Consider the following 57,671-nt stretch of genomic DNA (forward strand, 5'->3'; position numbering starts at 1 on the left):
TCAACCAGGCTTTGACGCCATGCTGCAAACTTTTGCTGAAGAGCTTTTTGCATCTCCTGGAAATTCCATGGATCGAGGTGAACAGTGGTCACAATTCGAGTCCACTCCCGGTCACCCATGAAGATTGCATTCTTAATGCAGCTGCTATCCACGTAATCGCAATACTTTGGATAATTGTCTTGCAGGAGATAGAGAGTTTTATCTTCGGTTATTTGACAATCTTTGAGAAGTACGGAATGCAGGGAGCCCTCAATAAGATAATCTTTGCCAAAGATCCAGTGCGGCAAATAATCAAGATTGGCCCAAATATACACAAATTGATTCTCTCCTAGCCTCTCTTGCAGCAAGAGATCTAATTCTTCTTTGGTCTCTATGTAATGCTCCTCCATATGAATATTCAAAAGCATGATGTCCTCACGAGTGATGGAGTAGCCATCATACGCCCAGCGATCTTTGTTTTGCACAAACAAATGATCATAGAACAATTGCGTACTCTCATATGAATTATAGAACAGCAGTTCAACGGGGATATTTTGTTCATGAAAGAGAAGAATGAGCTGGGTTTTGCGACATTCGTAAAAATATTGGACATAGGTCATGAGTTCGGACACATATACACCCCTTTTAAACCAAAATTGGAAATAAAATATACTATTACTATAATCCCATAGACCGAACTCATCAAGGCTCTTGTGTGTAAAAAAAGGATAGAGTATTCAGAAAATATCTGATACTCTATCCATTCTTTTTTTGTGTTCTTCTCAAAGTAACTTAATTAAATCTTGTGGTTTTTCAAACTTATATCTAGTCTGTATATGTTCATGATTCTTACATCCCCATAGAGCTAAACCGAAATCTACTCCAGCATCTCTTGCACATTCATAATCGTAAATGGTATCTCCAATATAAATAGATGTCGCAGGATCAGCACCAGAGATCTCCAAAAATTTTAGTATGGGTTCAGGGTTGGGTTTGTGTTTCTCCGTGTCATTTGCACAGACCGTATGTGTTAAATACCTCATCAGACCAAATGGAACAAAATCACTGATTAATTCTTCGGTTGTCTTCGAAGTGACTATACCTTGGACGATATTCCTACGCTTAAGAGTATCCAATACATCGGAAATTCCATTGAATACCTCAATTGAACTAAAGAAGTCTTTCATGAAGTAATTCCAACGCTCATTACCTTTATGGATGTCTTTGATTCCTAGCTGTGGTAATGCTGTAGATCCTGGGATTCCAAGTACAAAAGTAAGGTCTTGTATTTCAGTAACTCTGCCATAATCTGTTTTTAGCATTTTTTGTAGGGAACCTAAAACGGCTCTCTCTGTATCTATTAACGTGCCATCAACATCAAAAATAACGGTATTATACATAAAAATTCATCCTCCTATAGTGTTAATCTGTTTAGATTATGATAGATGTTGAAATGCATTTCAGGTCAACACTTAAATTGATAAACGATGACTGATGTGATAGGAGTTTTATTTTCTGTCTTGATTTATTTACTTCATCCCCATTCACATATACTGCGAATGGTCCGTATACTCGCAAGAAACTAAGGATCGGTAATTAGTAAAAGGTATGATAGACTCCCAACTATTTGATCTAGAAGTTATGATGATGCCATCAAGCAATTTATTCTTTAGCATGGAGAGATATTCTAGCTCGCCTTCTCCCCAAATCAAATCTATCGGTTCGTCTATTTATAACTTATTATAGCTCATTACTCAATTCCTTATAAAATTCTACGGTTTATTGTCAGTCTCATTCTGATAGCCTACGAAATTTATTTCCAAAAGTTGCTAGATTGCAACTATAAGACTATAGACCAATTTACAACATTTAATTAAAATAACTATAAGTTCCATCCCATATGTGACAGTTTATTGAACTATTTACAAGAAGAGAGGTGACTCGAGCGCGTATCCTACCATGATGTCAGATGAAGGAAAGATAAATCCATCCCCTCCTCGATTTATGTAAGCGTGATCAACTAACTCCCCGCTTTGTTAGGTTGCTTCTAAATCCACGCAGTTTCCTTAACCAACACGAATATACCGCTCTGATCTCCGTTTGAACAACCTCATTATTTCTGTCGACTTGCTTCGAGATACTTCTTTGCATGCTGCATATTCAATATACGCCTCTACGAGACTGTCTGTAATCTACCTCTTTTTGTATTCTGGGATGATATCTATTTCTATTGAATGGAAGGTGCACTTGGTAGGATTAAGAAACGGTAAGAAAAAATTGTAGGAGGCGATGATATGAGGAAAGATTTATTTGGAAGAGTAAAAGGATTCAGGAGGACGCTTTCGCTAGTAATTATGATAGCTGTATTTGTTGGATTATTGCCATCCATGGCTTCTGCTGCTGATCGGGGTGCGTGGGCGCCTAATGTATCTTATGCATTAAATGATACAGTGACGTATGGTGGAAACACGTATAAGGATATTCAGCCCCACACGTCTTTGACAGGCTGGGAGCCACCTAATGCGCCTGCTCTTTGGCAACAAATTCAGGGGGGAGGAGATACTCAAGCACCTTCCGCTCCTTCTAATCTACAAGCAACGGGCACTACAACATCCAGTATAACATTGGATTGGAATGCTTCGACGGATAATGTTGGAGTAACTGGTTACAATGTCTATCGAGGTTCCACGTTGGTGGGTGGCGTCTCGGGAAGTGCTCTCTCCTATATGGATACAGGACTTAGTGCTAACACGACCTATACGTATAAAGTGAATGCTAAGGATGCAGCAGGAAACGTATCTGCTTACAGCAATCAAATTAGTGCGATCACTAATGCTGCTACTGGTGGAGATACCCAAGCACCGACGGTTCCAACGAATGTTACTGTAAGCGCAACCACTTCATCCAGTGTTTCATTGTCTTGGAATGCATCCTCGGATAATGTAGGAGTTACAGGGTATAACGTATACCAAGGCACGACGTTAGCGTCCACAGTAACGGGTACAACGGCTACGGTATCAGGTCTCGCAGCTAGCACGGCGTATTCCTTTACAGTTGTAGCTAAAGATGCCGCAGGTAATGTCTCCGCTGGAAGTGCAGCGGTAAGTGCAACAACTGGTACAGGTGGAGACGGTGGTCAATTACCGAAACACATGCTGACAGGATATTGGCATAACTTTGTTAATGGTTCTTCCAATATTAAGTTAAGCGATGTATCAAGCCAATACGATATTATTGTTCTATCTTTTGCCGATATGGACCCAACGAAACCTGGTGGAGTCACCTTCAATGTTGATTCTTCATTATCCACTGCCCTTGGCGGGTATACCAATGCTAATCTGATTAGCGATATCCAGGCTAAGCGTGCACAAGGTAAGAAAGTTATTATATCTATTGGAGGAGAGCACGGCAATATTAATCTGGGTAGTGCATCACCGAATGTATCCAATTTCGTGACCAGCATGTCTGGTCTGATTACTCAGTATGGACTAGATGGTATGGACATCGACCTAGAGAACGGCATGAACGTAGCAAACTTGACGACAGCAGTTCGTCAGATACAGCAACAGGTGGGCTCCGGCTTCATCCTGACTATGGCTCCGCAAACGATCGATATGCAGAATCAAAATACATCCTATATGCAGCTCTACAATAACTTGAAGGACATCACAACCGTTATGAATGTTCAGTATTACAATTCAGGTTGTATGTTGGGCCGTGATGGACAGTGTTATACCCAAGGCACAATTAATTTCCTGACAGCTCTTTCCGATTTGACACTACAGTGGGTTACGCCTTCGCAATTAGGAATTGGTGTTCCAGCCGTACCTTCAGCAGCTGGAGGAGGTTATGTTGCTCCTAGTGTTGTTAACAATGCATTGAACTGCTTGGCGACTGGCAATGGTTGTGGAAGTTATAAACCTGTAGCTAAATACCCGGATATCCGTGGTGCGATGACGTGGTCCATTAACTGGGATAAAACCACCAATTTTAATTTTGCTAATACGGTTAAACCTTTCTTAGTGACTTTGCCTTAGAATAGCTGAGCAGAACCCCCGACCACTCAGGTTGGGGGTTTTTGTGAAGTATTAGAACATATCCATTCAAATGATGGACTGGTGTAATCAGGAATAGCTCTTTTGACAATGATAATTAATATCATCTAAAATAGAAATGAGATGATCTATACCTGTCAGATCCCATTCTTTACCATTTAAGCTAAATTGTATAGGAGGCGTTAACTTTGTTTATACAGAATAGAACGATGTTAGTGGAAAAAGGTAATAGTGATAAGGTGATTGCACGTTTTAGCCAGGAAAGCCCGATTGATAGCATGGAAGGATTAATTGATATTAGCGTTATGGTCAATAACAAGAGTAAAGAAAATGAAGAGGTTATTGTGGTAGTCCGCTGGGAGTCGCGTGAGGATTGGAAAAACTGGGAGAAAAGTGATGCGCATCTGCAGGGGCACCGTGACAGTAGAGGCCAGGGGTCACCTTCATTTATCCTCAGCACTTCAGTACATATGTACGACTCACAGATCGTCAAGCGTGGCAAAGCTTTCGCTAATCGGTAGCGCTAATGGATTTTGTGGATTAGATGAAATAATTGCTCACCTACGGAGGGACAAGAGATGAACAATCAGAACAACATAGAAGATAGCACCGGATCACTGTCTTTTTCGCAGAAGGGCGTTCAAACCGCAACATTCGGTATGGGTTGTTTCTGGAGTCCTGAGTCCTTATTCGGTCATTTGCGAGGCGTTGTTAGAACACGTGTGGGATATGCCGGGGGGACCTCTTTAAATCCTACTTATCATCAGATAGGCGACCATACCGAAACGATTGAAATTGATTTTGATCCGGAAATAATTACTTTAGAGGAAATTTTAGACGTATTCTGGAGCAACCACAATCCGATAAATATCAATGATTATAAAGGACGGCAATATAGGTCTCTGCTGCTATATCATGATGACTTTCAACAAGAAATAATACATCATGTCATAAAGAAAAGACAGGAGCAGAAAAAGGGAGCGCCTGCAACCGAGATTGCTCCTTATTCTGTATTTACTGTTGCCGAAGATAGGCACCAAAAATATTATCTGAAAAGATATCCGAACGCGATTGAGAAGCTAACAATTCTTTACCCTTCTCAAGAGGATTTGGTAAGCTCGACCCTAGCCGCCCGCTTGAACGGATTGGCAAAAGGATATATCAACTTGGAGCATATTACGAATGAAATGGGTGAATGGACGATAAGCTCAAGTCATCGAGAAATGATGATTGACCTTATAAAACAAATTCGGTGGTAAGGTTCTATTATCTTTTGTATTTCTACCTGCCCTTTACGTTTTCCTTCCTATATATAATAGGTGAGATGAAACTCCCAAAGTGGAAGGTTCCTTAGCTGTTTTAATGAGTAAATCAATAAACTTCGTGTACTCTTCTTCATCCTGTTCTGCCCAATACTGCTGTTGCTCATGGGTTAATAGTGCACCAATATGGGTAGAACCAATCAAATCCATAGTTTCAAATCCGTTACTCTCCATAAAAGGTTGTATTTCTCCAACATCAAAGTAGTAAGCTCCCGTGAATCTTCCTTTATCACTATGATTGAAAATCCCATCATCATAAAATTGGTTTATTGATTCCATGGTGTCATTAGGTTTCCACAATTGTGGATTCTGCAAAGACGTAAGTAACATTCTAATACGTGTTTGAAAAGCAACAAAAACAATCCCATTCTTTTTGGTTACACGGTAGAGTTCCTTTACGGCCTTCATCCGTTCGTCTTCTTGTTGTAAATGATATAAGGGACCTAACATCAATGAAGCATCGAATGTTTCGTCTTGTATACCCTTTAAGTTCATAGCATCTAAAACATGAAATCCATTAAAATTATCCATCAAATCTAAATGAGATGCTTTTTCCCTAGCAATTTCAACTAATTTTGGGGTAATGTCGGAAAGGGTTACATGATATCCGAGTTTGGCTAACTCCACTGAATATTTCCCGGGTCCAGCGCCATTGTCAAGAACGGAACCCGAAGGAGGCAAATGCTGTTTCATGAAGTGCCAATTAATAGTGAATTCTAATGGTTCTCTATCTAACCGTCCCCACTCATCAAAACTGGAATAATAATGAATGATTTCATCTTTCATTTCAGAACACCTTCCTCATTGAATTTTGTAACGTGGCATGCTTGGGTAACGCAAAAAACCTATCGCCTACAAAGAGGCGATAGGTTTGACCTTCGCGGTACCACTCTTCTTGATTCGTTAGTTCAGTAAAGGAATAACGAACACTTTAAGAACCCAATGACGTGGGTTAACCGTTAAGACCTAATCGTTTCAGTCTTACCGCTCATGGGTGAGTTGGGGAAATTATTGACTGTCTTGCACCAAATGACAGCTCTCTGCACAATAATGATTCCTTATTACTCCCAATCATTGCGTTTATTATGATGAAATTGGAATTATTGCCCAGTATATAATTTCCGTGTCATTCTGTCAATTATTTTTAGGTACCCCTCGCCTCCAAATGAATGATGCAGATTTGTTACACTCATCATCCAAACCCTAACTCATCTGAAAAAATCATTGATCGCGCTCAGATTAAATCCTGCTTGTGTTCTGATTCTCTGTACACGGTTATGAGTAGAGTTGCTGGTTCTTCCCCTATATTTTTCACCAGATGGGGTGTACAAGCATTCCAACTAAATGAATCGCCCTCTTCGAATTCAGCAGCATCTTCTCCCTGCTCGGCGTATATTTTCCCTTTGATGACAACATGTACTTCTTCTCCTTCATGAGCATGCGGAACCTCACCTGTGGAGGCTCCAGGGGGGATCTCCACTAGCATCATCCTTACATTTTTGGTTGAACTCAAGTGCTCCACCTTTAAATGCTCAGTGCCGCTTCTTGTGATCATGCGTTCTTCTTTTCGCACGATATTCATGCGATCCTCTTTTTGTAGCAGTAAATAAGCTAAGGGTACTTTCAACGTATTTGCAATACTCTCCAGCGTCGCTATAGAAGGTGATGTTTTATTGGTTTCAACTTGGCTCATAAATCCTTGGGATAATCCTGTTGCATCGCATATTTGGGCGATGGTCATACGTTTTCGTTTCCTTATTGCTCGTATCGTGGAGCCAATGTCCATTCGTTTTCACCCCTAAAAATATTAGTAATATAAAGTATAGTTTTATATTAACAATTATTTTGTTGACATACCAGTGCAATCTACGTAAAATTACGTATACAAACTTTATATTATTATTACTAATATATTGCTGGCGGATATATTATTAACGAATAGGGGGACATAATAGAATTATTAGCTTTCTAAGCAGAGTAAATACAATTCATGAATAAGGTGGAGGAATAAATAATGACAAGAATAAATGTGGTATCAACGATTATGCGTGTCGTAATCGGAATATTATTTCTAGCTCACGGCATTAGCAAATTGCAAATGGGTTTAGGAAATGTAGCGGCTTGGTTTGGTTCTATGGGCATCCCTGAATTTGTGGCCTATATGGTGGCATCGCTCGAACTGGTTGGAGGGATCTTGCTTATTATCGGTCTCTTTACTCGGTACGTATCGGCTATTTTTACGGTCATGCTCATCGGAGCGATTGTTACAACGAAACTTTCTCTAGGGCTGCTTGGAAACGGGCAAATGGCAGGATACGAATTGGATTTGGTTTTCATGTTGGTGACAATTTACTTGACTGTTGCGGGTCCTACACCTTTGTCTATGGATCAAGCGTTCCTTAGAAAACGTAGCGCATAATATACAGACGGAGGAGACTTTCAATGAAGACGTCTTACCCATATGACATTCATCTGCCATCGAATCTCGATCCGGACATGAAATATCCGACAATCTTCACACTTCACGGAAAAGGGTCCAATGAGAAGGATATGTTTGGTTTGGTGGAGTCATTGATGGACCATTGTATTATTGTAAGCATTAGAGGCAATCTTACAGTAGGTGAGGGATACCAATACTACGAATTGAAAAGCTTGGGAAATCCTATTCGGGAAATGTTTGATCAAGCCATTCGTGAGTTGGAAGCATTCATTCTTTATGTATCAGAGAAGTATCCGATTGACTCAACTAAACGTTACTTGCTTGGCTTCAGTCAAGGTGCGATTTTGTCGATGTCACTGGCGCTTACGATGGGGAATCAAATGAAGGGAATCATGGCGTTGAACGGGTATGTCCCGGAATTCGTGAAGACGGAGTATCCCTTGCAAAGCGTGCAGGAAGTATCTTTGTTTATCTCGCATGGGGAATTCGATTCGGTATTCCCTATTCGTATTGGACATGAAACAGCAGCCTATTTTCGAAGCTTAACGCCACACATGACTTTCAAAACATACCCGATCGATCATGGTGTATCTGTGGAGAATCAACGGGATCTTTTAGAGTGGATTAAACTGGATAGTGGGATAGTGTGAGAATACCTACTCTGTAATATTAAAGAGAGAAGAAGTCCATTATGACCAATAATAATAAATATCTGGATATAATGTTAAATATTTTATGAATTGATGAGCAACGCAAAGTGGTAACTACGCTTTGTATTACTCATCTTTTTTATGTTTAACATTGTGTCATAAACGAGTATGCGACAAATAAATCATAGTGAGTATAGTTTTGCATTTGGTAATATACTTCCATAAACGCTGATGTGTTGGGGCGAGAACGTAGATTTCCAAAGGATTGTAATTTACATAAAATTTCAGGTTGCTTAAATATGCCTATAACCGGATTTGTGACCGTAAAGCATTTGAGCACGAACACAGTCTATTGGTATATCCACAGGTATCTCTAGGAAATATTCAATCTGCCATATCTGAGTTTTTTGAGCCTGACGGCTCGTTGGCTTGTCCCAAGGTGGGTAAACGCGTATTGCTCGTTTACCCCCTTTACCTTTATTGGATACTATATCCTGATCACACAGAACAGATTTTGGAAATATAAACTGACCAAAGTTATTACCTTTGCGTGTGCTAATAACGAAGAAATCGACTGGATCTGATACGTCATATGGTTGGATCGGTCCATCCCCAATTCTCTCCCATAAAGTCACAAATTGCCCGACTTTTGTAGGTGTGATTTTTGCGACACGAAATCTAATGGAGAGAGCATTCAAGTTAAAAACATACGAACCATATTCAGCGTTTTGTGGTTCTAAAAGTGGTCGAGAGTAATCAAACCTGCACGGGTTATAAACAAGATCCTTCGTGGCAAGTAGGTCACTATGAATGGTGTCAGAGGAAGTCCAACAATTTTGATCGCTAGGACATACTTCTGAAAAGTCTCGATTTTTTTCATCCATCTATTCAAATCCTCCATGTGAGTCCATGTTAGTGATTCTTTTCTTGAAGAACCTAATACGGGTATCATTTCTTTCACTTCTACCAATAAGGTATCCCTTGCTGGTGTCAGAATTATCGTTTGTATAACGATCATCTAAATCCAATTTAATATTCCCATTACGATAACCCATAAAAAATTGAAATGCAAAAAAGAAAATGATCGGAATAATACAATTGCTTCCATGAAGATTCCCCTCTAATTATAATGAATTTCCAAAGAAGATAGGATTACCTCTAATTGCTTTTATTACTTTCGTTATCATTTCTTATTAAGGACAGGAAAGCCAATTCTTCTTGATGATCTATACCGCAATTAGATGAATATTCGTCATTCATATGCCAAACAAACATTATAACGTTATATTTACTATGTTAATTTTTCGTGTTATATTATCTCTATCGAATCATAAACATTATAATGATATAACTACTGAATATTTGATTGTAGATGGTGTTTTAAATACAGTATGAAAAAAGGTGAATTAGCATGAAGGATCGATTTGTATTACGTAATGTAAAGCACGTAAATGAAGAGACAATCGATATCGTAATAGAAAACGGCACAATCGTAGAGATAGTCAAGGCTGGAATGGGTCAAGGAGATCATATATTAGATCATTCCGGTGTGTACGTATCTAGTGGATGGATTGATTTACATGTTCATGCGTTTCCGGGTTTTGATCCTTATGGTGATGAAATTGACGAAATTGGCATCAAACTTGGGGTAACCACTATCGTTGATGCTGGAAGTTGTGGTGCAGATCGGTTTGGGGAGTTAGTTGCAAGTAGAGATCATGCCAAAACGAATGTTTTTGCATTTTTGAACATTTCACGTATTGGATTACAACGAACGGATGAATTATCCAATATGGAGTGGATTGATCATGAGCAGGTAGTAGAGACTTGTAACTGTTATCCAGATGTGATTGTAGGATTAAAGGTACGTATTAGTAAAAGTGTCGTTGGCGATCAAGGTATCGAACCTTTACGTGCTGCACGAACACTGTCACAACTAACATCGTTACCCATCATGGTACACATCGGCTCTGGACCTCCGAGTATTGAAGAAGTTATTCCTCTCTTGGAACACAAAGATATCATTACACATTACCTCAATGGGAAAGAGAATAATCTCTTTGATGATGAAGGTAAACCGCTTCAAGTGCTTATGGATGCCATTGAACGCGGGGTTCATCTTGATGTGGGTCATGGTACGGCAAGTTTTTCTTTTAAGGCTGCTGAAGCTGCCAAACGAAATCGTATTAATCTAGATACCATTAGTACAGACATCTACCGCGGAAATCGATTGAATGGTCCTGTATATAGTATGGCTAATGTGCTTTCGAAATTTCTGTATTTGGGATACTCGCTGGATGAGGTGATTTCAGCGGTCACGAGCCATGCTGCACAATGGCTAAGTAAGCCCGAGCTTGGTCGAATACAGGTTGGAGATATTGCGAACTTAACCTTATTTAGAGTTGAAGATGAGCCTATTACACTCATAGATTCCGAAGGAGAGAAGCGTGTAGCTTCAAGTAGTATTAAGACGAAAGGAGTGGTTGTAAATGGCGAATTCATTGAATGTTAAATATGGACTTAAACGCGTGATTAATGCAAGTGGAAGAATGAGTATTCTGGGAGTATCCGCTCCGACAGATACCGTAATGGAAGCCATGAAACAAGGTGGACAACAATACGTAGAGATTGCAGATTTAGTTGATAAGGCCGGTGATTACGTAGCACGTATCCTCGGCTCAGAGGCGGCTGTTATTGTTAATTCGGCATCTAGTGGTATTGCGCTTTCTGTTGCTGCAATAGTCACGCAAGGGAATCGTCGAAAAAGTGAACGTCTGCATCAAGAAGTCATTCCAAAGAATGAGGTGATTATGCTTAAAGGCCACAATGTACAATATGGCGCTCCCGTTGAAACGATGATTTACTTAGGTGGCGGAAAGCTTGTTGAAGTCGGCTATGCCAATGAAGGGAAAGCAGAACACATCGAAGATGCTATTTCAGACCATACGGCAGCGATCCTATACGTTAAATCGCATCACTGTGTTCAAAAAAACATGATTTCCGTAGAAGAAGCGTGGGAAATAGCACAGCGTAATGGCGTACCGCTCATCGTTGATGCTGCTGCAGAAGAGGATATTCAGAAGTACGTGAAATACTCAGACCTTGCCATTTACAGTGGTTCTAAAGCCATTGAAGGTCCTACTTCTGGCATCGTGGGAGGGAAGCTTAAATATATTGAATGGGTAAAAGTACAATTACATTGTATTGGTCGTAGTATGAAGGTTGGCAAGGAAACCTCCTTTGGGTTACTGCAAGCACTTGACGAATATGGCGTCAAAGAAGATACAAGTGAACAAGAAAAAGAATCGTTACAGGTGTTGATGTCTTTGAATGAAATTGAAGGTGTTCGTGTGACCATCGTACAAGATGAAGCAGGTCGAGCGATATACCGTGCACGAATCCAAATTGATTCAGAGCACACAAATACAACAGCCAAAGATGTCGTGGCTCAACTACAAGATGGTGAAATCGCCATCTATACACGCGATTATGGCGTGAAACAAGGGTATTTCGATATCGATCCACGTCCACTTTTAAATGATGATATCCAAGTCATTCAATCTACAATACGTATATTAATAGGGGGAAAATAAGATGTCCAACATGACAAAAAGATTATATAAAGGCCGCGCAGCATTAAACGTACTAGCCAATAGTGTAGAGAATGCCAAAGAGATATTTGATGCAGCAGAAGGATACGTTCTCGCTGGCGTACTTTCCAAAGACTATCCAACGGTAGAAGCAGCCGTTACTGCAATGAAGGAATACGGCAAAGAAATTGATGACGCTGTATCCATCGGCCTAGGTGCCGGCGACAATCGTCAAGCCTCTGTAGTAGCAGAGATAGTGAGACATTATCCAGGGACTCATATTAATCAGGTATTTCCTGCCGTCGGAGCTACACGTGCAAATCTGGGTAGTAAAGATAGCTGGATTAACAGCTTAGTATCTCCAACGGGACAAGTCGGATATGTGAATATTTCAACAGGTCCTATCAGCGCTGCACAAGATGAACTTGCTATCGTACCTATTAAATCAGCGATCGCACTTGTACGAGACATGGGGGGAAATGCATTGAAATTCTTCTCTATGAATGGATTAGCTTGTGAAGATGAATTACGTGCAGTTGCACAAGCCTGTGGTGAAGAAGGGTTTGCATTAGAACCAACGGGTGGAATTGATAAAGAGAATTTCGAGCCGATTTTACGTATTGCTCTAGAAGCCAAAGTGCCTCAAGTAATCCCTCATCTGTATTCTTCTATTATTGACAGTGAAACAGGAGACACAATTATCGCTGATGTACGTGAACTGTTAGAAACGATGAAGAGATTGGTGAAACAATATGGCTAAACATATAGCAGCATTTGGAGAAGTGATGATGCGCTTGCAAGTTCCAGGATATGAACTATTATCCCAAGCAAGTACATTAAACTATTCCTTCTCAGGTACGGGAGTGAATGTAGCTGCGGCTCTTAGTCATTTCGGGCATACAGGATACCTCGTGTCTACATTACCGGCTAACCCGGTAGGTGATGCTGCCATATCGTATCTTCAAAAGCTTGGTATTACAGCTAACTATATTAGTCGAGGTGGAAAGTATGTTGGAATGTACTTTCTAGAAAATGGATTTGGGGCAAGGGCTAGCCGCGTTACCTATTCCAATCGATTAGAAAGTAGTTTTAACACGGCAGTTGAAGAAACGTATGATTTTGAACAAATTGCAAAGAACATAGATGTTGTACACTTTTGTGGAATTACTCTTGCGATGAATGATGCTGTTCGTCATCAAATGAAATCTTTTGCAAAAGCAGTCAAAAATAATGGAGGTACCGTTGTCTTCGATTGCAACTACCGTCCATCGCATTGGGGTGACCAGGGATATGCGATGGCGAAACCACATTACGAAGACATGCTGCATCTAGCAGATATCGTCATGATGAACGAAAAAGATGCCTTGTTGACCCTTGGTATGACAACCGAGAAGGAACAACCTGAGGATCAGTTAATGGATCTTATGGAGAAAGTTGCTAAGCAATACCATATCTCAGTATTAGCGGGTACGCATCGTTCCATCCATAATGATAATACCCATTCATTGCGTGGTTATATGTATAAGAACGACACCTTTACCTTCTCACAAACACTCACGTTTTCTGTCTATGATAGAATAGGTGCAGGCGATGCCTATACGAGTGGTATCGTACATGGTGTTCTGCAAGGATTCTCAGCAGAACAGACAGTCTCGTTTGCCACAACTGCAGGCATGCTTGCGCATACGATTGTTGGAGATACCCCAATGTCAACAGAGAATGATGTTCTCCGAGCGATGACGGCCTCATTGGGTGATGTAGAAAGGTAGTGATTGTGACCATGAGTGTATCTGGGAAAAATGGACCGTTATATTTACAAATAAAGAAGATTTTAAAAGACCGAATTCTACATGGTGTATATCCCATTGAGACCAATATACCTTCAGAAACACTTTTGGAAAGTGAATTTCAAGTTAGTAAAATTACAGTCCGCAATGCCATTAAAGAACTGGTTCAAGAAGGATATCTTGAGAAGAAGAGCGGCAAAGGGACCAAAGTGATTCGGAATACTTCGTTCTCCAAGCTTTCTAAGGGGAAGCGATTTACAGAGGTTTTAGTAGAAGAGAAGCACAAAATACTTAAACAATTATTACAAACAGAAATTGTGACTAATCAAGAGGGGACAGAACCGTATCGATGGTTTGGAGAGCATTGTCTTCGGATCGAACGTCTTTACTATCTTGATGATGTGCCATACATCCATTACACGCATTATTTATCAGAGGGTATGAAGGCTACGAATACATCCGATTTGAGCTTACAATCACTTTATGAATGGATTGGAGAACAAGGGATTAACTTAGGGAAATTTCGAGATGAATTTGCTGTAGGTATTGCCCCTTCGCATGTAGAAGACATTCTAAGTATCAATAAAGGTACACCTTTATTAAAGAGATTACGTTATTCCTACGATGATACAGGTAATCTGATTGAATACAGTGAAGGGTACTATAACACGGAAATGCAGCATTATATTGTGAATTATGATGTATAAATACCTCAGGAGGACTTAAAGTCCACTGGATACAATAATAAGACTAAGGCGTGAAAGACGCACTTAGTCTTATTTTGTTTGTATCGTATTCGTTAGACTTGAATAATGATGGGGAGAATGATGGGTCTTCTTTTAGTAAGACTATATAAGTAATTCCCAACCGATTCTTTGATGGTTTGTTTATACATGCCCCATTGGATTATATTGTCTTCTTGTAATTGATTGATGGTTTTCACTGTAATTCGACTTACTTCATCTATTAACGCCTCTGATTCACGGACGTACACGAACCCACGAGAAATAACATCAGGTTCAGATAAAATCTTACCCTCCATTTTACTCAGTGTGATCACTATGATAAGAATACCATCTTCAGATAAAAGCTTACGATCACGTAGGACGATCGTACCTACATCCCCGATTCCTAGCCCGTCAACAAGAGTATTCCCATTCGTTATTTTTCGAGTCTGACGCGCTTGTTGGTCTTTAATATCGACTACATCGCCATTGTTTACAATGAAGATGTTATCCTTCGCTACGCCCATAGCCTCAGCTAACAACCGATGCTGATGAAGCATTCGAAATTCACCATGTATCGGAATAAAGTATTGTGGCTTCATAAATGCGAGCATTAATTTCATCTCTTCTTGACTAGCATGACCGGATACATGCATGCCCGTTACCGATCCTGATCCATAAATAACGTTGGCTTTTAGTTGAAACAGATTATCTACGATGCGGGATACATTTCGTTCATTACCAGGGATAGATGTAGCTGCTAGAATCACCGTATCACCAGCCAGAATTTCTACTTGTCTGTGATTGGAACTGGCTAAACGAGATAAGGCCGCCATCGGCTCTCCCTGACTCCCAGTACAAAGTATAACCACCTCGTGGGGAGCAAAATTGTTGACTTCGCTTACCTCAATTAACATGGATTCAGGAATGTTCAAATAACCTAGGTCATGAGCAATGCCGACCACATTAACCATACTTCTCCCTAATAAGGCGACCTTCCGATTGGTTTTTTCGGCAGCATCGATGACCTGCTGTAGACGGTGGACATTGGAAGCGAAGGTAGAAATGAAAATTTTCTGCTGAGCTTTGATAAACGCATCTTCAATGTGTGCACCTACGAGACGTTCAGAGGGGGTAAAACCGGGACGTTCTGCATTGGTGCTCTCGGACAAAAGAGCCAAGACTCCCTTCTTACCGATGTCAGCCATTCTAAATAGATCCGGATGTTGTTCATTCACAGGTGTTAAATCGAATTTGAAGTCTCCTGTATGTACAATAGTACCTTCTGGGGTATCAAAAACGATACCTACACAATCAGGGATACTATGGTTAGTTCGGAAGAAACTTAAGCGTATTGCGCCTAACGTGACATTAGATTCAGCATCGATTGTAATCATATCTGTACTACCTAGAAGACCATGTTCTTTGAGTTTGATTTCAATTAAACCCAACGTTAATCGTGTACCATAGATAGGTATATTCAATTGTTTCAGAATATAAGGAATTCCCCCAATGTGATCTTCATGTCCATGAGTAACAATTAAGGCTCTGACTTTGTCCTGATTCTCCAGTAAATAAGAAATATCAGGGATAATTAAATCAATTCCTAGCATGCTTTCGTCGGGAAATTTGGAGCCACAGTCAATGACAATGATATCATCACCGTATTGAAGCACATACATGTTTTTACCAATTTCATTCACGCCACCTAAGGCGACAATCGATAGCGTATTTCCTTTTGTAATCAAGCTGGACACCTCCATTTGAAAATATGGAAGTAGTATCCCCTGATTAAGTATCTTTATGAGAAACATACACATCGGTAAAATTATACCCCTTAACTAAGAGCAGATGCCCTCAAAGGTGTTATGTATAAAGGACCTTCAGGTAAACCTGACGGTCCTTCTCTATTTTTTACATGGGAATCCTAAGATTCTTTTTGTTTTTTGTCTTTACTGCCTATGTTTATGCCGAGTTGGCCATCATGATTGCCAATATTTCCTCCGACTTTAAAGCTTATTGCATGACTGCCACCGAACTGAGCCTTGGCATGCGCACCAAGACCATGGTCCCCACCGATTTGAGCTCCAGTAGTAACCGCCGTACCCTGGCCGCCACCCATTTGGGCTTTTGCATGAACGCCAAGGCCGTGATCTCCGCCGATCTGAGCTTTGGTCTTTAAGGCTGCTCCTTGATCGCCGCCCAAGTGAGCAGTGGCATGAACGCCAAGTCCATGGTCTCCACCCAGGTTAGCTCCTGTACTCAATTCTGCACCCTGGCCGCCAACCTGGCCATTTATATGAGCCCCAATGCCGTGATTCCCTCCGAGTTGGGCTTCCGTGTTAAGCGCAATTCCTTGGCTGAGACTCAGGTGGCCGTTGGCGTGAGCATCGATACCGTACTTACCCCCAAGCTGACCACCGGTGTCAAAGTTTAAACCCTTACTAGCATTTAGTCCTGCCTTTCCGTGAACGCCAAGGCCATATTTTTCTTCACCAAGGTGGCTACTGGCTTGGGTGTTTACACCATGTCCGTCGATGTGTCCATCTGCGTGAAAACCTACACCATGCTTACCCCCGATTTCCCCTCCCGTATTGATGTGGAAACCCTGTGCATTTTCAGATTGTCCGTTCTCCTGTTGAGTAACAACCTCTTCATCTTCCTGTGGATTATTGAGCTTTATGCTGAATCCTTGAGGGGTGGATTCAAGATCTTTGGCTTCGGTCTGTTGATGCTGTGCAACGATTTCCTGTCTAGGGTACATAGTTGGTGGGTAAGCTGAATACCCCTCTCCATACGGATATTCAGCTCGATAGGGTGATGAGTAAAAATAGAAACAGTAGGGATAAGGGTAGTGAGCCGTATATGGATGAGATGTGCGCTGGTCATAGGCAAAGTGGTATGGATGAATATGTTGAAATTGGGGACCATACGGGTATTCATTCATTGTCATGCAGGGAACCTCCAGAATTAATTTGATGATATAGCCTATTCACCTAAGCCATGAAATGGAACTTGTATGGATTTCAATTATTCTGACCCTGTCATATATGAGGGTCAGAGTGACTATAAGTAAATGGAGCTAAATTAAAGAAGTAAAAATGACTTTGAAAAAAACTATTGATAATGTTAAATCAATATGATAACATCCAATTGAAAACGTTACCGATAAGGATACCGATAAGGTTACCGAAAAAGAAACTGTCCTAATGGCGTTAATGTAAGCGGTAACAGATTTTTTATGGGAAGTCAGATCGTCAATAAGAAATAAAGAAGAACTAAGATCAAGGGGGAATAATGATGAATAACATTAAGAAGGTTTTAGGACTCATGTTAGTAGTATCTATGGTTTTGGTATCAGCGGCATGTGGTAACAAAATAGAAGATGGTAAAGAAATTTACTTCTTGAACTTCAAACCTGAAATTGCAGCAGTTTATGAAAAGATTGCTAAAGATTATGAAGCAGAAACAGGCGTTAAGGTCAAAATTGTAACTGCCGCTTCGGGTACGTATGAGACCACTTTGAAATCAGAAATTTCAAAATCAGATGCTCCAACTATTTTTCAAATTAATGGACCTGTTGGTTATGAATCTTGGAAAGATTATATTTTGGATCTAAAAGATACTAAACTTAACAGTTACTTGACTGATAAAGATTTAGCAGTAACTAGTGGAGATGGCGTTTATGGTATCCCTTACGTTGTAGAGGGTTATGGCATCATCTACAATGACGCTATTATGAAGAAGTATTTTGCTTTAGCAGATAAAGCCGTTTCCATTTCTTCAACAGCAGAAATTAATAACTTTGCTACATTAAAAGCAGTAACTGAAGATATGACTGCTAAGAAAGATCAACTGGGCATTAAAGGTGTATTTGCTTCTACTTCTTTAGGTGCTGGTGAGCAATGGAGATGGCAGACTCACTTAGCAAACATTCCCTTATACTATGAATTCAAAGATAATACTGCATTCAATAACACGATTCTAGCTGGATTAGCAGCTGATGAAATATCATTCAAATACGGAGATAAATACAAGAATATCTTTGATCTATACATCAACAATTCAGTTACAAAAGGATCGCTATTAGGTAGTAAAACGGTAACAGATTCTATGGCTGAATTTGCACTTGGTCAAGCGGCTATGGTTCAAAATGGTAACTGGGCATGGTCACAAATTAATGAAGTAGATGGAAACGTAGTAAAAGCGGAAGATATTAAGTTCATGCCAATCTATACAGGGATGGCTAATGAAGAAAAACAAGGCTTAGCAATTGGAATAGAAAATTATTTCTCAATTAATAGCAAAGTGTCTGCTAAGAAGCAAGAAGCATCTATTGCTTTCTTGGAGTGGTTATTCTCTAGTGACAAAGGTAAGAGTTATGTAACGAAAGATTTAGGTTTTATCGCACCGTTCAATACATTTAAAGATGACGAGAAACCAGCTGATCCATTAGCTAAAGAAGTATTAGCTTGGATGTCCAAAGATGTTTCTTCCGTAGTTTGGACATTTGCAGCATTCCCAAGTGAAGAATTCAAAAATTATTTTGGGGATGCATTGTTGGAATATGCTCAAGGCAAAAAAACTTGGGATGAAGTTTCCACGATCGTTAAAGATTCTTGGAAGTCTGAAAGAGCTAAATAATGGTTCGCTATGAACCACGAATGAAAGATGCGTTCTGCAACCCTTCATTGTTCATGAGTTAATATTATGCCACTGCGCATCGTTAGGGTGCACAGTGGCATAAATAACTTGGTGAGCTTTGAGGTGTCTGACTCACATTGTTTCAAAGATAGGAGAAAACTAAATGCAAAAATCGATGAAAAAATATTTTGCTCTTTTTGCATTGCCGACTATATTAGCCTTTGCGGTAATGTTTCTAATACCATTTATTCTAGGTGTATATTTGTCATTCACAGAGTTTACTACAGTAACAGATGCAAAATGGGTAGGTCTTAGTAATTATATCAAGGCATTTTCTAATCAAGAATATATAAATGCACTTTGGTTTACAGTTAAGTTCACATTGATTTCCGTTACCACCATTAATTTATTTGCTTTCATATTTGCACTATTGTTAACCAGAAGAAAAAAAGGTACTAATGTTTTTAGAACTATATTTTTCATGCCTAACCTAATAGGCGGTATCGTGTTAGGCTATATTTGGCAATTGATTATTAACGGTATTTTGTTGAAATTCGGAGTTACATTGACTTCCAGTGCTACCTATGGTTTTTGGGGATTAGTAGTACTTATGAATTGGCAATTAATAGGGTATATGATGATTATCTACATTGCAGGTATTCAAAATGTTCCTAAAGATATAGTTGAAGCAGCCAAAATAGATGGAGCTACCCGGTTTGGAATATTGCGTAATGTTACCTTACCCTTAGTGATGCCATCAATCACCATATGTTTATTCTTGACACTATCGAATTCATTTAAATTGTTTGACCAGAATTTAGCTTTAACAGCAGGTGCTCCGTCTAAGGAGACTTCGATGTTAGCACTAGATATTTACAACACTTTCTATAGTAAAACAGGTTGGGAAGGTGTCGGTCAGGCAAAGGGAGTCGTGTTCTTTGTGTTAGTGGCTGTCATCGCATTAATTCAACTTGTCATTACTAGAAGAAAGGAGGTTGAGAACTAATGCAAAAGACAAAGACAAAAGTAAAAGATTATATGATATTCATCATTTTGTTGGTCTTAGCGATCTTGTTCTTATCTCCTATATTTATCGTTCTTATGAACTCTTTTAAAGGTAAATTCTACATTAGTGATATGCCATTCTTGTTTCCGGATAGTACTACATTTGCCGGATTCAAAAACTATACCAGCGGTATGGAGAAAATAGGATTCATGAGTGCGTTCGGCATGTCATTGTTTATCACGGTATGTTCTGTTGCTGTTATTATTTTGTTTACTTCTATGACAGCATGGTATATCACAAGAGTTAAGTCTAAGTTTACAAGTATCATGTTTTACGTATTTGTATCTTCCATGATCGTACCCTTCCAAATGGTTATGTTCACGATGACTAAGGTAGCAAACATCATACATTTAGATAATCCGGTCGGGATCATCTTGATATATCTAGGATTTGGATCAGGACTATCTGTATTCTTGTTTAGTGGATTTGTTAAATCAATACCGATTGAGATCGAAGAGGCTGTCATGATTGATGGATGTAATCCAGTGCAGTCATTCTTTAAAGTAGTATTTCCAATTCTTAAGCCAACAGCTATAACCGTAGCCATTCTAAATGTGATGTGGATATGGAATGACTACTTGTTACCTTACTTAGTTATTGGTACAGAATACAAAACCATTCCTATTGCTATACAGTATCTGAAGGGTGGATACGGATCTATAGATATGGGTGCCATGATGGCCATGCTAGTATTAGCCATCGTACCTATTGTAATATTCTACTTGGCTTGTCAAAAGTATATTATTGAAGGTGTGGTTGCAGGAGCTGTAAAAGGTTAAAGTTAAATTAAATCTTTGAGTAGTGAGTAGGGTTCCTTTCTTGGTGACTTTGACGTTTCAAGAACAACCCTACTTTTTTGTGCATATGAAGTGAATTGATCTTATTGCCTAGTATGACTTTAATTGCTATATTGAGGGTAATAAGAATCAGGGTTTCAAATGGATAAAACTACTGTAAAGGGAAGAACTAAGGTGGATAATATTACAATTATAGATATTGCAAAAATGTGTGGAGTTGGCGTGACAACGGTATCTCGTGCTATAAATAATCATCCAGACATCAATGAAGAGACAAAGGCAATGATTATGCGAGTAATTAAAGAAAATCATTATGTTCCAAACAACAGTGCAAGAAATTTGAAACGTTCTGCTTCAAAAACGATAGCGGTATTGATTAAAGGGATTACAAACCAATTTTTCAATCCTATGATAAAGGTATTTGAGCAAGAAATTCAAAGAAAAAAATATTCTTTTATTCTACAACGTGTTGATGAAAATCAGGATGAAGTCGAAGTTGCTATTGAGCTGGAGAAAGAAAAGCGGTTAAAAGGAATTGTGTTTCTAGGAGGATTATTCTCACACTCTAAAGAAAAACTAGATCAATTAACCGTACCCTTCGTTCTCAGCACCATAGGGATGACAGACGAGTTCGATCTAAGTGATTATTCTTCAGTGTCTGTGGATGACTTTAAAGAAAGTTATAAAATAGTAGATTATTTATGTAATCAGGGACATAAGAAAATTGCAGTCATTACGGCGCCTATGGAAGATGTGAGCATTGGTAAATTAAGATATGAAGGGTACAAACAAGCTTTGGCAGACCATGGATTAGTCTGTCATGATCAATTGGTTCGATGTATGAAAGAAGATATAGATAGTTATAGCATGGAGAATGGATATGCGGTAACCAAAGAATTGTTAGAGTTAAACGAAGAGTTTACAGCTATCTATGCTCTTTCGGATAGCATGGCAATTGGTGCATGTAAAGCCATATTTGAAGCTGGAAAAAGAATTCCAGAAGATTATTCCGTAGCTGGTTTTGATGGATTGGACATCTCATTTTATTACAACCCTTCGATTACTACCATTAGACAGCCAGTGGAAGAAATTGCAGAAGAGACAATAAAAATTCTTTTTGACTTGATTAATAAGAAAATAAATCATGTGCATAAAATTTACCCGGCTGAGTTAATCGTTAGGGAATCTACAAAGTCGTTATTGTAATGGCTAATACAATCGACCAAGCCTGACAATTACATGCTGTTTCTCCTATAAAGAAAAAGAAGCTATTTCGCAGTGATTTGATTCCACTGCAGATAGCTTCTTTTTTCTACGTATATCCTCTGCTCAAAAATGAGTAGGCTTAGCATTGTGCTAATATGTGAATTTATTAATTAACGCTTGTAATTCTTCGGACAACGAGGACAAGGATTGTGCTGATGCTGATATCTCTTCCATGGAAGCTAACTGTTCTTCAGCAGAAGCGGCAACTTCCTCAGAGGTTGCTGCATTGCCTTTCGCAATCATAGCAAGCTCGTTAGTGATTGCAGTGACCTCTTGAACGCCCGCCGATATTTGTTCCGCGATAGCGGAAACTTCATCAATGTGAGGCGTTGTCTTGTTCATACTGATCAGGATTTGCTCGAACTTCTGAATGGCCTCATTCGATACCTTAAGTCCGCCTGCAACATCCTGCGTGACTTTCTCCGTTGTATCAACCGTATCCTTCGTCAAGCGTTGAATTTCAATGATTAACTCGGATATTTGTTGTGCCGATTCTTGAGATAGCTCTGCGAGTTTACGAACTTCATCTGCCACAACGGCAAAGCCTTTTCCATGTTCTCCAGCTCGTGCTGCTTCGATAGCCGCATTCAAGGCAAGAAGATTGGTCTGCTTAGCGATTCCGCTTATGACTACAGAGATAGAATTAATTTCCTTAGAGCGGTCATACAGCGATCTGACCATATGATCTGATTTCTCAACCGATTCATGTATGGAACTCATTTGTTCCTTCACCTGAAGGACAGATTCCCCGCCTTCTTCAGCTTGAAGGGTCGTGTGATTCGAGAGACCCGATAGGTCTGTCACGCTGTTCACAATCCGTGCAACACCAAGTGAAATTTCCTGCAAGGCATGTACATTATGATCAACAGATACCGTCTGTTTCTCAGCACTACCAGCCACATCTTGAACTGCCATTACGACTTGTTCGGTTGCCAGGCTTGTCTGTTCGGCGCTTGCCGTCAACTGCTGAGAGGAGGCTGCAACTTGCTCGGATCTGTCTTCAACGTCCATGATCAAAGATCGAAGATTCTTTCTCATCTCATCGAAGGCTTGCCCCAGCTCACCGATCTCATCCAGCGTATTAATCTGTATCGACTCGGTGAGCACCCCTTCACTAACTCGGACCGCATGCTCCTTTAATTTCACAATCGGTCGTATGATCGATTTGAGAATGAAGTAGATGCTGATTCCGCCGATGATCAAACAAATAATAATGGACAATAAAGTATAAATAAAGATTGGCTGCGCAGACTCTTTTACTTCCGACGAGTTCATCAGTCCAACGACTTTCCAGCCGACGGTTTTGTTTGTCACATATAACATTTTTTTATTTTGCCCACCGAGGCCAAATTCAATTTGATTGGAATCTTCCTCATAGAGGCGATCGTAAACAGGGTTCTCCGCCGGTTCCCCTGATTTAATGGTGGGATGGACGATATAATTTTTGTTTTTATCGAAAATCATAACATAGCCAGCCTTGCCAATCTGGACTTCTTTAGTCAATTTGTCGATTTGATCGATGCTTAACGTTATGCCTACAACCCCGGAACCGTCTGATGTTGCTTGCGACACCGTTATAATGTTCTCTCCAGTTACAGCTGATTTGTAGGGCTCTGAAACAATGGTTTTCCCTTTGTTAGCTATCGCATCTTTGTACCAACCCCGAGTTCGTGGATCGTAGTCAGCCTTCACATCCTGCGGCGGCGATATCACGTACAGCCCCGTATCCGTGCCAAGGCTCATGCTGTTTACCTCAGGGTGCATGGCTAGATATGTATTGAAATTTTGTCTAACCATAGGACTATCTATCCCTTGATACATGCTGGCATTGGTATTCTGGGCAAAATAATCCGTGTCTAACTTCTTCGGTGTAATGGTGGTGCTGATGAAGGAATCAAGCAAATTGATATTCTCTTTGGCGCTGCTCAGAATCTGCTGCTCGATTTCCTTCTTAGACCGACTGTAGGATAGTGTCCCGACTATCATAGACGGTATGACTAGGATTAGTACAAAGGCCGTTATGAGTTTAATCTTAAAATTACCGCTCATTATTTTTGCAAATATTGCTTTCATAATTTATGTGCCTCCTTCTCCGATGTAATTAGGTTCAAACCCTATTATCGGTAAAAGAAGCACAGAAATTTAGATGAAAATTTTCATGAACACGTATGAAAGTTTCAAATTGCGTTAACCGATCATATCTCGGCGTAGTGTAAAGAGGTCTTTAAGTGCATCTGTCGATAGCTCAGTAATCCAGCCTTCGGAACTAGAGATCACATTGTCGCTAAGCTGCTGCTTGCTCTCTAACATCTCATCAATACGTTCCTCTAATGTGCCGAGCGAGATGAACTTGTGTACCTGTACGTCTTTGGTCTGACCCATGCGATAAGCACGGTCTGTCGCTTGATTCTCCACCGCTGGATTCCACCAACGATCGAAGTGAAAGACATGGTTAGCTGCTGTGAGATTAAGGCCGACGCCCCCTGCTTTGATCGAAAGAATAAATACGGAGGGTTGTTCAGTATGTGATAATGTCTGAGATTGGAATTGATCAATCATAACATCGCGTGCGGATTTAGACGTGCTTCCATTCAGGTAGAGCACAGGTTCTTGAAGTTCTTGTTGAAGCACCTGCTGAAGTATCTGTCCCATACCAATATACTGTGTAAAGATCAGACAACGCTCACCTTCCTCCCGCAATTCTTTCACCATCGCGAGAAGTCGTTCCAACTTCGCTGAACGGCTGATCAACGTTTCGATATCTACTAAGTTATCCTTCCCCTTGGAAGGTTCCTGATAAGCTTCCTTCGTTAAAAGTACGGGATGGTCACAGAGCTGTTTGAGATGAGTGAGCGTCGAAAGAATAGCTCCTTTTCGCTCGATACCTTCTAACTTCTGCATGCGTTCTAAAAGATGATTGACGGTGTGATCATAGAGCGCACCTTGCTCAGCTGTGAGATGGATATAAGTCTTCATCTCATTCTTATCGGGTAAATCCAGCTGGATGGCCGGATCTTTCTTCTTACGTCGAAGCATGAACGGCTTAACCAGTCTCTGCAAATCAATCGTTTTCTGTTCATTATGTTCTTTCTCGATGGCATTAATAAATCGATTGTTAAAGGCGCGTGAGCTGCCCAGATAACCTGGATTGATGAAGTCGTAGAGAGACCATAGCTCTGAAAGTCTATTCTCGATAGGTGTTCCAGTAAGTGCAATTCGATGTTTGGCAGGGAAACTTCGAACGGCAATGGATTGCTTGGTTTGGGCATTTTTAATATTCTGAGCTTCGTCTAAGCAAAGGGAAGCCCATGTGAATCCTTGTAGTAACTCCTGATCCAATGTTGCTGTGGCATATGAAGTTAGTATAATGTCTGCCTGTGTAGCCTGCGAATGAAAGTCTTCCCCGCTGGAGCGTCTGCTTCCGTAATGGAGCATGATCCTCAAGGACGGGGCAAAGCGGCTTAATTCCTTTTGCCAATTGCCCAGCACTGAAGTGGGGCAGATCAGCAGAGAAGGGAATTGGGTATCTACATCCTTAGAGTTCTCCTTAATATGCAATAAATAAGTAATGAACTGAACGGTTTTACCTAGTCCCATGTCATCTGCTAGGCAGGCACCTAGACCGAAACGCCGTAAAAAGGCAAGCCAGGCATATCCATCTCGCTGATAACCCCGCAGTTCTGCTTGTAGTTCATCCGGCACCGAAAGTGTCGGCCATTCTGTCTGTGATTTAAGTTGACTCATGATCTTCAGCAGATGTTCATTAAGCTCAACCTCCAGTTGAATACGCTCTGAAGCTTCCTGCAGTTGCTCTGATGAATCGTTCTCAAGCTCATCATTGTTTCCAAGTAGATGAAGTTGGAGTATATCCTGAAAGGATAGTCCTTGTGTATTGTCTATTCCCGCCATCGCTTGGCGAATTTGTGCTAGCAATGCTGGATCAAGTGAGATCCATTGTCCGCGGAAGCGGACTAGCCGTTCATTGCGAGCGACTAGCTCGGCGAACTCCGTTTCGCTAAGCTGGGTCTCGCCAATAGCAATACGCCAATCGAAGTTAACAATGGAGTCTAGACCGAATAGAGAACCTCCCGTACTGCCTTCATTGGAGCGGACCTTGGCACGAAGTTTGGCTTTCTTTTTGCTAGCGCCTTCCCACCAAGCTGGAAGAAGTACTTGCCATCCCGCTTCGAGTAGCCGGTGGCTGTCTGCCGTCAAGAACTGCCAAGCGGCTTCGTCAGTCAGGGATCTACCGAGTACATCTTCATGGTTAGCGGACAAGCGTTCCTTAGGTAGACTTGCACGCAAATGCTCCAGCCAACCCGTCGATCTCTCATGTATATGGTTAGTCCATATTTCAGGCCATAAGCCTAACAATTGACCCGCTTCGGTTAGATGAACAGGTACGAGTACTGCCGGATCTGACTTATCTTGCAGAACAAGCTGAAGACGCCAAGAGGGCTCATCATCATCCGGTTCCAGTAATTGCAGAAGGGGGCGGAATGGAGCTGTATCTGCTTTCCAGCCAATCGCAATAAGCCATGCTTGCGCATCCAAACCTAGTGTAGCTGAGCCATCTTTGGCAAATAGCGCAGGATATTCCCTTTGTAAATCAGAAGCAGTCATTTCAGTTCCGTAGTATTGGTAGAATACCGTAGCTGAGAAAGCCGCACATAATCCATCGATGATATGGGTGTCTGTGCCAAGCTGCTCTAGTAACGCTTGATCTTGTAGATCCAACGTTGATGAATCCCAGACCCACTGTAGCTTGCCTGACTGAAAGGCTGAGAAGCCTGGGATATATCTTCTTTCTTCTATACATGCTGACAATATAGGAGCAAGCTTGATCCATGGTGTTGCATCTTCGCTCCACGCCCATTCGATATGGTTCAGAAGTTTGCGTTCTGCAAAGAAGGGGATAACGTACTCAGAGGGGAGGACGACAAGTTCCACATCTTGAATCGTTTGAATCTCTAGGTCTGTTCCATAGAAAGAGGCGTCATGCCATGCGAACAAACGCTGTTTCATATATTGACCCGATACGTAACTATGCGTGTTAATAGATCCATAAATAAGGGCGTCTCCATATGCGGTTAAAGTGACATGGACAGTGATAGTTTCTGTATATTGACTCATGAGATTAGTTTTCCTTTCCGAAGTTCCTCTTGCAGTGCGCGTAGTCGGCTATGGCGGCCGGCGAACGTGGTTATGAACTCTTCCCAGCGTGCTTCTTGCTTCATTTTTTTGTACAGCTTGGATAGCCGTTTCAACAGTTTTACTGCTGCTTTATAGCTATCTCTATTTTTGTGAAGAATATATCGTTCAACAGCCTGATGATAAAACGGTAGCAACAACTCGGGAGCATGCTTCTCGATAGGTTGTAATACAGCGACACGAAAATCCAAAGGCTCTTTTCCCGTACTTAGCTGATAATCCATCCACTGCTGCCATTTGTTATATGTCAGCAATTTTTCTTGATAGATAGGACTGGAATAAGGCAACATGCCGACAAGTGTACCCCACATGTGTGGTTCGGCTTCAGGTTGATGTTGAATAAGTGCTTCCCAATAGACCAAATAATGACTTAGGTTAACCTTTCGATGGCTGCTCAGCAATGGGCCGGTTTGGATTAGCCATTCTGTCATTCTTGACCATACTTCAGCCTTATATAGCACATTCAAGAAATGCAGTACATGATCAGGTGGGATGGTGAAGGTTTTGTTTGCCATTTGTAGTAGTGCCCAAGCTTGCTGATCTTGACCTAGATAGAAGTGCATCCAGCTCTGAGCTAACATCCATGGAAGTCGGGAAAGAGCGGTGCCAAGTTCATCTTTGGCTAAGTCTAAATGCTGTAATTCTTCCAAGTATATGGTCGTGTCTACTGGATTGGGATAAACCCAGTGTAACCAGAACTGATGATAGGTATCTGTATAGTATTGGAGGTTCTGAGTTTCGGTCAACATGTGACTGCGTAAGTAAGTTAACGTCTCCGTAACACGATCCCACTGCTCAGGCTCAACGGGTTGTGTCAGTTTATGTGCAAAATTGTGCTGAATCTCTTCCTGAATATCATCCGCTGCAACCTGAGTATGATATCCCATATACAAGTTGGAGTTATGTCCTTGATATTTAGACGGTGTCACCAGTTTGTTAAGTATAAATAGGTGAGCATGAAGACTAAACAGTTGTTCCATCGTAGGTGAAAGTGGAGGTTTTATTGTGTATATGGATGCCAACGCATCCTTCGTGTAATGATTATTCTGAATATTCAGTCCTAATGGGATGATACATTGCTCAAAAAGGTTATGCCACTCTGAGATAGGCAAAGTGGGTATAAGATTTGCTTGTTCTTTCAATTTGGCGTACTCTTCTGATTTTCGCTCTGCTCTCTGAATCGCTGTGCGATTGGATACAGCAGTGGGAGAAGATTTCACGGTTTGCTTAAACGTGGCTGTTGAATGGGCATTAATGAGCGCGTGAAGTGGGCGTTCTTGCAAATTTGCATATTTAAGCAGAACGGCGATCATATGCTTACAGTTCCTATGAACGGGACATGTGCATTGATTTGCAGAAAGGGACTCCAAATGGATGTCGACCTGGTAGTTCTCTGTCCCTTCGACGACAGCTTCAATGTGGTCGGCACCCGCCATCATGAACTGATGGACACGTCCTTGTTTGAAATATTGAAATCCGCGTTTTATGGTTAGATCATTATAATATTGTGCGACATTGTGGATGAGCGTTTGCCACTGAATATCATCCATGGTATGGGTTAGTTTCATGATTGATGAGTCTCCTAAGAGAATATAGATTATATAGAATCAACTAAAGATGAGGCGTAAACTTTAGTTCAATCGATATTAGGTTTGGATCTAATCTATCATATCACTTTTGGATGCAAAGTTAAGTTTTTAGCCATAATCAAAAAAATAGGCATTCACCTAATGTAGCCTAACTGAGTAGCTTATTGCTGATGAGACCTTTATGAATCGGAGGAATCAGGATGGGATATTATGTTAGAGTTGTGGCTCTGAGAAACACTAGTTTAACGAGCTAGATATCAGGTAGATTACCGAGTTGTAAAAGACGCGAAAATTGGACAAAGGTTCAGCGTGCCCAGCAGAAGCTCAGCTTCGGGGGCATGACGCTGCCGTATCAGCTGATGCTGACCGAGCAGGTGTATCGGGCGGTGAAGATTAATCGGGGGGAACCGTATCATAAGTAGGGCGAAATTTTATGTGTTAATTGTTTACATGTATTAGATCTAGCCCAAGGTGGTAGCAGTTCTGATCACCCTGGACTAGATCATCACTAGAGCGGCATTGTTATGCTTACTAGTTGAGAAAGTGGATAAGGGAGTCCCTAATCCGGTAGAGTGTTGAAAATTCAAGCATTGTCATGAAAGTTAAGTGAAAAAATGAATATATAGGAAATTAATTGCAAATTATCTGTTTACTTCTTTCTTCAGAGGATTATTAGAGGTAATAAGTGTTTGTTAGGATATATGTATTAATCATTTTTTAGTGTAATTTCACAATGTATTTGATGGGTTTTCTAGACAATATATGGTATAATATTCCTAATGACTTGGGTGATAATGATCATAAAAATCGTTATTTTTAGTAACTTAGTACTTAGAAAATCATAATGTAATGCTGTTCTTGAACTTTTGTTTTGAGAAACGGTGTTTTTGGGTTGATGACTAAATATATTTTTCATCATAGAATAAAAAGAGAGATGTATGCAGTGAAGATTATATGTGTACTTGTATGAGTTAGCCTTATCCATCCCACACTATGTAATGGATACAATGAAGGGATGTGCAGATAATGGCAAGAGCAGATTTACTAATAAGCCTTGTTACTGCTGGCTCTAGCGGTAATACTAAGTTATTTCACAGAACCGTCGAAGCATTAATTGCCGAGGAACGCAGTAAGCAACACAATGTACTTGTAGAAAGGCTGGAAGAGAGCCCTAAATCAAAATCAGTAGTGAAAGAGACAACAAGCTTTATTAACGATGGAATTAGGGATTTGTTGTATGAGGGCCGGAAGAAAGATATATTCTATGGTTCTTCCTTTGTCGATCTGTTCCTTTATATATAGCAACAAAATGATCTCGCTTTCCGAGAAGATGTAATGACCCAGTCGGTTCTTCGGAAAAAAGGCGGGGAATTGAGAGGTACATCATTTGATGGTCGTTTGGCTGACGCTCAGAACCTCGGAGGCTTCCTTAGTTTTTTACGGTTTTCGCGTTCAAGGCAATCACCCTACTAATTCGAGCTCGTCAAACCGCCCCCTGCGCCGCAGACAAAGGAAGTGCCGATTCGTCAAAAAAAGTGTTATTACGAGCGTTTCCGCATTTTCCGTCCCACAAATAATAAAACCGCTACATCCCAATTCTAGGGACAAGAAACAATGGGGTATAATATAGTTAAACACATTTATAAAGGGGTCTCATTTCTATGACAACCGATCAAATTTCTCAATTCGAAAAGAAAATTATCATCCGCAACATTGAACGCGAAGATTTCGATAATATTATCGCGCTGCAAAATATTTGTTTTCCGAATATGGGTCCCTGGAAGCTGGATCAACTGGAAAGTCACGTCCGTACGTTTCCCGATGGTCAAATGTGCGTCGAGCTCGACGGTGATATTATCGGCTCCTGTTCTAGCCTGATCGTGAACTTTGACGATTATTTGGAGCAGCATACGTATTCCGAAATCACGGACAAGGGTTATATTCGCAACCATAACCCCCGGGGCGGGAACCTCTATGGAATGGAAGTCATGGTGCATCCAGATTTCCGTCGCATGAAGATCGGCAGAAGGTTATACGAGGCAAGGAAACGGCTGGCGGAGCAGCGTAACCTCAAGAGTATTATCGTAGGGGGACGCATCCCGGGGTATCACAACTATTCCGATAAGCTGTCGCCAAGAGCTTACGCGGAAGAAGTGTTGCAGCAGAATATCTACGATCCGGTGCTGACTTTTCAGATGATGAACGGATTTACGCTGAAGAGGATCATTACCAATTATTTGTCCGATGACGCCGATTCCGAGAATTTCGCGGCCCTGTTAGAATGGAATAATATCGAATACAAGCCGAGCATCAACAAGACGCTTTATAAAATGTCTTTCCCCGTCCGCATTTGCGTGGTCCAGTATATGATGAAGAAGATCGATTCTTTCGAGGAATTCGCCAACCAGTGCGAGCATTACGTGGACGTGGCATCGGATTACAAGTCCGATTTCGCCGTTTTCCCGGAGAACTTCACCATGCAGCTGCTTTCCTTCTTGGATGAACGGTCTCCGAGCTTGGCCGTCCGGAAGCTTACGACTTATACGACCAACTATGTGGAGTTATTTTCCGAACTCGCGGTCAAATACAACGTAAATATCGTAGGCGGCTCCCACTTCGTTGAGAACAATAACCGGATTTACAACGTCGCTCACTTGTTCCGCCGGGACGGCTCAATTGAGCAGCAATACAAGCTACATATTTCTCCGAACGAGCGGAAGTGGTGGGGCATCAACGGGGGTAGCTCACTCGGGGTGTTCGACACGGATTGCGGTAAAATATCGATTCAACTCAGCAGTGACATCGAGTATCCGGAGTTGTCCCGTATCGTTGCGGAGGAGGGAGCGCAGATTATATTCGTTCCTTTCTGCGCGGAAGATCGGCAGACGTTCCTGAGGGTGAAGTACTGCGCACAGGCCAGAGCGATTGAGAACCAAGTGTTCATTGTGACCGCGGGAACGGTAGGAAATCTAACCCATGTGGACAACATAGACGTTCAGTACGCCCAGTCTGGTATCTATACGCCGGCTGATTTCTCCTTCTCTCGCGACGGCATCGCGGGGGAGTGCAGCGAGAATACGGAGACAGTCATCATGGCTGAGGTAGACATGGAAACGCTCGAAAGGTACCGTAAGTCCAATGATGCATTGTCGTTCAAGGATCGCCGGACGGACATCTATTCCTTACAAATTCGTACTTAAAACATACTAGAGGTGAATATGAAAAAGTTAACGATAGCAACCACGCAATACGGTCTCACCGATATCCGTACCGCAAAAGAGTTCTGGACGGGAATCGAAATGAAGGTTCGGGAGGCTGCCGAGCAGGGCGCCTCCATGATCGTGTTCCCGGAGTACATGACGGCTCACTTGCTAAGCTTAGAGCCATCGATGATGCACGATGAAGCGTGTTATTTTCTGGACGGGCTGACGGATAAATATATCGAGTTCTTCGGAGAGTTAAGCCGAGAATGCGATATTGCCATACTAGCAGGGACGCATATTTGCTTAGAGGAAGAGAGCAAGTACTCGAACAAGGCATTCCTCTTCTTTTCAGACGGACGGGTGGAGACGCAGAGCAAGGTGCATCTTACGCCGGAGGAGCAGATTCGCTGGCCACTGGTCGCGGGTGACGAGCTTAACGTATTCGACACGGAGTGGGGCAAGATGGCGATCTTGACCTGTTACGACATCGAGTTTCCGGAGCTTGCGAGGGCAGCCGCGCTTCGTGGCGCGGAACTGCTTCTATGCCCTTCCTATACCGATAATTCCTTCGGGTACCATCGCGTGCGGCATTGCGCCCAAGCGAGGGCGATCGAGAATCAGCTGTTCGTCGTATTGAGCGGCCTCGTCGGATCCTTGTCCGAGGATCGTCCGCAGGTGGACATGGGGTTTTGCCAAGCGGGCATATTCACCCCATGCGATCTACCGTTCGCCGCGGATGGCATCTTGCAGGTCGGAGAAACGAACGAAAACAGGACGGTGCTGGCCGAACTTGACTTCCACACGCTCCGAGAGAATCGTGAACGCGGAGCGGTAGCACCCTTCTACGACCGCCGCCCCGATCTATACGAACACCAGAAGACGCTATTGTAAACCGAAAAGCCGTTGAGCCCCTTGCGAAGGAGGGGGATGAATTCTTTGGATCACAGCCTGCTGAGGGTGGAAATATGTTGCGGTTACATGGAAATAAGTATGATTCGGATATAAGAGCAACAAGGCATGTACTTCATCCTGCCCCAACTCAAGCCTAGCTTGAGATCAAGTCAATTATGGCTCTGCGAAAGTTGAGTTTAAAAGATTAATTTTATTTCTCAAGTTTTTTAGAAATGAGTGGAGAGTTAGGCTGTTATGCTTAATTCCCCGCTCTTTATTTATTTATACTAGAATCGTTTTCATAATTCTAAAGCTTTACTGCACTTGAGTTTTTAGAGCATGAAAAAAGGAGTACCTCCCCAAATCTCGAAGTGTTAAGTACCACTACCAAACACCGAAAGAGAGAAAGGAAGAACTCCAGATGTATAATATTCGACAAGAAAGTCTGTTTTCCTTGGAGAATTTATTAGAAATGTCCCCCAAGGATACGTATGGTTATCTTTTTGAAACGTTAGATATTAATCCGTTCGTACGCGTTGTTTCTAAGAAGGCATTTCTGGGGGCACCAACACAGCTCAACTATGCAACTATGTTACACTCGCTTTTCATTCGAATCGTGGAACGTATCCCAACGATTAAGGATCTACGGAAACGTTTGAAGAGAAGCATAGAATTCAGCACAGACTGCGGCTTTACGGGTTCCGAGCGCATTCCAAGTGAAGCTTCGTATACACAACTCATTCAAAGGCTTCAAAAATCCCGGGTTTTTCAGCAATCACAAGAAGAATTGGTTCAAGAAGACTTTCAGGAGGGCTTTATCGATGCATAAGTGATTGCTATGGATGCCACTCATGTTGAAGCTAGGGATCGCCAGCCAGAAAAGAAGAAAGACGACGATCCTGATCAACCAGCAACTGAACTTCCAAAGAAGAAACGTGGTCGTAAATTTAAGGGTGAGCGAAAGCGATGGTTAAAGGAACAACTAGAAATTGAAGAAAGTTCCCCCCTGTTCGAAAAGAAGGTAGAAGCACAATTGACTTACTCGTATGATGAGTTGGTAAAGGAAATACCCATGACCCCGGCCTGGGCCTGGGGTGTCAAGAAGAATTCCGAAGGCAAAAACGTATTTTGGTATGGCTTCAAAGTACATCTCCTGGTCGACTGCCAAAGTCAATATATCCTTACAGTATTGCTCTCTTCTGGTAACATCAATGATGGAAAGATAGATATCCTCTTGCTTAAGGGACTTGCCGAAAGGCATCCTAATTTGCCCGTTTCTCATGTACTTGCAGATGCGGGTTATGATTTAGTTCTGATTTACAAGCAAGCCGAAATGTTGGGGTGCAGTTCAACTATGAGGTGGTTTATTTATGAGGATAAAGTAACATATGAGGCTACAAGACATTTAGAAGATTCAATTTACAAAATACACCAAGTAGTCTGATAATACGTTTACTGCGGTCTTGCCTTGGAGTTCAAAAGCTCTTTTAGCTTTGATAATAATATTATTTTTTTCTCACGTAGTGTTTCAAAAACTATTGTAAATTCGGCTAAGTTGTAAACGATCATAAATCTGTCCGATGTTTGGGAACATCAATTCTCTCAGAGGGTTGACAAAATAGCCGGGCTTCAAGAGGATTTTTATATGCTTATGGATCTTTTTAATTGTTTTACCATTTACAGCAGTATTGTCTTTGGGGTTGAATTTATCCTCAAGTTCTTTGCTATGAAGGTATTTCAGAGCGCTTTCAATATGTAGTTCGAGTGATTCGTGGAGGAAATATGGAAGAATGGCACGCATGATCAACTTAACGAGTTTTTGGGCGAATCAGCGGGAACACTGCTCTATGGTTATCTTATGACTTTGATGATGGAACAAAACGTTATTTGATGGGTTAAGAGTATGAGCTGCCGGAAGGGAACAAAGTTCCAGCAGGTCTCACCACTCTAAATATTCCACCTCAAACCTACGCTGTAGTCGAGGGTCCGTGTATTGAAAAGTATTATTGGGTAAACGACCAGCAAATCGAGTCAGTACACGAAGTATGGATTCCTGTTAAGCGAAAGGCTTAATTGCATGTTACTCAGACACTAGAGTCCGGCTGATCTGGTGTCTTTTTTAGTTGGCGTTTCAGACAACGTGGGAACCTTATCATACACCAAGCTATTAATCGTTGACGTGTTTAAGACACGAAAGGGTATCTCTAAGTTCGCTCTATAGATGATACGCCGAACCGTATCACAAATAGGGCGAAATTGTCGCATTAAGTTGCTATTTAGGAAGGAATCACCACTGCTGGTTGGATGTGCTGTATCTTGCCCGTTTGGATGAGGGCCTGTTGATATCAGCAAACAAAGATATAACAGGTTGCCGTGATTAGAGCCAGGCATCGCGGATCGATCTTCGGGCATATTGGTCTGTGCGAACAATCAGAAGTCCTTCGAGGTGCTGCTCGTTGAACAGGCGCTCAAGCTGCAGCATTCTTATGTCCTTATGGAGGGCGAGAGCAAACGCGTCGGCAAAGCCGTCCTGTCTGACCGTGTCGTGCATACGAAAGAATCCGGCACTCAGCGCTTCATCAAGCTGCCGCTAGAGGAACGGTAGCCATATTCTCGAAGATTATCAGCCGATCGCGAAGGAAATTGAAGCGAATCTCTTGATCGGACAATTCGAAAGCGCCGTGAAGCTGCTGCTGGAGCATTATTATGATCCAAGATATGCTCATGCGATGAGCCAATACGAGAGGGAATGCTTTGTCATTGAGGTGCAAACGATTGAAGAAGCCATGTAGGCGGTGAAGGCACATCTTCCTGCGAAGGCTAGATGATAGACCTGCCAAAAGATAGCCTGTAGGGCTATCTTTTTTGCTATAAAGGGAATAGTTTACAAATGTCGAATGTAGCCACTATGACAATTCGAGGAGTGAACCCATTTTGCGTAAACCGATCAAACTTCAACTAATCACTGTACTTGCTTTCTTGCTAAGCTTCGTTTCTATGTACGGCTTATTCTCTTATGGATATTGATGATAACTAACTTGTTAAATTTTCAAATAACGCAAATGAGTGACAAATTTCACTAAGGGCGATCGAAGCGAGCTTATCTTGACCCTTGAATCTAATCCAGCCCCAAATCCTTTCATATGATGGTCTTGGCAACGACCGCTTGTTTCTGGCGAGGACGGGGTTTGGGGCAGCACCCTGATTCTTTAGTTTTGCTTTATGATCGTTCACGAAAAAGAGCCTCACGTTGTGGAGGCTCTGAAAAGGCTCAATTTTCACTCATTAAGATAATAAATGCTGTAATCATACAGTGAAGATATGTGTGCCACTCCTTTGACAGAAAAGGCTTGTTGGGCACTTTTTATCATGTCTTTCTTTTTCATACGATTTGTTTCTCGACTGCTGTAATTTATGGTTATCTGTAACCGATCGTATATCTGTCCAAGGTTAGGATGCTGCTTTTCCTCAATCGGATTGATAAAATAAGGGGGCTTAAACACATGCTCAATCATGGTGCGCGGCCGAGCAACAGGGTTTCCATGCGCTGCTTCATCCGAAGCATCCCATGTATTGGTGAAATAATGACGGGGGTTCTCTATTTTTCTTTCCAGTTCAGCAATCATTAATTGCATAAGGCTGTAATCTTCCTCCGACAGTTCACCAAATATATGAAGCAACAGAAGATAGGCTTTGACATCTTCCAGTTGGCAGTCAAGATAATATATATAATCAAGAATGTCCAAGTGGGAAGGCAAGTTGTTCAAACGATAGCGTTTCATACTAGAGAAACGATTAATCCAGAAGTCATCATAGAAATTATAAAATCGCCCATTTTTTTGCTTCCGCTTGATGGATCAACCCAAAACCGTGGTGAGGTTCGGTAGTGGCGTTGTCGGCGGTGTTCACTTTATTTTAGCGAGTGATGTGGGTGGTGATTTGGTGAAGTTGGCAGGGGGGCACGATCGACCCTGTTTCTAGCCTCCCCCTCTCCCCAGTTCAACTCTGGCAGGGTTGAAGCAAAATGTAGTTGGCATTGGATTGACCCTGCCGCCACTTTTCCCAAAAATATTCGCTGATGCCAACAAGATTACTACATGTCCTCGATATCAAAACCTTCTTCTTGATCCGTCTTAGCAAGCCAGTTTGATTGGGGTAAAGTTTTAAGCTGTATTCCTGAAAGTCCACGATCGCATTGCTCCTTACGGGATCGGTCGTAATTCCTTTCATTTTCAAGATGTCTTTAGTGTTTTGGATTAGTCGATTCTGTGTGTATTGACTAAGAGAGTTATGGCTTTCTTTCCTGCACCAAGCCCAGAACGCTTCACGTATATTTTTATGGAGCACACGATCGGCAGGGGTTCCTTTAACAATGATTTCTTCTACGAACGTTTCGACAGGATTAATTTCTTCCTTATATGATCCTAATATCTCATCTGCTGCTTTTGATGGAGTGAAAACGTAACCGTTGTCTTTCAAATGACGCAGTCCAAATAAAGAAAAATTTAGTATACCTGGAAGTTGTTGCAGCAGATCATCAATAGGTACATTAGCCGGGTGTGGCATTTTTATTGTTCATATAGGTTGACAATGATAATCGTTATCAATAATGTTAAAATAGACGAGAGTCCTCATGCCCACCTTTCTGCATTCCAGCGGCAGATTTTTGATTGATTCCGAGTTTACACAGCCCAGTTAAAGGAGGAGATTCGGATTATGGCGGCATGACGAGCAATATAGAAGAAATGGCTCAAGCCATCGCTCAGGGGATACGTGAGGAGGGAGGGGAACGGACCTTTAAATCGGTTCTCGATGCCAATGCCTCCGAGCTGGAACACTATGATTGTATTTTGTTGGGCGCTTATACATGGAGGGACGGGGAGCTGCCGGGGCTGAAAATCGAATTATCCGCTGATTAGTTGGAAGAACTGTGGTATAAGCTACGCAAAGCGGAATTGCTCCTCACCTGAAAGCTGGAACAGCGGCTTGTTGAATCGCATGTACTGCTTATGGTCAAGAGCTGCACAGGATGTACAACGATCGATCTCAGGATTACCGGTAAACTACTATTGAAATGAGGTATGCAATGTGAAAATTGACGTTAATCAGTTAGCAGAGCATCTTGCACATACTCCTTTTCAAGTAGAAGGAGTATATCGATATGCTAGAAATCCAGGTGTGCCTCACGCTGACTATACAGATTCTTTTCCTGGATTTGTGTTTCCACTTACAGGTAAGGTGCAATTTGAATTTAATGGAACGCCTTATATCTTTTCGTCAGGAAAAGTTGTGCATGGTGGTGCAAAAATGAAACTAGCTCAAAAAATGTTTGGTAAAACCGACTGGGAATATATTCTTGTTCTATACCGGATATGTAACTCAGAACTAGCAGAGTCAAGCTTTTCTCATCAGCATTTTGAATTATCAACAGGACCATCTCCTCGTCTTATTGAATTAATTATGCGTCTTTGGCATGTGTATAATCAGCGTGGAGGCATTTCGATGTTTCAGACCGAAATGCTATTTCGTGACGTACTGAATGAAGCCTTAGTATGTGTTGATAATAGGCAAAATAGTTGTGAATCGCATACTTTATTCGAACGGGTATCTAATTATATTCATGAATACTATTATCAAAGCCTTACAATCGCATCGCTTGCAGAACAACATAACGTTAATCGAAATCGACTTTCTTACATATTTAGAAGACATGCAGGTATGGGACCAGCAGAATATTTATTAAAATATCGTATAAACGCGGCGCAAGAAATGCTATTTACAAGTGATGCGCCTGTACAACAAATTGCGCAAACGGTTGGAATGGCTGACCCCTTTTATTTTAGTAGAGTGTTCAAGAAACAATGTGGCATTTCTCCTACTGAATATCGAGAGAAGTTCATCAATAATCCATGCTAATTTCAACATGCATCCATTCTAATCTAAAAATTACTTTACTATAATAATGGTTAACCAAAGAAACTATTATGTTGGAGGAATTTCGTATGCAAAAGATTAAAGGACTGCTAGTCTCAATGCTATTATTAGCAGGCATACTAGCAGGTTGTAATGAAGCACCTGCTGAAAATAAAGGATCAACTACAAAAGGCGCATCTACAGCAACAGTTAATGTAGATGCAACGGATTGGCCAAGAACATTTAAGGATGCCTTAGGCAAAGAAATTGTTATCGAGAAAAAACCAGAAAAAATAGCCGGACTATGGTTTTTTTATCCTGAAATATTAGTTGCATTAGGTGAGACGCCTGCTGCTTCTACTGAAAGGGAGTATCTATCTACTTTATCTTATTTAAATGGAAAGCTGGATTTAACTGAAGAATTAGGAAATAAAACGGATCCTAATATTGAAAAAATTCTATCTATTGAGCCTGATGTTATTCTAGCAACAGAACATCATGAAAAATTGTATGATGCACTAGAAAAAATCGCGCCAGTCATTACGTTAAAAACCAAGGATATGCATGATGATTGGCAATATGGACTCCGCACAGTAGCCGAGATTATTGGAAAAGAAGACGAAGCGGAAAAAGTAATCGATAAAATGATGAAAGAAATCACAAGTGAGCGTGAAGCATTAAAGTCGATGCAAGGAGAGACAGTAGCACTTATATTGTCTTGGGATGGGAAAACTTTTAATGTTCTAGGTGAAGAAAATGCTGCCTATAGACTTGCGTTTGATAGAGAAAAGGGACTAGGGCTTACACCAGATGATGCAATTAAAGGTGCTAAAAATAAACTTACTACGTTTGAAGGAATATCAACTATTCAAGCGGACCATATCTTCCTTATAGGTGAGATTACAAAAGAGGAAAAATTAATGAATGTCTTAAAACAAAGTAATGTATGGAATAATCTGAATGCCGTAAAGAAAGACAATGTCTACTTAATGGATACTTCCGCTATTACTGGCGGCCCATTAGCTATCGAGTACGCTTTGCAAAATATAACAAATGCCTTACATAAGCGCTAAAAAGTCGAGAAAAGGTATATTGATGATCAAAAAAAATAAGGAGTGATTACTATCCATTACCAAGCGATTAATCTAAATGAGAAACTATCTGAACTTAACGATCTTTGGTCTCTGAAAGTCATTGGTGAAATGAATGACTATCAATTTAAACTCATTAAGATTGCCGGGGAGTTTGAATGGCATAGTCATGAAGAGACCGATAAGGTATTTATGGTGATCGAAGGGGAGATGATCATTGATTTTCGTGATGGTCAGGTTAAAATCTCCAAGGGTGAGATGATTGTTCTCCCGAAGGGGATCGAGATGAAGCCTTCCGCCGAAAAGGAATGCCATATCATGTTGGTGGAGCCTAGAAGCATAGTAAATAATGACGGTACGGAGTCCGAATTAACTGCAGCCAATGATACTTGGATCTAGTGTTTGTTACTAGTAGTTGGATTTGCTCTTTTGTAGGCAATAGCTTTACCTTAACGGTTATAGTCTGTGACATATTCTTTTCACCCCCTTATCTTTTGTTGTTCAACATAACGCTTGATTGTCTCACTTGATACATTGCCAGCAGTAGAAACAAAATAGGAACGTGTCCACAAACTCGGCAAATGCAGGAGGTGTGGAAATTCTTCACGTAGCTTTTTTGAAGTGACTCCTTTCACTTTCGCACCCCTTCGTTTCGGAGCACCGCGAACTAATTCACAAGATTGGCGTTACGGGCGGAAAAGTAGAAACCCGTATCGCCAATGCGGCGCACGATGCCACATACCTTCTGGCGGATGTCGAGGTCGTCGCCAGCTACAAACTGGCCGGCATCAACCGCATGAAGCTGGAGGGGATATTTCACCGCATCTTTGCACCAGCTCAGCTCGACCTCACTATCCATGACCGCTTCGGCCACCCTGTACGGCCGCAAGAATGGTTCCTTGTGCCAATTCATGTGATTGATGAAGCGGTAAACCGTATTCGGGATGGCTCGATTACCAATGTGGTTTACGATCCTAAGACGGCCAGATTGGTCGATCTTGCTCAGTAGAAATGCCGTTTTTAACCCTTGTCTCTACAATGAAGGACACCCAATCAGGGTGTCCTTCATTTCGCTCTATAGATGTTACGGTGAACCGTATCATAAGTAGGACGAAATTTTCAAAAATACTCGAATATACGCATGAGGATTCTAAACGTATATTTCTTATAATATGGCATTAACGAGCGCCGAAGCGGAGTTTTCGCCGTTAGACACAATAGCCTGTATTCAAAATCAGTGGCACAAAAAAATTCCGGTAGAGCGTCACAATTTCGCTTGCACCTTACGTAACGTAATGTTTTACAATAGAGCTACCGGTACATAGCTAGCGCCAAAGAGTGGAGATGGTTAATGAAGAGACATTGGAAGGTCGGGGACCTCGCCAAGCTGACGGGGCTTACCGTACGAACCCTACGCTTTTATGATCAAATCGGTTTGTTATCTCCATCCGGCCAGACGGAATCGGGCCACAGGCTATATAGCGAATCGAACTTGTCACGCTTGCACCAGATTTTATCGCTCAAGGAGCTGGGCTTATCTCTCGAGGAGGTTAGTCGGCCTTAACTGGCGGGAAAATCAGTCCGGTTGAGATCGTGGGCCTGCAGATAAACCAAATCCAAGAGCAGATTAAAATGCAGCAGAAACTATTGGAGCAGCTTAGACATGTATCTAAGCTTATGCAGGGCAAGGGGGAATTAACGGTTGGAGATTTCACGAGCCTTCTGCAAGCGATGAAGATGGGATTTGAGAAACCGGTCATAGAGCGGCAAACGAGTTGGGAGCGACATTTGGATCTGTTGGGAGACTTTCTTGCCGAGGAGAACGGAATTTCGAAACATGAGGAGGAAACTAAATGATCGAACGATTCGTCCAAACACGCGACTTTCGTCGTCGAGCGGACTTATGCTGCTTCGCCGGAGCGAGTTTACCAAGCATGGGCCGACCCACTTGCCAAGGCCAAGTGGTTCTCGAAGCCAGACATATCTTCGATTTCCAGGTTGGCGGACGCGAGTACAGCAGCGGTGGGCCACCGGAAGGGCCAATTTTCACCTTCGACGCGAGCTATCAGGAGCTTGTCCCAGAGCAACGCATTGTCTATACGTACACGCTGGATTCGGACGGCATACGCATCTCCGTCTCGATCACAACGGTCGAGCTTATTAAGGTGGAGGGCGGCACGAAGCTGATTTTCACGGAGCAAGGTTCTTTCTTTGACGGGCACGATACACCGGAAGTACGAGAACACGGTACAAGCGTCATGTTGGACTCACTTGGCAAGGTATTAGTAGGGGAGGTATGAAACATGATAATAGGTGAAAATGAACTTATGGCTACGCGCGAGTACGATGTACCGCGGGAGCTTGTATTTCGGGCATGGACAACCCCCGATTTGTTAGCCCAATGGTGGGGACCCCAAGGCTTCACGAATACGTTTCATGAGTGCGATATGAGGCCGGGAGGAACGTGGAAGTTCACCATGCACGGACCGGATGGCGTGGATTATCCTAACCATAACGTCTTTGTTGAGTTCGTGCCGCCGGAGCGGGTCGTGATTGATCATCTTAACGTTCACGAATTTCGGGTAACAGCTACTTTCGAGGACTTCGAAGGGCGCACCAGGGTCACCTTCCGTCAGCTTTTCAAGAAAAAAGAGGAGTCTGAACAGGCTAAGCCGATCTGCTTAGAAGCTAATGAACAGCAGCTTGACCGACTTGGCAAGGTGCTGGCGGAATTGGCTTACTAGCTTTGCAAAGTTATATCGGCTTTTACCCGAAAGAACTGCCACTTACGTGATGACTCTAAAATTGTCGCCGTTCACGTTCCCTGTCGGGAATCGGACGGCGATTTTTATTTTAGTAACGGGAGGACGGTGGTGGAGATTAGACAGCCTATCAAGGCGGATTTTTTGCTGATCGCCCCGTTAAGCTGAGCCTTATCACAAGTAGTGGTAAAGCAGAAGTATGTGTTAAGGGTTGAGGCGTGGATGTTAAATAACCATTTAGGGGCTTAAGTATACACATTCGATGCATGTGGAGTGTCTAATATTGATGGTACGAAAATGAAAGAATGAGAAGTGACAGATTCGCTAAAGAAAGTAAAAGGATAGGCAGACAGGTCATGTGGAGGCGGTAGTGTCAATACATCGTGTTGACAAATAGTCGGGAACGCCTAAACCCATTTTTTTATGGTAATATGACCTAAGCGTCGTTAATGTCTCGACACATGTGAAGAATTTATCATGGTGGACTAAGAGAAGATCAAATCCCCTCGCCTTCAATACCCACCATGGAATAACCCGACCTTATGAGGTCGGGTTATTTGAATTTTCTGGTCATTTCTAAAAATCGCCTAGGATCAACAAAGCCAGTCTAATACTTTATTTTATTCTTATAGTCATCTTCTAGGATCTTGTATTTCAGCTAGGGGTGGTCTCATCGGTATACGGGATGTCCTAATTAAGCAATAGGGCGTCTCATCTATAGATATTTAATACATCATTAGCTAATTCACATATTCTATCTATTAAAGCTTTTGGTTCTATAATCACACAGTTATTTCCTAGCGTATAGAAAAATGAGGAAATATAATTAATTTCATCTTCATCAATGAACATATCTATAAAGCCAGATTGTACATCAGTTACTTTTACGTATCCTTCAAGCCACGGGTTCCCTCTACATTGACGAATACCTTCTCGTGTGAGGCTAACCTTTAATGGGATAGGATTTTTAGTTTCATGTACTTGAAACCATTCATTTAAAGTTATTTGTTTGTTTACATCCATCTCCATATTCATAACTGTTAAAGATAAAATTCGATCTACTCGGAATAAAAGAATTTTTTTTCTCGAGTAGCAAAAAGCAGGGCAGTACCATAATCCGTTATGAGCATAAATACCAATAGGCTTTACATGTTTTATTGTTTCGCCTTTATTTGAATCGTACGTGAATTCAACAGTCATATTTGAAAGAGATGCCTCTAAAAGTTCCTTTAAGTAGGGGGTAGTTAATTTTCTTTCAGGGTTCCAAAAAGCTATATGGGCATCCATCTTATCTGCTTTTTGCTTCGCATTATCAGAAAGGTTCATATAAAACTTTTGTAGCGCAGTTTGTATTTCTGCTTTAAAGGGAAGGGTATGATAATACCGAAGAGACTGATAAGCGAAAAAAATAGATATAGCTTCTTCTTCTGTGAACAAGAGAGGAGGGAGTATACGGTTTTTTAAAACCGAATAACCCCCGTTTTTTCCTTTTTCCGCATATATAGGTAATCCTAGTTCGCTCAAATCTAACAGATACCTTTGAATAGTTCTTACAGAAAGATTGAATTCATCTGCTAATTCCTTAGCCGTAAACGATCTTTTGTTATTGATACACATTAATAGATCTAGCAATCGCTTTGATTTAGACATTTTTTCACCTTTTCTATATGAATACGACAAAAAATGACGTATTTAAATGATACGCTTAATAAGCAGTAATGAATGGCTGTTAAACAAAAAAATTAAAAATTCGAAGGGAGAAATGGTATATGAAACGTTCTATAGTATTATACATTGCAGCAAGCCTAGATGGTTATATTGCTCGAGAAAATGGTGAAATCGACTGGCTTTATGAAGTAGAAGGAGAAGGTGATAATGGCTACGACGAATTTTATCAGACGATTGACACGGTATTAATGGGAAAAACAACATACGATCATACCTTTGAATTAGCTGATCAATTCCCTTATCCAGATAAAAAATGCTATGTGTTCTCACGTTCTGCACAAGATCCAAGCCCACATGCTACATTTATAAAAGATGATGTGTCGGGCTTTGTAGCAAAACTAAAAGAACAGGAAGGTGCTAAAATTTGGATAGTCGGTGGAGCTGAGATTCTTGATGTACTTTTAAAAGAAAAACTTGTTGATGAGTTTATTATCACGATAGTGCCAACAATACTAGGTAAAGGGATTCCCCTTTTTAAAAAGGATAATTCAGAAATGAAGCTAGTTCTTAATAAAACTATACGTTTTGGTCAATTCATTCAACTTCATTATTTGTTGAAAAATGATGGCCAATAATATTAAAGACTCGAATGTAAAAACGGTAAACATTTATTTAGTTAGTTCTGTTGGCGTGAGTTTGGTATTCTACCGAACTACGCTTTTTATATAGTTCTCACAAAAAACTTCTCTACTTTTCAGTAGAGAAGTCAATAGAATAAAGCACTGCTCAATGAGCTTGTTGTTTTTTTGTTATTTTTTTCAAGAATAAAGAAACAATAATTGCAATGATAGAAATAATTAAACCAAGCATGAATGTACTATTGTATCCATTAATTGAAGCAGCTAATTGTTCGGTTACATCATTTGGATTTGTGGATTGTGCTAAATAACTTTTAGAATTTGCTGACATAGTAGCAATGAATAATGCTGTACCAACGGCTCCTGCAACTTGCTGTAATGTACTGAAAATAGCAGATCCGTGTACGTAGTATTCAGATGTTATTTGGTTCAATCCATATGTTTGTGTGGGTACCATTACTAGGGCTACCCCTAGCATTAAAAGGCAGTGAATAAAAATGATTTGAAGTGTTGTCGAATGTAGAGTTAGTCCCGTAAATAGATACATAGCAGTGCTAATAATTAATAGTCCAGGGATAATAACAATTCTAGCACCAAATTTATCGAACAACTTTCCTGAAGTAAGAGACATTAATCCATTGATGATACTTCCAGGCAGCATAATTAATCCTGATTTAAAGGCTGTCGCTAGTAAAACACTTTGTAGAAACATGGGCAATAACGTAATTGTTGAGAACATAGACATCATCACGATAATCATGAGTAAAGTAGAGAGTGAAAACATTGGAAATTTAAAAGTACGTAATTCCAAAATTGGATTCGAGATACGTAATTGACGAATCACGAATGAGGTCAATGAGAAACCACCTATAATAATTGCCAAGTAGACTTGTGGATTTGACCAATTCGCATTTCCAGAAGCACTAAAACCATAAACGATACCACCAAAACCTAATGTTGATAAAATAATGGATAGTACGTCTACTTTGGGTTTTGTCATAACGGATACATTTGCAAGGTAACGATATCCAATCAGAATTGAAAGGATAGAGAATGGAATCATGAGATAGAATAACCATCGCCAAACAAGTGTATCAATAATGATACCTGATAACGTCGGGCCGATGGCAGGAGCAAATGTGAATATAAGGAAGACAAGCCCCATAATTGATCCTCGTTTTTCAGGAGGATAAATAATTAGTAAGGTGTTCATTAATAAAGGGATGATAAGGCCCGTACCAAGAGCCTGAATTATTCGAGCGACTAATAGTGTAGTAAAAGAAGGGGAAAAAGCTGCGATGATCGTACCTATTAAAAATGTAGTCATCGCTATTAAAAATAATTGTCTAGTGGTGAGCCATTGTTGAATCAAAGCTGTGACAGGTATAAGCACTCCAACAACTAGTAAGTAAGCTGTGGACAACCATTGTATTGTAGTGGCACTTACTTGAAATTCACCCATCAGTACGGTCAATGCATTACTTAATAAGGTTTCGTTCAATGTTGCTGCAAAGGCGCCCGTCATTAAGGCGACTAAGATCGGCGTTCTTTTTAAATTTTTGAAATGAATTTCCATACATATTGCTCCTCTCGAGATAGATAATAATAGTTGGCTCATTTCCTATTTTATATAGGAGTATCGATGGGAAATATAATCAATAGTTCAACAATGGATAGTTAGGCGACAGAGTAAAGTATTTGTCTGATATAAAATATAAAATATAAAATATAGGGGGTTCTACGGATGGATTTAAGGAAACGGCGCTCTATGCAGTTTTTATGGGAAGCTTTTTTTAAATTAATGACGGAAGAAAAAAGATCCTTTTCAACCATTACCGTGGACCAGATTTGTGACAGGGCAATGATCCATCGCTCAACATTTTATAAGCATTATGATGATAAGTTTAAATTGTTAGAGTATGGGTTGAATCAACTGATGGAGGGATATTGGAATATTCCACTAGAAAAAAGAGTGTTAAAGCCGTTTTATTGGTCCAATGAGTTTTTTAAAGATTCCGAATCTTATAAGTTAGTCAGTGCCCAAAAAGGCGATGAGCTTTTTTTCGATTGCATGACGATTTATTCCATGCGGTTGCTAAAGCAAGATTCGTTGAAGGTGATACAACATCATAAGACGATCAATGTACCGCATGATTTGTTGGCCAATTTTTATGTATCTACAATGGTTACATTAAGTTCGTGGTGGAGTAAAAAGCCGAATCGTGTGAGCTTAGAGCAATTGGATGAATACTTTCATGAATTAGTTAATGAAAACATTTTTGATTTTGGAAAAGAAGCGTCTAATAAAGAAGATTAGAAAAGAACATATGGTGGATACAGACAGTTGATTCCATAGAATTGTGTAAATGAAGAAATTCATAAAAGGAAAGCCATGAAGTAAATACTCAACTAGAAGAGACATTGTTTTTATAAACAACAGTTACGATGAATATAAGTAGACAAAATGTCTACTAAACTGAGAGGTACTTAATCATTGGCAATACGGTGAACCGTATCATAAGTAGGGTGAAATTTTCAGAAGTACCTCTTGATTCACCAATAAGGCGCAGCGAAATTAGCTTGTGAAGATGATCCTATAAAACAAAGCGAGTCAAGGGAAATGAGCTCACCTAAAAGGGCGAGCAGAAGCGTCCAATGACACTAAAGGATGTGTCAAAAAATAAAAAGCATAACTATGACAATCCTTGTCACTATTAGCGATTATGATTGAGCCAGGTACGTTAATCTTAAATCCTATTTTATAATGGAGGGAAAACAGATGTTGAATTCTCACAATGGAATTGCAGCAACGAGAAAATATTTTAAATCAGGAGACCTTCAGCTTTCCTACCTTGACTTTGGTGGAGAAAGCGACCAAGTACTTGTTATGCTTCATGGGTCCATGGCTAATGCAAGAACATTTTCAGATTTAGCAGCTAAATTTAATGACTGGCGGGTGATTTGTTTAGATCAACGCGGTCATGGTTGGAGTGAGCATTCTCATGAAAAGGAATACTCAAGAGATTATTATGTAATGGATATTTTAAACCTAATTCAAACAGAACTTGGTGGACAACCTGTAACGATATTGGGGCATTCATTAGGCGGACTAAACGCTTATCAGTTCGCGGCTCGTTATCCTGAATTAGTCAAGGTTGTTATTGTTGAGGATATCGGTGCGGAAATTATTGACGACGTTTCCTTTGTCGACAAACTTCCGTTTCGATCAGCTTCATTAAAAGAACTGAGAGATTCTCTGAAAAGTGCAGGTATTCGTGCGATAGATTATTTTTCAGAAAGCGTGTTTGAGGATGAAAAAGGCTGGGGGTTCTGCACCGACATGGAAGGGTTGAAAGTAACTGCTTCGCATGTAGATGGAGATTGGTGGGAAGATTGGTTATCTTCCAAATGTCCTATTTTGCTGATTCATGGCAGAAAAAGTATCTTTCTTGACTTAGCCCAGGCGGAACGGATGGAAGCAAGAAGGCCAAACACAAAACTTGTCGTATTCGAAGAATGCGGACACGGCATCCACTCCGATGATTTAAACGGTTTTTATCAAGTAGTGAACGAGTTTCTCAAGAGGGGATGAACGAATTATGTATATAACGATTTCGGATTTTATCACAGAATGGAAGAATGAAGCTGTATTAACTCAAAAAGTTTTAGACAGTTTAACAGATGAATCATTACAGCAGCAAGTATATCCCGAAGGTCGCACTTTAGGAAGAATTGCGTGGCATTTTGTAACGAATATCCCTGATTACTTGACTGAATTTGGACTTGTGATCGATCAGGTACAACATTCAGATGAAGTACCATCTGCAATAAAAATCGCTGAGACCTTTAAAAATATAAGTTCTGATGTAGTTAAAGCTGTTGAAGGACAATGGACGGATGATGCTTTAAAACAAATACAAAATTCCTTCGGCCGACAGGAATCGAATGCTACCATCTTTATGGGATTGATGAACCACATTGCTCATCATAGAGGACAGGTTACCGTTCTTATGCGTCAAGCGGGGTTACGTATACCTGCGGTATATGGTCCTTCGAAGGAAATTTGGATGCAAATGGGAGTAGAAAAGCCACCACTGTGAAAGTGAAACCACTGAAAAAGTCTCTTTGCCAAAAAAGGTATAACCACTTAAGAAAAATGAGGAGGTTATACCTTTTTTCTGTCTTCTGGGTAAACAACGCCATCGAAACCTCTATGCACGTCTATGCGAACGCTAAAAGTGGGTTGAGGATTTGCGGCGAACTTTCCGTGGAAGCCGATGAGTGCTTAGGGTCGGGTTTTCTCCATAATCAACAGTGATCTATAGTGGGATAGGAAAGCGTATGAGGAATATTTCTCATGGAAAGGAAAAAGCGGTCTATCAAGAGATCATTGAGGCAGAGAAGATCGTTTAGAAGAGCACGAAGGTAAAACGAAATTTGTAAACCATGCAGAATATGATTCAGCTGAAGCGCTTCAGGAGGTCTTGGATATGGGGATAGAGCGAGGATATACGGAAATACTTGATTGTCTTGATGAGCATTTGCAAGCGATCCAATAAACAACTCCTGCATGAAGCAATGGGCTTCACATAGCAACACGTATCGATAAAAAAGATTTCTACATGAGAAGAAGTCTACCTTGACAGTATGAACTGCCAGATGATATAGGTCCGGGCGATCAAGGCGAAGATATCCGAGCCAAGGCTGTAGGCACCAATCCTCCACCCGTCGATCACTCCTAATTTAGTGTTGCTTTCTAGTTCATCATAAGAAATAATGGTGACAATAATTGTCATAAACTCATATATTTAAAAAAGAGGGATGGTCGGGATGTCCAAATCGAAACGGCTGATGGAGCTAATGATGACGGTTAACCGTAAACGGCGGTTCAAGGTTCAGGAGCTTGCAGACCAATTCGGCGTCTCAAAGCGCACGATTTTGAGGGATTTGCAGGAATTGAGCGAGCTGGGGGTGCCGCTCTACTCAGAAGTAGGGCCGCATGGGGGCTATCAGGTGATAAGGGAGAGGGTGTTGCCTCCGATCGCATTCACGGAGGGTGAGGCCGTGGCAATGTTTTTTGCGGTTCATGCCCTGCGCCATTATTCCTCGCTGCCATTCGAAGCAGAATCCGCTTCTGCGCTAAGCAAGTTCTATCTCCATATGCCCGGGGACGTTCGCGACCGGATCGATAGCATGAAGGATCGGGTCGACTTCATTACGCCGACCAGGCGGGGCGATGCTCCCTGCTTATCCATTCTCCTTGATGCCGCGATTCATCGAAAGGTGCTTGTCATCAAGTACAAGTCTAAGGATGAAGGAACGAGCAATCGGCAGATCCAGCCTGTAGGTATCTATGCGAACAACGGTTTCTGGTATTGCACAGGTTACTGCTTCCTGCGCCATGGTTTCCGCGTATTCCGGTGCGACCGTATTAGTGAGGCGGTATATGACGTGACCGGTATGGAGCCGCTCGATCTGGGCGGCATCCGCCTTAGCCGGCGGGAAGTAGCCAAGCCGAGGGAGCCCATTCACCTTTGCGCAGAGTTGAGTCGAGCCGGTGTCCAACGGTGTGAAGCCGAACTGTGGCTTGCTCCAATGCTGGTCGTCTATGAAGACGGAAGCGGTCTGATCGATACGGATGTGTCCCGTGGTGACATTCCTTTTCTTACTGAGTTTTTCATTTCCCTGGGGAATGAAGCCATTCTGCAGGAGCCAGCGGAATTGAGAGATTCAATCCAAAGCAGGCTTACTGAGTTGTTGGCTTATTACTAATGAACGGGCATCGTTTGACAAGTTCTACTTATAAGCCAATCAGCGCGCCACGCGTACAGAAGCATTAACGATCATTATGAATGTATTAAACCTTGATCCGCAATTGAAGCGTCTATTGGATTCCTAGAAATAATACTGTTTACGATTAGAAAAAGAACCTTATTTGATGATCCAAATACGATAATAGTATTCGGGATAGGGTGACCTCTAGATATAGGCATCTCCTTTTATTTCGTCCTATAGATGTTACGCTGAACCGTACCACAAATAGTGGTAAAGCGGAGGGTAGAGTTAATTGTGAGTTTAAATGAGCGCAATATAATTTAGTTGGGGGCACGATGTGTGATCCATTGTGTAATGAATTCAATTAGCTTTTTTGCAGCTGGAGAGGCATTTTTAAAAGTATCGGCAGCAATGCCAATAGAACGATAATACTCTCCTTCCAATGGGCGGCAACATACATTGCCTGGGAGTTGTGACAAAATCATTTCGGGGAGAATACTTAACCCTAAACCGTTTTGTACCATGGCGATTATGGCATGGTCATCTTCTAATTCATATTTGATTCTTGGTGTAAGTTTATTTTGCGAGAAAATTCGCTTTACATCGGTGTCACAACCCGCAATTGGCATGATAAAAGGTTCATCAATCAATTGCTCTAGACGGATGGTTGATTGGCGTTCGAGGGGGTGATTCGACCACATAATGCACACCATCCTATCTTTTTGAAGGGGTACCACATGAAATGCTTCTCGAGTAGGCAGATTTACAAATCCCAAATCAGCAGATCCATCTGCAATCCATTCTTCTATTTCATAGTAGTTACCATCAAGTAGTTTTATTTCAATATGAGGAAATTGATTCTGAAATTGTTTAATGATTTGGGGCAACCATTGAATCGATACACTAGAGAAAGTACCTATCTTCACTGTACCGATTTCGACTCCCTTTAACGCAGCTACTTCTTGATTTAGTTTTTCATTAAGTTGTAGGATTTCTCTGATATGTGGGATCAAGCGTTCGCCATCGTTGGTTAGCCGGATACCCGATCTGTTCCTTATAAGAAGACTCAGTCCGAACTCAAGTTCCAAGCTAGAAATCGCATGACTGATTGCTGATTGTGTTAAATTCAATATCTCTCCTGTTTTGGTAAGACTACCGATTTCGACTACCTTACTGAAAATCTGATATTTAATTAGATTCATAATTAATTGTCTCCTCTATAATACATGAGAAAAATTCATCAAAGTTATTATAAATATTCATTATTTTTATCTTAATTATAATAGTATAATCTGTTTTATACAAAAACATCTACGATTGAAGGGGAGCTTGATCGGAATGGTTCATGAATCAAACGGATCATATTATGCAGTCATATTTTCAAGTCAACGCACGGAGGGGGAAAACGGATATAACATCATGGCTGAAAAAATGGAGGAGCTTGCAACCCAACAACCTGGGTTTTTAGGAGTAGAAAGTGTCAGGGATCCTTCAGGAGTTGGTATTACCATTTCCTATTGGGAGAGCCTGGATGCGATTAGTAACTGGAAGCAGCATCAATCTCACAAAGTTGCTCAGGAGAAAGGTAAGCAAGATTGGTACCAAAATTACAAAATCAAAATTTGTAAAGTTGAAAGAGAGTATTCCTTTTAACACAGACAGTGTGAGTATAAAAAACATCGTCTTCTGTAAATCAGAAGACGATGTTTTTTATGAACGCTGCTTTACCAATGAGTAACCGTCTCGCACACTTGAAACCAACTTTAATGAGCCGTTGGTTCGTAATTTATACTTTGCTTATATTTCTCCGAGAAAACCGTTTCTTCTTGATCCTGTTGTTGGCATAGGAGCAGTCGGAGTAAAAGGCATGAATATCTGGTAGTATATGAAATATAAGACTTTCATCAGGGGGACTAAATGAGTGAATATTCAGTTGACTACCGACGTCATTAGGACGTGGTGCGGAAAAACCTCTTACGATAAAGGAGAGACCTATTATCTAGCTGGCAAAGTACTTTTTACTACTTTCGATCAAGAATCTGATATTTATAGAGCCGCCGTTACAGGAAACAGTAGTGAACAGGTAACGGTTAGCGCAGAGCCAGACGGAGAGGTGCAAGCGGAATGCACCTGTCCGACGTTATCCTCCTATCCATTTTATTGCCAACATATCGCTGCCGTGTTAATGGGTCTCTATGATATTCAGGAGCAGGGAAGTTCGGCGATGTCTTTGAGTAGTGCTAAATCTTATATGGAGGATGACCTTCCAAGGATTGTAGATGGGGGACTTGAATTGACTAACTTTGTGCTGGAGTTGTTCACCGATAAGAAGTTACGATCAAGCCGGGCCAGGCCCTATTTCGACTCTCGGACTTCCCTAGATGTGGAGTTTATTTGTAGGCTTGTTGCTAACGGTTATAACAGGTATATGTTCAGCATTGAAATGAAGCTTGGCCCTAAACGTTTGTATGTTGTACAGAAAATAAGAGACTTTCTTGAAGCCATAGATCGTGGGGAGAGTTATGTATTCTCCAAGCATTTTACTTATGATCCGGAGATCCATAATTTCTCGCAAGCAAATGATGATGTGATTCGCCAGCTCATCCATATGTATAACAGTGAGCAAATGTACCGTGAGTCATCGAATTTGGATTCCAATCAGAGGATTAAGACGAACGACAGGATGTTAAGGATTACTCCTATCTACTGGGACAAGCTGCTTGTCTTGCTAGGTAAGGCTACATCTGTAAAATTGGAACACAATCGAGTGATATATGATGGAATTGCTGTATCCGAAGAAACTATGCCACTTCATTTCGAGTTTGATCAAGTGCAGGTAGGTGGCTATGAATTAGATATCCAAGGATTGGATAATATCGTTGTGATGGAGTCTTATGGTATGGCTGTATCAGAGGGTAAGCTGATGAAGTTATCGTCTGAACAGTGTAAGCGACTCGCTGAACTGAAGTATAGGTTAGAAATTTCCCATAAGCATCGCATTCAGATCCCACAGGAGCAGTTAGAATTATTTGTGGATAACGTGATACCGGGTCTTATGAAGCTGGGTAGTGTACACATCGCCAAATCCGTATCTGATCGCATGATACATACACCTCTAAAAGCTAAGCTATATTTGGATAGAGTCAAAAATAGACTATTGGCGGGTCTGGAATTTCACTATGGTGATATCATGATTAATCCTCTAGAAGTAGAAAGCCCCACAAGCAGCAATGAACGTATTCTTGTGCGGAATGGGGATCATGAAACATCCATTTTGGCGTTGATGGAGCATAGTTCTTTTTATAAGACAGAAGGTGGCTATTTCTTAACGGATGAAGATGCAGAATACGAATTTCTGGTCTATGTGGTTCCGCAGTTAGAGAAGTTGGTGGAGATCTACGTTACCACGGCTGTAAAAGAAAAAATCCACAGGGGGCATACTGCTCCGAGCATAAGGGTAAATGCGGATTCACGAAATGATTGGCTGGAATTTCAATTTGATATAGCCGGAGTTGCAGAGGCGGAGGTTCGTAATCTGTTGGAGTCCCTTGAGACTAAGCGTAAATACTATCGCTTACCGAATGGTGCGCTATTGCCACTAGAGGCAGAGGAATTTCAAGAGATTATACGTTTCATGAACGACATGAATATCGGAACAGGGGAAGTGATAGGGAATACCCTTCGTCTTCCACTTGTCCACGGACTTCATCTAATGGATGTTCACAAGGAAGGGAATACGGTTAAATTAGGTAAATCGTTACGACGTCTCCTCGAGAATATGCGAAATCCAGATCTTCTTGATTTCTCTGTTCCTGAGAGTCTTGCCCCTGTGCTTCGTGATTATCAGCAGTATGGATATCAATGGATGAAGATGCTCGCCCATTATCGATTTGGTGGTATTCTGGCGGATGATATGGGGCTTGGAAAGACTATACAAAGTATTGCATTTATTGTCTCCGTACTACCTGAGATCCGAAGTCAGAAGATGCCAGCCCTGATCGTCGCTCCGGCTTCACTTACGTATAATTGGAGGAATGAACTGAAGAAGTTCGCACCAGAGGTTCGGACCCACATCGTTGACGGTAGCCAAGAGGAGCGTAGCCGTGTGTTGCAGGATACATCTGAGGTAGACATCATCATTACCTCCTATCCACTGCTGCGCAGAGATATTAATGCGTATGCCAAGTTGTCATTTCACACGCTGATTTTGGATGAGGCTCAGATGTTTAAGAACTATACGACACAAACAGCGCAGACGGTAAGGAAGATTCAAGCTCGGCATCGTTTCGCCCTTACGGGTACGCCGATAGAGAATTCAATTGAAGAATTGTGGTCTATATTTAATGTGGTCTTTCCTGCGTTATTTTCAACTAAAAAGGAATTCGCTGCTCTAACTAGAGATAGCGTAGCGAAGAGGATTCGTCCGTTTTTATTACGACGGCTTAAAAGTGATGTGTTGAAGGAGCTGCCTGAAAGAATCGAATCGCTGTTGGTTTCCGAATTGTTGCCTGATCAGAAGAAGCTGTATATGGCTTATTTGGCAAAGTTAAAGCATGAGACACTGAAGCATCTGAATGATAAATCTTTTCACAAAAATAAGGTGAAGATCCTAGCCGGTCTGACGAGACTCCGCCAATTGTGCTGTCATCCAGCTCTATTCGTTGAAGGCTACACAGGGAGTTCAGCTAAGTTCGAGCAACTGCTGGAGACGATAGACGAATGCCGACGTGCAGGGAAAAGAATGCTAATATTCTCGCAATTTACAGGGATGTTAGGGTTAATCGGTAGAGAACTTGGTGAACAAAGGGTGCCTTATTTCTACCTGGATGGCAATACTCCTGCGTCTGAACGAGTCGAACTATGCAACAGATTTAACGAAGGTGAACGCGAATTATTCCTTATTTCATTAAAAGCCGGAGGCACAGGACTTAACTTAACGGGAGCGGATACGGTTATCTTGTATGACCTATGGTGGAATCCTGCAGTGGAGGCACAGGCTGAGGCACGAGCCCATCGTATCGGGCAGAACAAGGTTGTCCAAGTCATACGCCTTGTTGCCCAAGGCACGATGGAAGAAAAGATGTATGAACTCCAACAGAATAAGAAGAATTTGATCGAAGAAGTGATTAGATCGGGGGAAGAAACATCATCCGTTCTGTCGGAGCAGGAGATTCGGGAAATTTTGATGATAGACTAGTCACAGGACTAGTCTATGTGGTTTCTCCAACGTGGAATTGATACGGTCTCTTCTGAATTCTGCAATATCCACATTCATACTCAAAATACTGACTAACTCAGTACCTTCCCATTTAGGAGGGGAGTTACCGCGTCGTCGATCTGTGGCAATTAACTAAACGTAATTGAAATCGATTTCATTTCATGCTATGCTTAAAACGAAATAAAATGAAAGCGCTTTTTTAATCGATTAAAAATGAATTTCAGGGGCCGAATAGTAAATGGATATTAAAATTATTGATGTAGCAAAAGCAGCAAATGTTTCACCGACTACTGTCTCTAGGGTACTGAACGGTAATCCGCTAGTGAAAGCTAAAACTAGGGAAAAGGTGTTACGGGTTATCGAAGAATTGAACTATGTCCCTCATGCGGCAGCAAAAAACTTACGCCAACAAAAGACGTTGACTCTTGGTGTCATTGTGCCAGATATTATGGTTTCTTACTACACTAATTTAGTTAAAGGAATTCAGAACAAGGCGCACGCTGAGAAGTTCAAGGTAGTCATCTGCGACACACAAAACAACAAGGATATTGAACTGGATTATCTTCAATTACTGACCAACAAAAGTGTCGATGCTATGATTTTGACAGCGTCAATGTTATCCAATCAAGAGGTAATGGAATTTGTCGATCGGGGCTATCTGATCGGTTCAATTGGGCGAGGTACTGTGCTTCCAAACACATGTAACGTTCAAACGAATACTGTGCAAAGTGCAAAGCAAGCAGTTGAGCATCTTATTGAGCAGGGGCATACAGATATTGCATTTATTAGCGGCTATACGAACGCTGTAGACAGTCTCGACCGTCTCGAAGGATACAGGATGGCGTTAAAGGAGCATGGCATTCCCTTTCGTGAGGAAAATGTAGAAAATGGCGATTTTAATAAAAGAGGAGGCTATGCGGCCATTCAGCGTCTTTGGGCCAAAGATCTTCATTTTACAGCCGTATTCTCAGCGAATGATGAGATGGCGTTAGGTATTTACGATGCCTGTTTGGAAGCCAATATATCTATCCCTCAAGATCTTGCTGTATTTGGCGTAGATAATGAGAGGGTTTCAAGGTATCTAACACCACAGCTAAGCACAATTAATCAATTAAAGATTGAAATGGGCTATGCCATTGCAGAAATGCTTATACAACAAATTAATGGTGATCTTCCGAAAGACCATAATCGTATAGTCGTGATCGACTCTCAATTACAGATTCGCGGTTCTTCTAATTATAAAAGAGTGTAATTTTTAAAATTCACTTATGTTTTACTGCGAAACGAGCTTTTGCTGCCTAAGGGCAGCGTCAGCCGTTTACAATTTGATAAGAATAGAACTCAAATTGACTTCATAGAATGTTGATTAAAGACATTTATGAAATCGATAC

General features: G+C 41.2%; 46 protein-coding genes, 8 pseudogenes and 1 other annotated feature (1 of these 55 only partly in view). Of the genes and pseudogenes, 37 read left to right on the forward strand and 17 right to left on the reverse strand.

The annotated features are described in order from the left end of the window. Positions 1–611, reverse strand: partial view of a hypothetical protein gene (locus tag UB51_RS23280; protein WP_044879349.1) — the 5' portion only. 379 nt of this gene lie to the left of the window's left edge; the window shows 611 of its 990 coding nt (coding positions 1–611); it begins with the start codon at positions 609–611; its stop codon lies beyond the left edge, outside the window. Between the two features lie 150 nt (positions 612–761). After that, complete coding sequence (locus UB51_RS23285) at positions 762–1,379, reverse strand: HAD family hydrolase (RefSeq protein ID WP_044879350.1); 618 nt, start codon at positions 1,377–1,379, stop codon at positions 762–764. Between the two features lie 894 nt (positions 1,380–2,273). Here UB51_RS23285 and UB51_RS23290 point away from each other — a divergent pair. The 3 genes from UB51_RS23290 to msrA all read left to right on the forward strand — a co-directional run bounded on the left by UB51_RS23290 (position 2,274) and on the right by msrA (position 5,293). Then, complete coding sequence (locus UB51_RS23290) at positions 2,274–4,016, forward strand: fibronectin type III domain-containing protein (protein ID WP_044879351.1); 1,743 nt, start codon at positions 2,274–2,276, stop codon at positions 4,014–4,016. A 206-nt stretch (positions 4,017–4,222) separates the two neighbouring features. Then, positions 4,223–4,555 (forward strand): antibiotic biosynthesis monooxygenase, encoded by a 333-nt coding sequence (locus UB51_RS23295; protein ID WP_044879352.1) that lies wholly within the window; start codon positions 4,223–4,225, stop codon positions 4,553–4,555. A 57-nt stretch (positions 4,556–4,612) separates the two neighbouring features. Continuing rightward, positions 4,613–5,293, forward strand: coding sequence for a peptide-methionine (S)-S-oxide reductase MsrA (msrA, locus tag UB51_RS23300; protein WP_044879353.1), 681 nt, complete (start codon positions 4,613–4,615; stop codon positions 5,291–5,293). A gap of 33 nt (positions 5,294–5,326) precedes the next feature. On the opposite strand, the gene UB51_RS23305 is transcribed toward msrA, so the two are convergent. Both UB51_RS23305 and UB51_RS23310 read right to left on the reverse strand, forming a co-directional pair. After that, positions 5,327–6,142 carry a class I SAM-dependent methyltransferase gene (locus UB51_RS23305; protein ID WP_044879354.1) on the reverse strand — a complete coding sequence of 272 codons (816 nt, stop codon included), beginning with the start codon at positions 6,140–6,142 and terminating at the stop codon, positions 5,327–5,329. A 69-nt stretch (positions 6,143–6,211) separates the two neighbouring features. Continuing rightward, positions 6,212–6,440, reverse strand: a binding site (T-box leader). 150 nt (positions 6,441–6,590) lie between these two features. Further along, positions 6,591–7,142 carry a helix-turn-helix domain-containing protein gene (locus UB51_RS23310; RefSeq protein ID WP_044879355.1) on the reverse strand — a complete coding sequence of 184 codons (552 nt, stop codon included), beginning with the start codon at positions 7,140–7,142 and terminating at the stop codon, positions 6,591–6,593. 228 nt (positions 7,143–7,370) lie between these two features. Between UB51_RS23310 and UB51_RS23315 the strand changes: the two genes are divergently transcribed. Then, positions 7,371–7,775, forward strand: coding sequence for a DoxX family protein (locus tag UB51_RS23315; protein ID WP_044879356.1), 405 nt, complete (start codon positions 7,371–7,373; stop codon positions 7,773–7,775). A gap of 23 nt (positions 7,776–7,798) precedes the next feature. Continuing rightward, positions 7,799–8,446: an alpha/beta hydrolase gene (locus UB51_RS23320; protein WP_044879357.1), complete on the forward strand. Its 648-nt coding sequence runs from the start codon at positions 7,799–7,801 to the stop codon at positions 8,444–8,446. 293 nt (positions 8,447–8,739) lie between these two features. On the opposite strand, the gene UB51_RS23325 is transcribed toward UB51_RS23320, so the two are convergent. Then, entirely contained in the window at positions 8,740–9,330 is a 591-nt protein-coding gene (locus tag UB51_RS23325) for a MepB family protein (RefSeq protein ID WP_044879358.1), read from the reverse strand. A gap of 527 nt (positions 9,331–9,857) precedes the next feature. Here UB51_RS23325 and UB51_RS23330 point away from each other — a divergent pair. From UB51_RS23330 to UB51_RS23350, 5 genes are read left to right on the forward strand one after another with little or no spacing between them, the layout of a single operon-like run. Further along, complete coding sequence (locus tag UB51_RS23330) at positions 9,858–10,958, forward strand: amidohydrolase/deacetylase family metallohydrolase (RefSeq protein ID WP_044879359.1); 1,101 nt, start codon at positions 9,858–9,860, stop codon at positions 10,956–10,958. After that, positions 10,936–12,039 carry a DgaE family pyridoxal phosphate-dependent ammonia lyase gene (locus tag UB51_RS23335; protein ID WP_044879360.1) on the forward strand — a complete coding sequence of 368 codons (1,104 nt, stop codon included), beginning with the start codon at positions 10,936–10,938 and terminating at the stop codon, positions 12,037–12,039. Before UB51_RS23330 ends, UB51_RS23335 begins: the two co-directional genes overlap by 23 nt. A gap of 1 nt (position 12,040) precedes the next feature. Then, a complete protein-coding gene (dagF, locus tag UB51_RS23340; RefSeq protein ID WP_044879361.1) occupies positions 12,041–12,796 on the forward strand; it encodes a 2-dehydro-3-deoxy-phosphogluconate aldolase in 756 nt (251 codons plus the stop codon). After that, entirely contained in the window at positions 12,789–13,805 is a 1,017-nt protein-coding gene (locus UB51_RS23345) for a sugar kinase (protein ID WP_044879362.1), read from the forward strand. Before dagF ends, UB51_RS23345 begins: the two co-directional genes overlap by 8 nt. Further along, positions 13,805–14,530: a GntR family transcriptional regulator gene (locus UB51_RS23350; protein WP_199924964.1), complete on the forward strand. Its 726-nt coding sequence runs from the start codon at positions 13,805–13,807 to the stop codon at positions 14,528–14,530. The genes UB51_RS23345 and UB51_RS23350 overlap by 1 nt, the downstream gene beginning before the upstream one ends. A gap of 92 nt (positions 14,531–14,622) precedes the next feature. On the opposite strand, the gene UB51_RS23355 is transcribed toward UB51_RS23350, so the two are convergent. Together UB51_RS23355 and UB51_RS23360 are read right to left on the reverse strand one after the other, a co-directional pair. Further along, a complete protein-coding gene (locus tag UB51_RS23355) occupies positions 14,623–16,296 on the reverse strand; it encodes a ribonuclease J (RefSeq protein WP_044879363.1) in 1,674 nt (557 codons plus the stop codon). Positions 16,297–16,475: 179 nt separating this feature from the next. Next, entirely contained in the window at positions 16,476–17,495 is a 1,020-nt protein-coding gene (locus UB51_RS23360) for a hypothetical protein (protein ID WP_144407059.1), read from the reverse strand. A 350-nt stretch (positions 17,496–17,845) separates the two neighbouring features. Between UB51_RS23360 and UB51_RS23365 the strand changes: the two genes are divergently transcribed. From UB51_RS23365 to UB51_RS23380, 4 genes are all read left to right on the forward strand, one after another. Next, positions 17,846–19,192: an ABC transporter substrate-binding protein gene (locus tag UB51_RS23365; RefSeq protein ID WP_234405491.1), complete on the forward strand. Its 1,347-nt coding sequence runs from the start codon at positions 17,846–17,848 to the stop codon at positions 19,190–19,192. Between the two features lie 163 nt (positions 19,193–19,355). Beyond that, positions 19,356–20,198, forward strand: coding sequence for a carbohydrate ABC transporter permease (locus tag UB51_RS23370; protein ID WP_044879366.1), 843 nt, complete (start codon positions 19,356–19,358; stop codon positions 20,196–20,198). Further along, a complete protein-coding gene (locus tag UB51_RS23375) occupies positions 20,198–21,037 on the forward strand; it encodes a carbohydrate ABC transporter permease (protein ID WP_044879367.1) in 840 nt (279 codons plus the stop codon). The genes UB51_RS23370 and UB51_RS23375 overlap by 1 nt, the downstream gene beginning before the upstream one ends. A gap of 192 nt (positions 21,038–21,229) precedes the next feature. Next, a complete protein-coding gene (locus UB51_RS23380) occupies positions 21,230–22,261 on the forward strand; it encodes a LacI family DNA-binding transcriptional regulator (protein WP_044879368.1) in 1,032 nt (343 codons plus the stop codon). A gap of 150 nt (positions 22,262–22,411) precedes the next feature. On the opposite strand, the gene UB51_RS23385 is transcribed toward UB51_RS23380, so the two are convergent. The 3 genes from UB51_RS23385 to UB51_RS23395 all read right to left on the reverse strand — a co-directional run bounded on the left by UB51_RS23385 (position 22,412) and on the right by UB51_RS23395 (position 29,100). Next, complete coding sequence (locus UB51_RS23385; RefSeq protein ID WP_044879369.1) at positions 22,412–24,394, reverse strand: methyl-accepting chemotaxis protein; 1,983 nt, start codon at positions 24,392–24,394, stop codon at positions 22,412–22,414. Positions 24,395–24,508: 114 nt separating this feature from the next. After that, a complete protein-coding gene (locus UB51_RS23390; protein WP_044879370.1) occupies positions 24,509–27,454 on the reverse strand; it encodes a DEAD/DEAH box helicase in 2,946 nt (981 codons plus the stop codon). Continuing rightward, the gene (locus tag UB51_RS23395) at positions 27,451–29,100 is read right to left on the reverse strand and encodes an SWIM zinc finger family protein (protein WP_044879371.1); all 1,650 of its coding nucleotides are present in this window, start codon (positions 29,098–29,100) and stop codon (positions 27,451–27,453) included. The genes UB51_RS23390 and UB51_RS23395 overlap by 4 nt, the downstream gene beginning before the upstream one ends. A gap of 323 nt (positions 29,101–29,423) precedes the next feature. Here UB51_RS23395 and UB51_RS27445 point away from each other — a divergent pair. The 7 genes and pseudogenes from UB51_RS27445 to UB51_RS29350 form a co-directional block, all read left to right on the forward strand. After that, a pseudogene (locus tag UB51_RS27445) lies at positions 29,424–29,543 on the forward strand (23S rRNA (pseudouridine(1915)-N(3))-methyltransferase RlmH); the annotation flags it as partial. 604 nt (positions 29,544–30,147) lie between these two features. Continuing rightward, complete coding sequence (locus tag UB51_RS23400; protein WP_044879372.1) at positions 30,148–30,423, forward strand: hypothetical protein; 276 nt, start codon at positions 30,148–30,150, stop codon at positions 30,421–30,423. A 359-nt stretch (positions 30,424–30,782) separates the two neighbouring features. Then, on the forward strand, positions 30,783–32,321 hold the full coding sequence (locus UB51_RS23405) for a GNAT family N-acetyltransferase (protein ID WP_199924965.1): 1,539 nt from the start codon (positions 30,783–30,785) through the stop codon (positions 32,319–32,321). A gap of 18 nt (positions 32,322–32,339) precedes the next feature. Continuing rightward, complete coding sequence (locus tag UB51_RS23410; RefSeq protein ID WP_044879374.1) at positions 32,340–33,215, forward strand: nitrilase-related carbon-nitrogen hydrolase; 876 nt, start codon at positions 32,340–32,342, stop codon at positions 33,213–33,215. A gap of 421 nt (positions 33,216–33,636) precedes the next feature. After that, positions 33,637–34,566: pseudogene (locus UB51_RS29180) on the forward strand (transposase); the annotation flags it as partial. Positions 34,567–35,661: 1,095 nt separating this feature from the next. Next, a complete protein-coding gene (locus UB51_RS28600) occupies positions 35,662–35,820 on the forward strand; it encodes a hypothetical protein (RefSeq protein ID WP_199924966.1) in 159 nt (52 codons plus the stop codon). A 52-nt stretch (positions 35,821–35,872) separates the two neighbouring features. Continuing rightward, entirely contained in the window at positions 35,873–36,007 is a 135-nt protein-coding gene (locus UB51_RS29350; protein WP_267884718.1) for a hypothetical protein, read from the forward strand. Positions 36,008–36,493: 486 nt separating this feature from the next. On the opposite strand, the gene UB51_RS23430 is transcribed toward UB51_RS29350, so the two are convergent. Then, the gene (locus UB51_RS23430; RefSeq protein ID WP_044879376.1) at positions 36,494–36,850 is read right to left on the reverse strand and encodes a hypothetical protein; all 357 of its coding nucleotides are present in this window, start codon (positions 36,848–36,850) and stop codon (positions 36,494–36,496) included. A gap of 364 nt (positions 36,851–37,214) precedes the next feature. Beyond that, positions 37,215–37,781, reverse strand: a complete 567-nt coding sequence (locus UB51_RS23440) for a hypothetical protein (RefSeq protein ID WP_044879378.1) — start codon at positions 37,779–37,781, stop codon at positions 37,215–37,217. 158 nt (positions 37,782–37,939) lie between these two features. Between UB51_RS23440 and UB51_RS23445 the strand changes: the two are divergent. From UB51_RS23445 to UB51_RS23460, 4 genes and pseudogenes are all read left to right on the forward strand, one after another. Continuing rightward, positions 37,940–38,104: pseudogene (locus tag UB51_RS23445) on the forward strand (flavodoxin domain-containing protein); the annotation flags it as partial. Between the two features lie 199 nt (positions 38,105–38,303). Further along, positions 38,304–39,131 (forward strand): helix-turn-helix transcriptional regulator, encoded by an 828-nt coding sequence (locus UB51_RS23450; protein WP_044879379.1) that lies wholly within the window; start codon positions 38,304–38,306, stop codon positions 39,129–39,131. Between the two features lie 86 nt (positions 39,132–39,217). Next, a complete protein-coding gene (locus UB51_RS23455; RefSeq protein ID WP_044879380.1) occupies positions 39,218–40,201 on the forward strand; it encodes an ABC transporter substrate-binding protein in 984 nt (327 codons plus the stop codon). A gap of 51 nt (positions 40,202–40,252) precedes the next feature. Beyond that, the gene (locus UB51_RS23460; protein WP_026010820.1) at positions 40,253–40,618 is read left to right on the forward strand and encodes a cupin domain-containing protein; all 366 of its coding nucleotides are present in this window, start codon (positions 40,253–40,255) and stop codon (positions 40,616–40,618) included. Here the strand turns inward: UB51_RS23460 and UB51_RS29185 are convergent. Both UB51_RS29185 and UB51_RS27455 read right to left on the reverse strand, forming a co-directional pair. Next, a pseudogene (locus UB51_RS29185) lies at positions 40,581–40,691 on the reverse strand (transposase); the annotation flags it as partial. The gene UB51_RS23460 and the pseudogene UB51_RS29185 sit on opposite strands and share 38 nt — an antisense overlap. Before the next feature lie 7 nt (positions 40,692–40,698). Further along, a pseudogene (locus UB51_RS27455) lies at positions 40,699–40,860 on the reverse strand (transposase); the annotation flags it as partial. 71 nt (positions 40,861–40,931) lie between these two features. Here UB51_RS27455 and UB51_RS29190 point away from each other — a divergent pair. The 4 genes and pseudogenes from UB51_RS29190 to UB51_RS23480 all read left to right on the forward strand — a co-directional run. Further along, a pseudogene (locus tag UB51_RS29190) lies at positions 40,932–41,102 on the forward strand (GIY-YIG nuclease family protein); the annotation flags it as partial. Between the two features lie 468 nt (positions 41,103–41,570). Next, positions 41,571–42,076, forward strand: a pseudogene (locus tag UB51_RS23470) (MerR family transcriptional regulator). Further along, positions 42,073–42,519: pseudogene (locus UB51_RS23475) on the forward strand (SRPBCC family protein). The pseudogenes UB51_RS23470 and UB51_RS23475 overlap by 4 nt, the downstream one beginning before the upstream one ends. A gap of 3 nt (positions 42,520–42,522) precedes the next feature. Beyond that, complete coding sequence (locus UB51_RS23480) at positions 42,523–42,963, forward strand: SRPBCC family protein (protein ID WP_044879382.1); 441 nt, start codon at positions 42,523–42,525, stop codon at positions 42,961–42,963. 729 nt (positions 42,964–43,692) lie between these two features. On the opposite strand, the gene UB51_RS23485 is transcribed toward UB51_RS23480, so the two are convergent. Next, positions 43,693–44,631 carry a helix-turn-helix transcriptional regulator gene (locus tag UB51_RS23485; RefSeq protein WP_044879383.1) on the reverse strand — a complete coding sequence of 313 codons (939 nt, stop codon included), beginning with the start codon at positions 44,629–44,631 and terminating at the stop codon, positions 43,693–43,695. A 119-nt stretch (positions 44,632–44,750) separates the two neighbouring features. Between UB51_RS23485 and UB51_RS23490 the strand changes: the two genes are divergently transcribed. Further along, entirely contained in the window at positions 44,751–45,284 is a 534-nt protein-coding gene (locus tag UB51_RS23490) for a dihydrofolate reductase family protein (RefSeq protein WP_044879384.1), read from the forward strand. A gap of 151 nt (positions 45,285–45,435) precedes the next feature. On the opposite strand, the gene UB51_RS23495 is transcribed toward UB51_RS23490, so the two are convergent. Continuing rightward, on the reverse strand, positions 45,436–46,863 hold the full coding sequence (locus UB51_RS23495) for an MDR family MFS transporter (RefSeq protein WP_144407060.1): 1,428 nt from the start codon (positions 46,861–46,863) through the stop codon (positions 45,436–45,438). A gap of 168 nt (positions 46,864–47,031) precedes the next feature. On the opposite strand from UB51_RS23495, the gene UB51_RS23500 reads away from it, so the two are divergent. The 4 genes from UB51_RS23500 to UB51_RS23520 all read left to right on the forward strand — a co-directional run bounded on the left by UB51_RS23500 (position 47,032) and on the right by UB51_RS23520 (position 51,059). After that, positions 47,032–47,604, forward strand: coding sequence for a TetR/AcrR family transcriptional regulator (locus UB51_RS23500; protein WP_044879386.1), 573 nt, complete (start codon positions 47,032–47,034; stop codon positions 47,602–47,604). A 462-nt stretch (positions 47,605–48,066) separates the two neighbouring features. Beyond that, a complete protein-coding gene (locus UB51_RS23505) occupies positions 48,067–48,879 on the forward strand; it encodes an alpha/beta fold hydrolase (protein WP_044879387.1) in 813 nt (270 codons plus the stop codon). 7 nt (positions 48,880–48,886) lie between these two features. Beyond that, complete coding sequence (locus UB51_RS23510) at positions 48,887–49,387, forward strand: DinB family protein (protein WP_044879388.1); 501 nt, start codon at positions 48,887–48,889, stop codon at positions 49,385–49,387. Positions 49,388–50,117: 730 nt separating this feature from the next. Next, positions 50,118–51,059, forward strand: a complete 942-nt coding sequence (locus tag UB51_RS23520; RefSeq protein ID WP_044879390.1) for a helix-turn-helix transcriptional regulator — start codon at positions 50,118–50,120, stop codon at positions 51,057–51,059. 323 nt (positions 51,060–51,382) lie between these two features. Here UB51_RS23520 and UB51_RS23525 read toward each other — a convergent pair whose 3' ends face one another. Next, positions 51,383–52,264: a LysR family transcriptional regulator gene (locus UB51_RS23525; RefSeq protein WP_044879391.1), complete on the reverse strand. Its 882-nt coding sequence runs from the start codon at positions 52,262–52,264 to the stop codon at positions 51,383–51,385. Between the two features lie 136 nt (positions 52,265–52,400). Here UB51_RS23525 and UB51_RS23530 point away from each other — a divergent pair, with 136 nt between their 5' ends. The 3 genes from UB51_RS23530 to UB51_RS23540 all read left to right on the forward strand — a co-directional run bounded on the left by UB51_RS23530 (position 52,401) and on the right by UB51_RS23540 (position 57,532). Next, a complete protein-coding gene (locus tag UB51_RS23530) occupies positions 52,401–52,715 on the forward strand; it encodes an antibiotic biosynthesis monooxygenase family protein (RefSeq protein ID WP_044879392.1) in 315 nt (104 codons plus the stop codon). A 268-nt stretch (positions 52,716–52,983) separates the two neighbouring features. Next, entirely contained in the window at positions 52,984–56,259 is a 3,276-nt protein-coding gene (locus tag UB51_RS23535; RefSeq protein WP_044879393.1) for a DEAD/DEAH box helicase, read from the forward strand. Between the two features lie 259 nt (positions 56,260–56,518). After that, positions 56,519–57,532, forward strand: a complete 1,014-nt coding sequence (locus tag UB51_RS23540) for a LacI family DNA-binding transcriptional regulator (protein ID WP_044879394.1) — start codon at positions 56,519–56,521, stop codon at positions 57,530–57,532. Positions 57,533–57,671: the final 139 nt, after the last annotated feature.

The organism is Paenibacillus sp. IHBB 10380 (assembly GCF_000949425.1).
In the GTDB taxonomy this organism is placed as follows: Bacteria; Bacillota; Bacilli; order Paenibacillales; family Paenibacillaceae; genus Paenibacillus_AQ.

Bases quoted from the DNA above. Each gene is read 5' to 3' on its own strand.
- UB51_RS23365 (WP_234405491.1), top strand. From the start codon at position 17,846: ATGATGAATAACATTAAGAAGGTTTTAGGACTCATGTTAGTAGTATCT.
- UB51_RS23315 (WP_044879356.1), top strand. From the start codon at position 7,371: ATGACAAGAATAAATGTGGTATCAACGATTATGCGTGTCGTAATCGGA.
- UB51_RS23455 (WP_044879380.1), top strand. From the start codon at position 39,218: ATGCAAAAGATTAAAGGACTGCTAGTCTCAATGCTATTATTAGCAGGC.
- UB51_RS23290 (WP_044879351.1), top strand. From the start codon at position 2,274: ATGAGGAAAGATTTATTTGGAAGAGTAAAAGGATTCAGGAGGACGCTT.
- UB51_RS23505 (WP_044879387.1), top strand. From the start codon at position 48,067: ATGTTGAATTCTCACAATGGAATTGCAGCAACGAGAAAATATTTTAAA.
- UB51_RS23400 (WP_044879372.1), top strand. From the start codon at position 30,148: ATGGCAAGAGCAGATTTACTAATAAGCCTTGTTACTGCTGGCTCTAGC.
- UB51_RS23405 (WP_199924965.1), top strand. From the start codon at position 30,783: ATGACAACCGATCAAATTTCTCAATTCGAAAAGAAAATTATCATCCGC.
- dagF (WP_044879361.1), top strand. From the start codon at position 12,041: ATGTCCAACATGACAAAAAGATTATATAAAGGCCGCGCAGCATTAAAC.
- UB51_RS23285 (WP_044879350.1), bottom strand. From the start codon at position 1,379: ATGTATAATACCGTTATTTTTGATGTTGATGGCACGTTAATAGATACA.
- UB51_RS23310 (WP_044879355.1), bottom strand. From the start codon at position 7,142: ATGGACATTGGCTCCACGATACGAGCAATAAGGAAACGAAAACGTATG.
- UB51_RS23360 (WP_144407059.1), bottom strand. From the start codon at position 17,495: ATGAATGAATACCCGTATGGTCCCCAATTTCAACATATTCATCCATAC.
- UB51_RS23390 (WP_044879370.1), bottom strand. From the start codon at position 27,454: ATGAGTCAATATACAGAAACTATCACTGTCCATGTCACTTTAACCGCA.
- UB51_RS23410 (WP_044879374.1), top strand. From the start codon at position 32,340: ATGAAAAAGTTAACGATAGCAACCACGCAATACGGTCTCACCGATATC.
- UB51_RS23395 (WP_044879371.1), bottom strand. From the start codon at position 29,100: ATGAAACTAACCCATACCATGGATGATATTCAGTGGCAAACGCTCATC.
- UB51_RS23485 (WP_044879383.1), bottom strand. From the start codon at position 44,631: ATGTCTAAATCAAAGCGATTGCTAGATCTATTAATGTGTATCAATAAC.
- UB51_RS23520 (WP_044879390.1), top strand. From the start codon at position 50,118: ATGTCCAAATCGAAACGGCTGATGGAGCTAATGATGACGGTTAACCGT.
- UB51_RS23305 (WP_044879354.1), bottom strand. From the start codon at position 6,142: ATGAAAGATGAAATCATTCATTATTATTCCAGTTTTGATGAGTGGGGA.
- UB51_RS23320 (WP_044879357.1), top strand. From the start codon at position 7,799: ATGAAGACGTCTTACCCATATGACATTCATCTGCCATCGAATCTCGAT.
- UB51_RS23490 (WP_044879384.1), top strand. From the start codon at position 44,751: ATGAAACGTTCTATAGTATTATACATTGCAGCAAGCCTAGATGGTTAT.
- UB51_RS23525 (WP_044879391.1), bottom strand. From the start codon at position 52,264: ATGAATCTAATTAAATATCAGATTTTCAGTAAGGTAGTCGAAATCGGT.
- UB51_RS23385 (WP_044879369.1), bottom strand. From the start codon at position 24,394: ATGAAAGCAATATTTGCAAAAATAATGAGCGGTAATTTTAAGATTAAA.
- UB51_RS23540 (WP_044879394.1), top strand. From the start codon at position 56,519: ATGGATATTAAAATTATTGATGTAGCAAAAGCAGCAAATGTTTCACCG.
- UB51_RS23345 (WP_044879362.1), top strand. From the start codon at position 12,789: ATGGCTAAACATATAGCAGCATTTGGAGAAGTGATGATGCGCTTGCAA.
- UB51_RS23375 (WP_044879367.1), top strand. From the start codon at position 20,198: ATGCAAAAGACAAAGACAAAAGTAAAAGATTATATGATATTCATCATT.
- msrA (WP_044879353.1), top strand. From the start codon at position 4,613: ATGAACAATCAGAACAACATAGAAGATAGCACCGGATCACTGTCTTTT.
- UB51_RS23335 (WP_044879360.1), top strand. From the start codon at position 10,936: ATGGCGAATTCATTGAATGTTAAATATGGACTTAAACGCGTGATTAAT.
- UB51_RS23510 (WP_044879388.1), top strand. From the start codon at position 48,887: ATGTATATAACGATTTCGGATTTTATCACAGAATGGAAGAATGAAGCT.
- UB51_RS23480 (WP_044879382.1), top strand. From the start codon at position 42,523: ATGATAATAGGTGAAAATGAACTTATGGCTACGCGCGAGTACGATGTA.
- UB51_RS23325 (WP_044879358.1), bottom strand. From the start codon at position 9,330: ATGGATGAAAAAAATCGAGACTTTTCAGAAGTATGTCCTAGCGATCAA.
- UB51_RS23330 (WP_044879359.1), top strand. From the start codon at position 9,858: ATGAAGGATCGATTTGTATTACGTAATGTAAAGCACGTAAATGAAGAG.
- UB51_RS23440 (WP_044879378.1), bottom strand. From the start codon at position 37,781: ATGCCACACCCGGCTAATGTACCTATTGATGATCTGCTGCAACAACTT.
- UB51_RS23430 (WP_044879376.1), bottom strand. From the start codon at position 36,850: ATGCAATTAATGATTGCTGAACTGGAAAGAAAAATAGAGAACCCCCGT.
- UB51_RS23530 (WP_044879392.1), top strand. From the start codon at position 52,401: ATGGTTCATGAATCAAACGGATCATATTATGCAGTCATATTTTCAAGT.
- UB51_RS23495 (WP_144407060.1), bottom strand. From the start codon at position 46,863: ATGGAAATTCATTTCAAAAATTTAAAAAGAACGCCGATCTTAGTCGCC.
- UB51_RS23370 (WP_044879366.1), top strand. From the start codon at position 19,356: ATGCAAAAATCGATGAAAAAATATTTTGCTCTTTTTGCATTGCCGACT.
- UB51_RS23500 (WP_044879386.1), top strand. From the start codon at position 47,032: ATGGATTTAAGGAAACGGCGCTCTATGCAGTTTTTATGGGAAGCTTTT.